The sequence below is a fragment of the Natrinema pallidum genome (assembly GCF_005890195.1).
GTDB lineage: Archaea > Halobacteriota > Halobacteria > Halobacteriales > Natrialbaceae > Natrinema > Natrinema pallidum.
The window spans coordinates 1,241,019-1,294,618 of the sequence record NZ_CP040637.1; the positions used below are offsets into that span (position 1 = coordinate 1,241,019).

Annotated in this window: 56 protein-coding genes, 1 tRNA gene and 2 pseudogenes (1 of these 59 only partly in view); 23 read left to right on the top strand and 36 right to left on the bottom strand. The window is 63.3% G+C overall.

Features of this window, described 5'->3' with window-relative positions:
* Positions 1-10 precede the first annotated feature (10 nt).
* Both FGF80_RS05980 and FGF80_RS05985 read right to left on the bottom strand, forming a co-directional pair.
* Positions 11-187, bottom strand: a complete 177-nt coding sequence (locus FGF80_RS05980; RefSeq protein ID WP_006186041.1) for a 50S ribosomal protein L37e — start codon at positions 185-187, stop codon at positions 11-13.
* The gene (locus FGF80_RS05985; RefSeq protein ID WP_006186040.1) at positions 184-411 is read right to left on the bottom strand and encodes an LSM domain-containing protein; all 228 of its coding nucleotides are present in this window, start codon (positions 409-411) and stop codon (positions 184-186) included. The genes FGF80_RS05980 and FGF80_RS05985 overlap by 4 nt, the downstream gene beginning before the upstream one ends.
* Before the next feature lie 321 nt (positions 412-732).
* On the opposite strand from FGF80_RS05985, the gene FGF80_RS05990 reads away from it, so the two are divergent.
* Both FGF80_RS05990 and FGF80_RS05995 read left to right on the top strand, forming a co-directional pair.
* Positions 733-1,041 carry a hypothetical protein gene (locus FGF80_RS05990; protein WP_138652800.1) on the top strand — a complete coding sequence of 103 codons (309 nt, stop codon included), beginning with the start codon at positions 733-735 and terminating at the stop codon, positions 1,039-1,041.
* Positions 1,042-1,113: 72 nt separating this feature from the next.
* Positions 1,114-2,070, top strand: a complete 957-nt coding sequence (locus FGF80_RS05995; protein WP_006186039.1) for a zinc-dependent metalloprotease — start codon at positions 1,114-1,116, stop codon at positions 2,068-2,070.
* Between the two features lie 91 nt (positions 2,071-2,161).
* Here the strand turns inward: FGF80_RS05995 and FGF80_RS06000 are convergent, their stop codons facing one another.
* The 3 genes from FGF80_RS06000 to FGF80_RS06010 form a co-directional block, all read right to left on the bottom strand.
* Positions 2,162-2,383 carry a hypothetical protein gene (locus FGF80_RS06000; protein WP_006186038.1) on the bottom strand — a complete coding sequence of 74 codons (222 nt, stop codon included), beginning with the start codon at positions 2,381-2,383 and terminating at the stop codon, positions 2,162-2,164.
* On the bottom strand, positions 2,380-2,781 hold the full coding sequence (locus FGF80_RS06005) for a nuclear transport factor 2 family protein (protein WP_138652802.1): 402 nt from the start codon (positions 2,779-2,781) through the stop codon (positions 2,380-2,382). Before FGF80_RS06005 ends, FGF80_RS06000 begins: the two co-directional genes overlap by 4 nt.
* 92 nt (positions 2,782-2,873) lie before the next feature.
* Positions 2,874-3,425, bottom strand: coding sequence for a hypothetical protein (locus FGF80_RS06010; protein WP_006186036.1), 552 nt, complete (start codon positions 3,423-3,425; stop codon positions 2,874-2,876).
* A 146-nt stretch (positions 3,426-3,571) separates the two neighbouring features.
* Here FGF80_RS06010 and FGF80_RS06015 point away from each other — a divergent pair, with 146 nt between their 5' ends.
* A complete protein-coding gene (locus FGF80_RS06015) occupies positions 3,572-3,826 on the top strand; it encodes a hypothetical protein (protein WP_006186035.1) in 255 nt (84 codons plus the stop codon).
* Here FGF80_RS06015 and FGF80_RS06020 read toward each other — a convergent pair.
* Positions 3,823-4,395 carry an SPW repeat domain-containing protein gene (locus FGF80_RS06020; RefSeq protein ID WP_138652804.1) on the bottom strand — a complete coding sequence of 191 codons (573 nt, stop codon included), beginning with the start codon at positions 4,393-4,395 and terminating at the stop codon, positions 3,823-3,825. The genes FGF80_RS06015 and FGF80_RS06020 overlap by 4 nt on opposite strands.
* Before the next feature lie 208 nt (positions 4,396-4,603).
* Here FGF80_RS06020 and FGF80_RS06025 point away from each other — a divergent pair, with 208 nt between their 5' ends.
* Both FGF80_RS06025 and FGF80_RS06030 read left to right on the top strand, forming a co-directional pair.
* Positions 4,604-7,339, top strand: coding sequence for an AAA domain-containing protein (locus tag FGF80_RS06025; RefSeq protein ID WP_138652805.1), 2,736 nt, complete (start codon positions 4,604-4,606; stop codon positions 7,337-7,339).
* 327 nt (positions 7,340-7,666) lie between these two features.
* A complete protein-coding gene (locus tag FGF80_RS06030; RefSeq protein ID WP_175416993.1) occupies positions 7,667-8,509 on the top strand; it encodes a phosphatase PAP2 family protein in 843 nt (280 codons plus the stop codon).
* Positions 8,510-8,587: 78 nt separating this feature from the next.
* Here FGF80_RS06030 and FGF80_RS06035 read toward each other — a convergent pair whose 3' ends face one another.
* Both FGF80_RS06035 and FGF80_RS06040 read right to left on the bottom strand, forming a co-directional pair.
* Positions 8,588-9,634 (bottom strand): AIR synthase family protein, encoded by a 1,047-nt coding sequence (locus FGF80_RS06035; RefSeq protein ID WP_138652807.1) that lies wholly within the window; start codon positions 9,632-9,634, stop codon positions 8,588-8,590.
* Between the two features lie 195 nt (positions 9,635-9,829).
* Positions 9,830-10,516: a helix-turn-helix domain-containing protein gene (locus FGF80_RS06040; protein ID WP_138652809.1), complete on the bottom strand. Its 687-nt coding sequence runs from the start codon at positions 10,514-10,516 to the stop codon at positions 9,830-9,832.
* Positions 10,517-10,646: 130 nt separating this feature from the next.
* On the opposite strand from FGF80_RS06040, the gene FGF80_RS06045 reads away from it, so the two are divergent.
* Positions 10,647-11,441 carry an alpha/beta fold hydrolase gene (locus FGF80_RS06045; protein ID WP_006186028.1) on the top strand — a complete coding sequence of 265 codons (795 nt, stop codon included), beginning with the start codon at positions 10,647-10,649 and terminating at the stop codon, positions 11,439-11,441.
* Positions 11,442-11,488: 47 nt separating this feature from the next.
* Here FGF80_RS06045 and FGF80_RS06050 read toward each other — a convergent pair whose 3' ends face one another.
* The gene (locus tag FGF80_RS06050; protein ID WP_006186027.1) at positions 11,489-12,490 is read right to left on the bottom strand and encodes a TIGR04024 family LLM class F420-dependent oxidoreductase; all 1,002 of its coding nucleotides are present in this window, start codon (positions 12,488-12,490) and stop codon (positions 11,489-11,491) included.
* A 172-nt stretch (positions 12,491-12,662) separates the two neighbouring features.
* Here FGF80_RS06050 and FGF80_RS06055 point away from each other — a divergent pair, with 172 nt between their 5' ends.
* Positions 12,663-13,820, top strand: coding sequence for an MFS transporter (locus FGF80_RS06055; RefSeq protein ID WP_138652811.1), 1,158 nt, complete (start codon positions 12,663-12,665; stop codon positions 13,818-13,820).
* A gap of 107 nt (positions 13,821-13,927) precedes the next feature.
* On the opposite strand, the gene FGF80_RS06060 is transcribed toward FGF80_RS06055, so the two are convergent.
* On the bottom strand, positions 13,928-14,704 hold the full coding sequence (locus FGF80_RS06060) for an SDR family NAD(P)-dependent oxidoreductase (RefSeq protein WP_138652813.1): 777 nt from the start codon (positions 14,702-14,704) through the stop codon (positions 13,928-13,930).
* A gap of 176 nt (positions 14,705-14,880) precedes the next feature.
* Here FGF80_RS06060 and FGF80_RS06065 point away from each other — a divergent pair, with 176 nt between their 5' ends.
* The 4 genes from FGF80_RS06065 (at position 14,881) to FGF80_RS06080 (ending at position 17,656) form a co-directional block, all read left to right on the top strand.
* Positions 14,881-15,084 (top strand): hypothetical protein, encoded by a 204-nt coding sequence (locus tag FGF80_RS06065; protein ID WP_138652815.1) that lies wholly within the window; start codon positions 14,881-14,883, stop codon positions 15,082-15,084.
* Positions 15,081-15,797, top strand: coding sequence for an HAD family hydrolase (locus FGF80_RS06070; RefSeq protein ID WP_138652817.1), 717 nt, complete (start codon positions 15,081-15,083; stop codon positions 15,795-15,797). The genes FGF80_RS06065 and FGF80_RS06070 overlap by 4 nt, the downstream gene beginning before the upstream one ends.
* A gap of 193 nt (positions 15,798-15,990) precedes the next feature.
* Positions 15,991-17,052 (top strand): phosphotransferase family protein, encoded by a 1,062-nt coding sequence (locus FGF80_RS06075; RefSeq protein WP_006186022.1) that lies wholly within the window; start codon positions 15,991-15,993, stop codon positions 17,050-17,052.
* Between the two features lie 217 nt (positions 17,053-17,269).
* Entirely contained in the window at positions 17,270-17,656 is a 387-nt protein-coding gene (locus tag FGF80_RS06080) for a hypothetical protein (protein WP_138652819.1), read from the top strand.
* A 335-nt stretch (positions 17,657-17,991) separates the two neighbouring features.
* Here the strand turns inward: FGF80_RS06080 and FGF80_RS19080 are convergent, their stop codons facing one another.
* On the bottom strand, positions 17,992-18,159 hold the full coding sequence (locus FGF80_RS19080; RefSeq protein ID WP_175416994.1) for a hypothetical protein: 168 nt from the start codon (positions 18,157-18,159) through the stop codon (positions 17,992-17,994).
* A 308-nt stretch (positions 18,160-18,467) separates the two neighbouring features.
* Here FGF80_RS19080 and FGF80_RS19890 point away from each other — a divergent pair.
* The 4 genes and pseudogenes from FGF80_RS19890 to FGF80_RS06105 all read left to right on the top strand — a co-directional run.
* Positions 18,468-18,653 (top strand): annotated as a pseudogene (locus FGF80_RS19890) (antibiotic biosynthesis monooxygenase); the annotation flags it as partial.
* 529 nt (positions 18,654-19,182) lie between these two features.
* Positions 19,183-19,401, top strand: coding sequence for a HalOD1 output domain-containing protein (locus FGF80_RS06095; RefSeq protein WP_138652821.1), 219 nt, complete (start codon positions 19,183-19,185; stop codon positions 19,399-19,401).
* A 152-nt stretch (positions 19,402-19,553) separates the two neighbouring features.
* Positions 19,554-21,506, top strand: a complete 1,953-nt coding sequence (locus tag FGF80_RS06100; protein ID WP_138652823.1) for a 3-hydroxyacyl-CoA dehydrogenase/enoyl-CoA hydratase family protein — start codon at positions 19,554-19,556, stop codon at positions 21,504-21,506.
* Between the two features lie 3 nt (positions 21,507-21,509).
* Positions 21,510-21,907, top strand: a pseudogene (locus FGF80_RS06105) (PaaI family thioesterase).
* 88 nt (positions 21,908-21,995) lie between these two features.
* Here the strand turns inward: FGF80_RS06105 and FGF80_RS06110 are convergent.
* The 3 genes from FGF80_RS06110 to FGF80_RS06120 all read right to left on the bottom strand — a co-directional run bounded on the left by FGF80_RS06110 (position 21,996) and on the right by FGF80_RS06120 (position 28,146).
* The gene (locus FGF80_RS06110; protein WP_006186015.1) at positions 21,996-22,520 is read right to left on the bottom strand and encodes an Lrp/AsnC family transcriptional regulator; all 525 of its coding nucleotides are present in this window, start codon (positions 22,518-22,520) and stop codon (positions 21,996-21,998) included.
* A 29-nt stretch (positions 22,521-22,549) separates the two neighbouring features.
* Complete coding sequence (locus tag FGF80_RS06115; RefSeq protein WP_138652825.1) at positions 22,550-23,404, bottom strand: alpha/beta fold hydrolase; 855 nt, start codon at positions 23,402-23,404, stop codon at positions 22,550-22,552.
* Between the two features lie 269 nt (positions 23,405-23,673).
* A complete protein-coding gene (locus tag FGF80_RS06120) occupies positions 23,674-28,146 on the bottom strand; it encodes an ATP-dependent helicase (RefSeq protein ID WP_138652827.1) in 4,473 nt (1,490 codons plus the stop codon).
* A 164-nt stretch (positions 28,147-28,310) separates the two neighbouring features.
* Between FGF80_RS06120 and FGF80_RS06125 the strand changes: the two genes are divergently transcribed.
* The 3 genes from FGF80_RS06125 to FGF80_RS06135 all read left to right on the top strand — a co-directional run bounded on the left by FGF80_RS06125 (position 28,311) and on the right by FGF80_RS06135 (position 31,005).
* Entirely contained in the window at positions 28,311-29,468 is a 1,158-nt protein-coding gene (locus tag FGF80_RS06125; RefSeq protein ID WP_138652829.1) for a zinc metalloprotease, read from the top strand.
* A gap of 550 nt (positions 29,469-30,018) precedes the next feature.
* Positions 30,019-30,465 carry a type IV pilin gene (locus FGF80_RS06130; RefSeq protein ID WP_138652831.1) on the top strand — a complete coding sequence of 149 codons (447 nt, stop codon included), beginning with the start codon at positions 30,019-30,021 and terminating at the stop codon, positions 30,463-30,465.
* Positions 30,466-30,483: 18 nt separating this feature from the next.
* Positions 30,484-31,005 carry a type IV pilin gene (locus FGF80_RS06135; RefSeq protein WP_138652833.1) on the top strand — a complete coding sequence of 174 codons (522 nt, stop codon included), beginning with the start codon at positions 30,484-30,486 and terminating at the stop codon, positions 31,003-31,005.
* Positions 31,006-31,634: 629 nt separating this feature from the next.
* Here FGF80_RS06135 and FGF80_RS06140 read toward each other — a convergent pair.
* The 4 genes from FGF80_RS06140 to FGF80_RS06155 all read right to left on the bottom strand — a co-directional run bounded on the left by FGF80_RS06140 (position 31,635) and on the right by FGF80_RS06155 (position 34,343).
* A tRNA-Pro gene (locus FGF80_RS06140) sits at positions 31,635-31,705 on the bottom strand.
* An 89-nt stretch (positions 31,706-31,794) separates the two neighbouring features.
* Positions 31,795-32,703: an RNA-guided pseudouridylation complex pseudouridine synthase subunit Cbf5 gene (locus tag FGF80_RS06145; protein WP_006185627.1), complete on the bottom strand. Its 909-nt coding sequence runs from the start codon at positions 32,701-32,703 to the stop codon at positions 31,795-31,797.
* Positions 32,703-33,278 (bottom strand): (d)CMP kinase, encoded by a 576-nt coding sequence (gene cmk, locus FGF80_RS06150; RefSeq protein WP_138652835.1) that lies wholly within the window; start codon positions 33,276-33,278, stop codon positions 32,703-32,705. The genes FGF80_RS06145 and cmk overlap by 1 nt, the downstream gene beginning before the upstream one ends.
* A gap of 114 nt (positions 33,279-33,392) precedes the next feature.
* A complete protein-coding gene (locus FGF80_RS06155; RefSeq protein WP_138652837.1) occupies positions 33,393-34,343 on the bottom strand; it encodes a DUF106 domain-containing protein in 951 nt (316 codons plus the stop codon).
* Positions 34,344-34,657: 314 nt separating this feature from the next.
* On the opposite strand from FGF80_RS06155, the gene FGF80_RS06160 reads away from it, so the two are divergent.
* Positions 34,658-36,247, top strand: coding sequence for a DUF7289 family protein (locus tag FGF80_RS06160; RefSeq protein ID WP_238705351.1), 1,590 nt, complete (start codon positions 34,658-34,660; stop codon positions 36,245-36,247).
* Between the two features lie 5 nt (positions 36,248-36,252).
* On the opposite strand, the gene FGF80_RS06165 is transcribed toward FGF80_RS06160, so the two are convergent.
* Positions 36,253-36,888, bottom strand: a complete 636-nt coding sequence (locus FGF80_RS06165; RefSeq protein ID WP_006185631.1) for an adenylate kinase — start codon at positions 36,886-36,888, stop codon at positions 36,253-36,255.
* Positions 36,889-36,947: 59 nt separating this feature from the next.
* Here FGF80_RS06165 and FGF80_RS06170 point away from each other — a divergent pair, with 59 nt between their 5' ends.
* The 3 genes from FGF80_RS06170 (at position 36,948) to FGF80_RS06180 (ending at position 41,301) form a co-directional block, all read left to right on the top strand.
* The gene (locus FGF80_RS06170) at positions 36,948-37,397 is read left to right on the top strand and encodes a hypothetical protein (RefSeq protein WP_138652839.1); all 450 of its coding nucleotides are present in this window, start codon (positions 36,948-36,950) and stop codon (positions 37,395-37,397) included.
* A 449-nt stretch (positions 37,398-37,846) separates the two neighbouring features.
* Positions 37,847-38,818: a cytochrome c oxidase subunit II gene (gene coxB, locus FGF80_RS06175; protein WP_175416995.1), complete on the top strand. Its 972-nt coding sequence runs from the start codon at positions 37,847-37,849 to the stop codon at positions 38,816-38,818.
* A complete protein-coding gene (locus tag FGF80_RS06180) occupies positions 38,818-41,301 on the top strand; it encodes a cbb3-type cytochrome c oxidase subunit I (RefSeq protein ID WP_006185634.1) in 2,484 nt (827 codons plus the stop codon). Before coxB ends, FGF80_RS06180 begins: the two co-directional genes overlap by 1 nt.
* Before the next feature lie 321 nt (positions 41,302-41,622).
* On the opposite strand, the gene FGF80_RS06185 is transcribed toward FGF80_RS06180, so the two are convergent.
* From FGF80_RS06185 to FGF80_RS06195, 3 genes are all read right to left on the bottom strand, one after another.
* On the bottom strand, positions 41,623-43,263 hold the full coding sequence (locus tag FGF80_RS06185; protein WP_138652843.1) for a S8 family serine peptidase: 1,641 nt from the start codon (positions 43,261-43,263) through the stop codon (positions 41,623-41,625).
* Between the two features lie 108 nt (positions 43,264-43,371).
* Positions 43,372-43,659: a DUF7410 domain-containing protein gene (locus FGF80_RS06190; RefSeq protein ID WP_006185636.1), complete on the bottom strand. Its 288-nt coding sequence runs from the start codon at positions 43,657-43,659 to the stop codon at positions 43,372-43,374.
* A 63-nt stretch (positions 43,660-43,722) separates the two neighbouring features.
* Positions 43,723-45,126: a hypothetical protein gene (locus FGF80_RS06195; protein ID WP_138652845.1), complete on the bottom strand. Its 1,404-nt coding sequence runs from the start codon at positions 45,124-45,126 to the stop codon at positions 43,723-43,725.
* A gap of 149 nt (positions 45,127-45,275) precedes the next feature.
* Here FGF80_RS06195 and FGF80_RS06200 point away from each other — a divergent pair, with 149 nt between their 5' ends.
* Positions 45,276-45,542: a cytochrome C oxidase subunit IV family protein gene (locus tag FGF80_RS06200; RefSeq protein ID WP_138652847.1), complete on the top strand. Its 267-nt coding sequence runs from the start codon at positions 45,276-45,278 to the stop codon at positions 45,540-45,542.
* Between the two features lie 319 nt (positions 45,543-45,861).
* On the opposite strand, the gene FGF80_RS19755 is transcribed toward FGF80_RS06200, so the two are convergent.
* From FGF80_RS19755 to rplX, 14 genes are all read right to left on the bottom strand, one after another.
* Positions 45,862-45,993 carry a hypothetical protein gene (locus FGF80_RS19755; protein ID WP_269150345.1) on the bottom strand — a complete coding sequence of 44 codons (132 nt, stop codon included), beginning with the start codon at positions 45,991-45,993 and terminating at the stop codon, positions 45,862-45,864.
* 158 nt (positions 45,994-46,151) lie between these two features.
* Positions 46,152-47,627, bottom strand: coding sequence for a preprotein translocase subunit SecY (gene secY / locus FGF80_RS06205; protein WP_049908078.1), 1,476 nt, complete (start codon positions 47,625-47,627; stop codon positions 46,152-46,154).
* A 3-nt stretch (positions 47,628-47,630) separates the two neighbouring features.
* On the bottom strand, positions 47,631-48,119 hold the full coding sequence (locus FGF80_RS06210; protein ID WP_006185640.1) for an uL15m family ribosomal protein: 489 nt from the start codon (positions 48,117-48,119) through the stop codon (positions 47,631-47,633).
* A 2-nt stretch (positions 48,120-48,121) separates the two neighbouring features.
* Positions 48,122-48,589, bottom strand: a complete 468-nt coding sequence (locus FGF80_RS06215; protein ID WP_006185641.1) for a 50S ribosomal protein L30 — start codon at positions 48,587-48,589, stop codon at positions 48,122-48,124.
* Positions 48,589-49,245, bottom strand: a complete 657-nt coding sequence (locus FGF80_RS06220) for a 30S ribosomal protein S5 (RefSeq protein ID WP_006185642.1) — start codon at positions 49,243-49,245, stop codon at positions 48,589-48,591. Before FGF80_RS06220 ends, FGF80_RS06215 begins: the two co-directional genes overlap by 1 nt.
* Positions 49,242-49,790 carry a 50S ribosomal protein L18 gene (locus tag FGF80_RS06225; RefSeq protein ID WP_138652849.1) on the bottom strand — a complete coding sequence of 183 codons (549 nt, stop codon included), beginning with the start codon at positions 49,788-49,790 and terminating at the stop codon, positions 49,242-49,244. The genes FGF80_RS06220 and FGF80_RS06225 overlap by 4 nt, the downstream gene beginning before the upstream one ends.
* Positions 49,790-50,239, bottom strand: a complete 450-nt coding sequence (locus FGF80_RS06230; protein WP_006185644.1) for a 50S ribosomal protein L19e — start codon at positions 50,237-50,239, stop codon at positions 49,790-49,792. Before FGF80_RS06230 ends, FGF80_RS06225 begins: the two co-directional genes overlap by 1 nt.
* On the bottom strand, positions 50,232-50,957 hold the full coding sequence (locus FGF80_RS06235; RefSeq protein ID WP_006185645.1) for a 50S ribosomal protein L32e: 726 nt from the start codon (positions 50,955-50,957) through the stop codon (positions 50,232-50,234). The genes FGF80_RS06230 and FGF80_RS06235 overlap by 8 nt, the downstream gene beginning before the upstream one ends.
* A 3-nt stretch (positions 50,958-50,960) precedes the next feature.
* Complete coding sequence (locus FGF80_RS06240) at positions 50,961-51,494, bottom strand: 50S ribosomal protein L6 (RefSeq protein ID WP_006185646.1); 534 nt, start codon at positions 51,492-51,494, stop codon at positions 50,961-50,963.
* Between the two features lie 2 nt (positions 51,495-51,496).
* The gene (locus FGF80_RS06245) at positions 51,497-51,889 is read right to left on the bottom strand and encodes a 30S ribosomal protein S8 (RefSeq protein ID WP_006185647.1); all 393 of its coding nucleotides are present in this window, start codon (positions 51,887-51,889) and stop codon (positions 51,497-51,499) included.
* Position 51,890: 1 nt separating this feature from the next.
* Positions 51,891-52,076: a 30S ribosomal protein S14 gene (locus FGF80_RS06250; RefSeq protein ID WP_006185648.1), complete on the bottom strand. Its 186-nt coding sequence runs from the start codon at positions 52,074-52,076 to the stop codon at positions 51,891-51,893.
* Complete coding sequence (locus FGF80_RS06255; RefSeq protein ID WP_138652851.1) at positions 52,069-52,608, bottom strand: 50S ribosomal protein L5; 540 nt, start codon at positions 52,606-52,608, stop codon at positions 52,069-52,071. The genes FGF80_RS06250 and FGF80_RS06255 overlap by 8 nt, the downstream gene beginning before the upstream one ends.
* On the bottom strand, positions 52,601-53,299 hold the full coding sequence (locus FGF80_RS06260) for a 30S ribosomal protein S4e (protein WP_007108799.1): 699 nt from the start codon (positions 53,297-53,299) through the stop codon (positions 52,601-52,603). The genes FGF80_RS06255 and FGF80_RS06260 overlap by 8 nt, the downstream gene beginning before the upstream one ends.
* Positions 53,296-53,600 carry the 3' portion of a 50S ribosomal protein L24 gene (gene rplX, locus FGF80_RS06265; RefSeq protein WP_006185651.1) on the bottom strand. 52 nt of this gene lie beyond the right edge of the window, so 305 of the gene's 357 nt are visible here — the last part of the coding sequence; its start codon lies beyond the right edge, outside the window — the gene reads right to left on this strand; the stop codon is at positions 53,296-53,298. Before rplX ends, FGF80_RS06260 begins: the two co-directional genes overlap by 4 nt.

Below are 53,600 nucleotides of genomic sequence, written 5' to 3' on the forward strand. Positions count from 1 at the left end.
AACGGAGAGATCAGTTGTCGCCGGTCTTCGACTGCCACTCGTAGCCGCGTCGTTTGGCGGACTTGCCGAAGCCACACGACGAGCACTCTTTCTTCTTCGTGTGGTACGATTTCTCACCGCAGCGACGACACTTCGTGTGGGTCGTCTTGTTCTTCTTTCCTTGGCTCGGGGTTCCTGCACCAGTCATGGAGTGATCGAGACGACGTTATCGCCGCGTATAATGGTTGTGTCTTCGGCCGGCGGCTCCTCCTCGACGTTGCCCTCGACGGGGATCGTCACGTCCTCGAGCACCAGGTTCATGTGTTGATCGTAGCCGGCGAGGTCGCCGACGTACTCGTCGCCACTCTTGAGTCGTACTGTCACGCGGTCGCCGAGTGACGCCTCGAGGACGTCCAGCGGTCGTCCACTCATACGCAACACCGCAGGTGACGGACACTTAATCGTACCGGTCCGGAGTCCGGTTTTGGCGGGGTATGGCTGGTACCGCACACCGTGGCCGATAGCAGCACGGGCCGGGACCGCAGTCCCGCGATTTTGCGGCCCGAAATGCCGAGTCGACCGGGACGGGACTCCCGTAATCAGTTCGTACATCGCTCACGATAGGAGACCACTGAACGTCACTGTACATCTGATCGCACGACGCCTGTGCGATCGGTGTGTAATCCGTTTCAGGTGGGACGATAGTGGAGACCTAACCAAACGGCTAAGTGGACACTCGTTGAGCGTCCGCCCATGGGCGACAAGAAATTCACCCTCGTAGAGTTGCACATCGACGGCGAGACGCAGTTCGGGCTGGGCTCGATCGGCAAGGCGCTGCCGATCGGCAGTACCGAATCGACAGCCGAGACGGATCACGGCCTGGAGACCGAGACGGACGAAGACGCGACCGACGAGTCGGGCGGCACCGGCAAGAGCGCCGTCGGCGCGCTGGTCGCGCTCGTCGTCCTCGTCGGCATCGCTGCCGCCGCCAAGAAGTTCCGCGGTGGTGACGAAGAGCGGGAACTCGAGGCCGAGGAAGAGCCCGACGTCATCGTCAACTAACCGCCCGCCGGCGGTCCGTTCGATCGCGGGACGAGCCGAACGCTTTTGCGCGTCCTCCCCATACCGATACCCGTGAATCTCTATCGTAGCGCCCGGGCGGTCGCCGGGGCATCCGGTGACGATGCGATCGACTGGCGGTCGGCCGCCGATGCTGCCAAGGCTGCGACGGACCCCGGCTCGCTCGACCTCGAGTCCGGGGAGCGCGAGGCCTACGCCCGCGATGTTCGAGACGCCCGGACGGCCGTACGAACGGTCTCGGGCGTCGACTTCGACGTCCCCGAGACCATCGAAATCCAGAACCGCCACCACTGGATCGACGCCAACGTCGCCACCTTCGAGCGCGTCATGGGAACGCTCGAGACCCACACCGGGACGTTCCCCGGCGTCGCCCGGACGATCAATACGGGAACGATGACCGTCCTGCTCTCCTTCCTCGGGCGGAACGTCCTCGGCCAGTACGATCCGCTCCTCCTGGCCGATGCCCCCACCGACGACCACGCGTTGTACTTCGTCCGCCCGAACATCCTCAACGCGGCCGCCACGCTCGACGTGGATGCGGACCGGTTCCGCCGCTGGATCGCCTTCCACGAGGTCACCCACGCCGCCGAGTTCGGGGCCGCGCCGTGGCTCTCCGACCACCTCGAGAGCCGGATGCAAGACGGCATCGCGACGCTCTCGGAGGGGGCGTTCGACCGGGACGCCTTCCGCGACCTCGACGCCGCGATGACCGTCGTCGAGGGGTACGCCGAACTCCTGATGGATCACGCCTTCGACGACGAGTACGAGGACCTCCGGCGGAAACTCGACGAGCGCCGGCAGGGCCGAGGGCCGCTCCAGAAACTGTTCCGTCGCCTGCTCGGCCTCGGACTCAAGGAACGTCAGTACGAACGCGGGAAGAACTTCTTCGAGCACGTCGTCGCCGTCCGCGACCTCGAGACGGCGAGTCTGGTCTGGGAGGGGCCCGAGAACCTCCCCAGTCACGACGAACTCGACGCGCCCGGGGCGTGGATTCGGCGCGTCGACCGCTGAGCGAACTCGGCTCGTTCCTGACCCGGTGTCTGTTTTGCCCGCGAAGGCGGTCGCTCGTCCGCTGAACCACTGGTCGTCCCACCGCAGTCAGTCAGGTCGTAATCCGGAGCAGATACCAGAGCAACGCCCCGCCGGCGACGAGACCGCCGAGTATCGCCGCGCCGACCACCGGCAGGGCGGCGTCGCCCTGGAGGGCGACCAGGCCGCCGGAGAGTCCGACCAACAGAACGAAGACGGCCTTGAGTTGGCTGGCCCCCGCAGTCGAACCGCTCGAGCGCGCAGCGTCGCGTCCCGGACCGCGATCTCGACTCATAGCGCGCGGGGCGCACTGACGTGCATCGTGACGAACCGCCAGGCGTTCGCGCGCGGGTCGTCGACCCCGTTCCGTTCCACCAGCGTTCCGCTCCAACGGCTGTCGAACCGATGGCGGTCGCCGGTCGCCGTCCAGGCCATCGTCTCCCCATCGGCGAACGTCGCGCACTCGTCGCGGTCGGTGACGGCGAGCCCCTGGCTTTCGACGACCCACTTCTCGGCCGTCTCGGTCTGTTTCTCGCGGGCCGCGGCGATGTCGGCACCGCCGAACAGGGACTCACTGATGCCGAACGTGACGATCGAATCGGCGTCCGAAAAGGCGGGCGTAACCGGGTCGCCGTCGCGGAGTGCGTCGGAGTAGCCGCGGACGACGGCCTCGGCGCTCGCGCTCGGTGGCATGGGTCAACCCTCGAAGCCCGCTCCCAAAGAGTCATCGGACGCAGACGCAGGCGCGAGGCGAGACGGGCGATATTGCCGGCGGACCCGCCCGTTCACATGAAGCCGCGGTCGACCTCGTCGGTCTCGATCAGGTCCTCGAGTTCCGCGTTCAGCAGGTCGTCGGCCTCCTCGAACCGCTCGGAGAGGTCCTCGAGTTCGTCGGGTCGGTCGTACTGATCGTACTCCATGGGGCCGAACGCGGGGCTCTCCATGGCCGCCATCACGTCGTCGAAGAGGTCCTGCGGGCGGGTCGGTGCGTCCGCGTGCGTCTCGAGGACGGTCTCGAGGCGCTTGCCGACCGTTTCGGCTTGCTCCTCGTCGTCGGGCGGTGACTGGACCGCAAAGCGCCCGCCGGAATCGCGTTCGGGCATGAACGCGCCGATCTCGTCGTCGAGACTGCGGGCGACTCGCGTGCCGACGCCCCGTACCTCGAAGGGGTTCTTCGCGTACGTTTTCAGGAAGAAGACGCCGGCCCGGGGATGCGCGAGGTACATGTCTTCGCCGACGCCGCCGGCGCGGTCACCGGCGACTGCGCGCCAGTTCTCCGGATCGACGTTCCGTTCAGTGACGTCTTCGAGTACGTCCTGCCACTCGCGAATCCGCATGCCCGACGGTTCGGCCGCCGGCAGAAAGAACGTATCGATTGCGACGAAAGACGCCACAGCGATTCTGTTGGTCGGGGAAACGACCGATTCGAACCAAAAGGAATACCACTGCTCCCCCGTCAGGAAACGTAACCGACGCTTTCCCTATGTCCGTCCGCCACTCACTCTCGTTCGTCGAACTGTTTCGCGCGACTCCGGCCAAGAGCGCGCTGCTGACGCTTGCACCGGTCACGCTGGCGCTCGGCCAGTTATGCAATAGTTACGTCAACGGCGTCTCGCCGGCCGTCTCGATCATGTTCGCCGTCGTCATGCTCGGGTTCGCCGTCGTCGCGATGGGCCACCACGCCGCCGAGTACCGCGTCCGACGGCTCGAGACCGAGTACGGTCCGGGGGGAATCTAAGCGCCCGGTCCGGTCTCGGTCGCGACGGCTCTGGCCTCGCGGGCCTCGTAGGCGTTGTAGCCAGCCAGTCCGGCGATCACGAGCCCGGTCGCGAGGGTGCTCCAGAACAGTCCGCCGACCATCCCGAGGAGGGCAGCCGAAACGATCAGCCAGACCCCGAGGACGGCGATCAACGACGCGATCCCGGTACTTATCGGGACGTCGTTGGTCACGCGGTAGTAGTTGTAGCCGGCGGCAACGAAGACGACGAGTCCGACCAGTACGTCGTTCCACAGCGGTGCCGGAGCCGTCCGAAAGACGAACACGGAGAGCGCGACCCACGCGCCGAGGACGGCGACGAGCAGGCTGATAACCGACGTTTTGCGCCGCCGTTCCGCGGTTGCGACCTGCATCGGTTCGTCGCGCGGATCGCGGCCACCGGCACGCGTCCCGTCGCCCGCGCCGGTCCCGGAATCGATGTCGGCGGTCGCCTCTTCCGGCCGGTTCGTCGGCCCATCGTTCGGCCCAGTCCCGAGATCGGCCGCGGACTCGTCGCTCGTCCGACGATCGTCGCCGTTCGGGTCACTCATGGCATCGAGCGTACGACTCGCGGTCTCAAAAGCACCCCGTCCGTTCCAATCGTTGTGGTGACTCGAGGGGAACCGAAACCGTCGGTAAACCCGGTTTACCGACTCGGTGTGTCGCTCGTCTGCTCGGGTCGGAGCGGCCGGACCGGCGGCGACCGCGCGGGCCGCGACGACCGATAGCGTTTTTGATCGCTCGCTCGTGACGATAGCTGTGCACGTACGCGGAACCGTCGCGGGCGAGGTCGACGTGCGGTCGGTGACCACGAACTACGGCGAGAGCGATCTCGCCGAAGTCCCGCTTCGGCGGGGCGACGACGCGCCGCCCGGCGACGCATCCCGCACTCGAGGCGACGGTGGAACGGCGACGCTCGCGGACGGCCGCGAGACGACGACGGTGACGCTCTGGAACAAATGGACCGAATCGGCCGACCTGCTCGAGCCCGGGATGGATGTGCTCGTGACGAACGCCAAAGAAGAGGAATACGACGGCGAGACCCAGTACGCGACGACGGGGGACTCCTACGTCGTCGTCGAACCCTCCTTCCTCGTGAGCGTAACGTCGATCCGCAACTGGGTCGAGTGCCCCCGGCTGTACTACCTGAACAAACTCTCCGGAGTGCCGCTGAACTATCCCGTGGTGAAAGGGACGCTGGTCCACGAGGTCTTCGGCGACCTGTTGCGAGGGCGTGATCTCGAGGACTCGATCGCGGCCCGCGTCGAGGAACGGGGACTGCAACTGGGATTGCTCGGCGAGACGGCCGACGCCGTCGCCGAGGACGTCCGAGAGAACGCGACGGCGATCGAAGGGTGGCTCCAGCAGGGCCGGTTAGACGAGTCGGAAGACGGGTGGCGCTCGGAGCAGTTGCTCATCAGCGAGACGTTCGGCATCCGCGGCCGGGCCGACGCCGTTCGCCGCGGGGCCCCGGTCGAACTCAAGACCGGCAAGAACCTCAAGAAGGAACCGCGGTTCAAGGACAAGGTGCAGGCCGCCTGTTACGCCCTCTTGCTCGAGGAACACGGCGGCGACGTCGATATCGGAACGCTGCTCTATACGAAGAACTCGGTGTTGGATCGCAACGAGGAAACCGGGGACCTCAATCCGGCAAAGGAGTTCACGATGGGCGAGGGCCTCCTGAAATACGTCGTTCGTCTCCGAAACGAGATCGCAGCCATGGAGATGGCGGGCGATATCCCGACGGGATACGAGGCCGACGCGAAGTGTGAGTACTGCTTCGAACAGGACACCTGCATGGTCGTCTCCGGCCGGCTAGAGCAGGAATCCAAGGCCGGCCAGATCGGGCAATCGCTGCCCGACGAGGAACGCGAGTACTTCGACCGTTTCTACCGGGCGATCGAGGAGGAGCGCCGGGAGGTTCACCGCGAGTACGCCAAGCTCTGGGAGCAAAGCGCCGAGGAGCGGGCCGACGACGACCGCGCGCTGATCGACCTCGAGTTCCTCGAGAAGCGCCCGCTCGAGGGTGGCCGGTGGGAACTGCGAGCGCGGCGACCCGGCGGCGCGAACTCGAAACTCCGCGAGGGCGACCTGGTGCTCGCGAGCGACGGCGATCCGGTTCGAGGCGAGTCCGAACTGGCGCGCATCGAACGACTCGACGACGAAGTCGTAATCACGGCCGACGAGCCGGTCGAAGTCACGCGGCTAGATGTCTATCCCTCCGAACTGACGACCGACCGGCTGCTCGTCGCGATGCACGACGCGCTCCTGAAAGGCGACGAGCGACGCAAGGACGTCCTGTTCGGCCGAGCCGAGCCCGCGTTCGAGGACCCCGAGGAGACCTTCATCGACAACAACGAGCGCCAGAACGAGGCCGTAACGAAAGCCGTCGGCGCGAGGGACTGTGCGCTGATCCACGGGCCGCCGGGGACCGGGAAGACCTACACCATCGCCCGCGCCATTCGTGCGATGGTCGAGCGCGGCGAGCGCGTCCTGCTGTCGGCCTTCACCAATCGCGCCGTCGACAACGCGCTCGAGGCCCTGCTCGACCAACTGGCGGGCGTGATCGACGAAGAGCGGGTCGTCCGCGTCGGCTCCGAGAGCGGTATCCGCAATGACATGGAGCCGTACCGTCTCGAGCGAGCGGGCGATCCCGAGGACCGCGCCGCCGAACTGCGGAACGCGCAGGTGGTGGCGGCGACGACGTCGACCTGTGGCTCGCGGGTGATGAAAGAGCAGGCGTTCGATGTCGCGCTGGTCGACGAGGCCGCACAGCTCACCGAACCAGGAACCTGTGCGGCGATCAACTTGGCCGAGCGGTTCGTCCTCGTCGGCGACCACGAACAGCTGCCGCCGGTCGTTCGCGCCGAAAACGACCTCACCGAGTCGCTGTTCGAACGGCTCGTCGGGCGCTACCCCGAGGCGGGCGTCATGCTGGACCGCCAGTATCGGATGAATCAGCGCATCCAGGCCTTCGCCTCGACCGAGTTCTACGACGGTCAGCTTCGACCCGCAACACCCACGGTCGCGGCGCGGACCCTGGACGACCTCGCGGGTGTTTCCCGGGACGCGCTCCCCGAACCGCTTCGAGACCCCGTCTCCTTCGTCGACGTCGAGGGCGACCGAGGACGGTACACCGACAGCGAGGAGGCCGCGCGGATCGCAGCCCTGATCGAGACCTACGAGGACGCCGGTCTCGACCGCGCCGACATCGGCGTCATCGCGCCCTTCCGCGCCCAGGTCTCGGAGATCTCGGCACACGTTCCCGACGATGTCGCCGTCGATACCGTCGACCGCTTCCAGGGTTCGAGTCAGGAGGTCATTATCGTCTCCTTTACCGCGACCGGCTCGCTCGAGGGGCCGATCTTCGAGGACTACCGCCGGATCAACGTCGCACTGACCCGCCCCAAGCGCGCGCTGGTGCTGGTCGGCGACGCGGCGGCGCTTGGGTCCGACCCGGTCTACGAACGGATGCTCGAGTGGGCGCGCCGGTGATGTGACCGGCCGCGACGGACCGCGACGTTTCTCACGCCACCGTGGACGCGTTCCGGGACCCACTGCGAGGTCCACCCGTCCGATGTTTCGGCCCGCACATGGACGCGGCGACGTACGTCTCCAGTCGCTCCGGGAGACGACGGGGAACCGACCGACGAGCGCCGTGCCGTCGAACCGATACCTCTCGAACACGGAGGAGGCGTCACTCGGTCCACGGGAGCGAGCCCGCACAGCCGGCCGATAGCGGGTTCATCATTCGGTCGATGCGGTATCGTACCGACCGATACCGCCGGCATTTATTCTCCGCTGAACGTACCGACCGATGACATGCGACTCGAGGGGGCAAGCGCGACCGTTCGCAACGCCGTTCCGACCGAGTACGCGGAGTTCGTCGTGTGGATCACCGAACTCGGCGGAACGACGGTCCTCATGCTACTGCTCGCGGTGCTGTTCTGGTGTGGTGAGCGCCGGCGAAACGCGCTCGTGATCAGTTACGCAGTCGCCGGACTGGCGCTGGTGCTCTCGCTCAAGACGCTGTTCGGGCTGCCGCGACCGCCGTCGGATGCCATGCTCGTCGCGCTCGAGGGCGAGCGGGACGGATACGGCTTTCCGAGCGGCCACGCGTTCGCGGCGGCCGTCGTCTATGGGGGGCTCGTCTCGGCGTCCGACCGGCTCGGTGACTGGCGCGCGGTCACGGCTGCTGGAACGATGATCGTCGCCGTCTCGCTGTCTCGAGTCGTCCTCGGGGTTCACTACCTCGGCGATGTCATCGTCGGCGCGGCGCTCGGCGTCGCCTTCGTCGCGGTGATGAATCGCCTCACGCGCGGCGACCCGACGATCGGGTTCGCGATCGCGCTCATCCTCGCCGTTCCCGCCACCGCCGTCGTGGGGACGACCGACTCGCTGCTCGGACTGGGCGGCTCGATCGGCGGGCTGGTCGCCTCCCGACGGCTCGTGGCCCTGCCAGTGTTGCGGTCCCGACGCGAGGGCGTCGTGCTCGTCGGTGTCGGCGTCGGGTTCGTCGCCGTCGTCACGGCGGTCGAAGCCGTCGTCGCGTCTTCCGACGCCGCGCTCGTCGCCCTCTATGCGGTTCTCGTCGGGGGCATACTCCTCGCACCGGCCGCCGTCGGCCGCCTCGAGGTCGACGGCCTCGAGTCCCGGCGGGCGTGAGCCACCGCTCGCCCGATCCGAGGCTCTCGTCGCGAGAATCCACGCGGCGAATCGAGCGGGACGGATCGACTGGAGCGGTCAGTCCTCGCTGTCGGCTCGCTCCCAGAGCGGATACAGATCGTCTTCGATCGGCTCGGTGATCGATTCCCCGTCGAGACGGAGGTCGGGGTCGCCGCCCTCGAGCGCCCGGACGGTTCCGATCGGCGTGGCCTGGAGTCCCGCATCCGCGAGCGCCGCGAGACAGTTGTCGACCGCGTCTTGGGGGACCGTCGCGAGCAGCGCGCCGGAGCCGAAGATCCGGAGCGGATCGACACCGGCCGCCTCGCACAGCGTTGCGGTCGCCTCGCGGATCGGGACGGCATCGCGGTCCACCGCGAGCCGAACGTTCGAGGCGCGGGCGACCTCGAGCAGGCCGGCCGCGACGCCGCCTTCGGTGGGGTCGTGCATCGCAGTCGCGTACTCGCGGACGATCCGGGCCTCCGGGACGACGCTGATTTGGTCGAGGAACGCCGCGGCGCGCTCGCGGACTTCGGGGTCGATGTCGAGTTCGTCGCCGAAGTCGGCCGCGAGGATGGCTGTCCCTTCGATCCCCGCCGCTTTGGTGAGGAGCACGGCATCGCCGGGCGCTGCGCCGCCGGTCGGAACGAACCGATCGGTTGCCCCCATCGCCGTCAGCGAGAGCAGCGGCCGCTCGAGTTGATCGACGTACTCCGAGTGGCCGCCGACGATCGACGCGCCGACCTCGCGGGCGGCCGCATCGAGATCGTGGGAGATCTCCTCGAGCGGGGAGCGACCGGAGTCGGTGCTGGCGGCGGTGTCATCGGCCTCGGCCGCGTCGTTGTCGGCGCTCGGGAGCAAGACGACGGCCGTCAGCCAGCGCGGGTCCGCCCCGGAGACGGCCACGTCGTTGGTGGCGACGTAGACGCCGAGTTCGCCGACCCCCTCGGCGGCCAGCGAGATCGGATCGGAGCTGACTACGAGCGTGCCCTCGCCGTCGGGCCAGTCGATCGCGGCGGCGTCCTCGCCGTCCGCGGGGCCCTGCACAACCGTCTCATCGCTCTCGGCTGCCCCCGTCCGCTCGAAGACGTGGGTCAGCAGATCGTCCGGACTCACCTTCCCGGGCATACCACGAACTGGGACGATGCACGGTTTGTAGCTGTCGGAGCACTCGCCGCTCGAGGAGAGCCGTCCGAAAGGCTGGCATGCGAACCGGTTCGATCACGGACGCCGGTGCGCACCGAGAGAGCAGCGACCGGAACGGGACCCCCGTACGCTCCGCGGGAAAGCGACTGCCGAGACAGAGGGGCCGTCAGGAGTCCGCTAGTCGGGAAGGGGCGGCCACGTCGTTGCGACCGTTTCCTCGATGAGGGACGTTTGCGCGCGGCGAAGTCGCTCCGAGACCGCGGACGCAGAGATGTCCAACTCCGTCCCGATCGCTTTCAGAGACGTCTGCCGAGGAACGTCGAAATACCCCATCTCGTAGGCCGTTCTGAGTGCCTCACGTTGGCGATCGGAGAGGCCATCGCCGGGCGGTTCGGATGCACCGTCGTGAGTGAGACGGGACAATCGAAACCCGGCGTTCTGTTGCCAGAACGACGAGAATTCGTCGAACGCCGCTCGAGTAGCAAACCACCCGGACTGACACCACCCGTCGGGGGTCACTTCGATCCGTTCGATAGTGGCTTCAGTGGTGGCAAGCGCCTTGAGTCCGGCAAGGTCGTCGATGTGGTCACCGAGTTGGTCCGCTAAACTGAGCGCGGGGACCGCCTGATATCGTCGCGTGGAGTCAGCCGTTCCGATCACCGTCCATTCGTCGACATCGTCGGCGTCAGTCAAGGCCGCCTCGACTGCCGTCCGTGAACCGTCCGTCACAGTGGTGATAAACAGTGGCCGGTCACCGTGGTTGAATTGAAGCGCGAGAACGATCGTCGCTTCAGGCGCTGCTCTCGCAACCCCGACGAGCGGAAGCGCAGGACAGTGGATATCGAACTCCGCGACGAGCCCCATACCGCGTCGTTTTCCCCTGTGCAAATGGACGTATCGAAAGATGATCCGCTCTCCTTCCGCCCACCCCCATTTAAAATGCCCCATCACTGAGAGAATCGGTTAGCCTGAGCCGCCTCGAATGCGGTGATGCATGCAGACGATACAGACGGACGCTGGAATCGAGGTAACGTACGAGCGCCACGGTGATGGCCCGCCACTGATTCTCCTTCACGGCGGCATGGCTCCCAAAGAATACTGGCAGCCCGTTATTCCACACCTGGACGGATACACCGCGATCGTCCCACAACGCCCGGGATTCGGAACGTGTCTCGACGATCGAGCCGAGACCAGCGCCGACGACGTGCTGAATCGGGAGGTCGAATACGTCCGAGCACTCGTTGATGCGCTCGATGAGGAACCGGTCCTCTTGGGTCACTCCTACGGCGCACTCACCGCGATCGAAACTGCGACGAACGCAGCAGTGACGGCAGTCGTCGCGTATGAACCCGCGATCCTTCCCGACGATTACCGATCGGATGCCGACCTCGCGGACCGGATGCAGACGCTCATCGAGGCGGGGAAACGGCGTGCGGCAGTGAAGCGGTACATCGAACAGGTCCTCCACCCCGACGGGATCGACGACCTCGACGCGTGGCTCGCAGCGTGGCCAGTCTGGCCGGCGTGTACGGACCTCGCCGAAGAGGTCGTCCGGATGAACCGCGCCGTCGAGCAATACCGCCTTCCGAACAGCCTGGACGTTACCGCCCCTGTACTCGTATTGACCGGCACCGACGGCCCCGGATTTCTCCGGGAGAGCGCCCGTGCAACCCACGACGTGCTCCCGCACAGTCGTCTCGTCGAATTCGACGGCGTGAGCCACAGCGGTCCCGCCGACGCACCGGACGTACTCTCCGCAGAAATCGACGCGTTCATGCGAACACGATAGCGATTCGGCAGCCAACGGAGCGCCGAACGCCCCGTTTCGGACTCCGCTCAGGCGTCGGGCGCGACCGCGTTCATCGTCCGCCGGACCTGCGCTTCGCTCGCACCGCGCGGGAAGCTGACCGCGATGGCGTCGAGGCCGTCGACGGCCTCGTAAGCCTCGAGTTTCTCGCGGGCGGTTTCGGGATCGCCGGCCGCACAGAGATCGTCGAGGATGGTTTCGTCGACCAGTTCGAGTGCGTGTTCGCGGTCGCCGTCCTGCCAGGCGTCGTGGATTTCGGCGGCCTCGTCGTACCCCTGTCGCTCGAGGGCGTCGCGGTAGAACGTGCCCATGCCGCCGATGTAGAAGCCGATGTGCTGGCGGGCAAGGCGACGGGCTTCGGCGGGGTCGTCCAGCGCACAGCAGGTGACGCCCGTGGTGACCTGAACGTCGTCGGGGTCGCGGTCGCCGAGTTCGGCACCGCGTTCGATATCCTCGAGTCGGTCTCGCGTCCCGTCGGGAGTGAGCATGATGCCGTGCCAGCCGTCGGCGAAGCGGCCCGCGAGTTCGACCGCCTTCGGCCCCATTCCGGTCACCTCGATCGGCGGCGTCGTCTCCGGCGGGTCACAGCGCAGGCGAAAGCCCGAGAGGTCGAACTTCTCGCCGTCGTAGTCGACGGTCTCGCCGGAAAGCACCTGCCGGACGATCTCGACCGTTTCCCGGGTGCGCCTGAGCGGATTGCCGTACTCCACGCCGTGCCAGTTCTCGATCACGACGGGGCCGCTCGGACCGAGTCCCAGCCGAAACCGGCCCTCGGAGAGTTCCTGCAGCGTCGCCGCCGTCTGCCCCAACAGGGCCGGCGACCGCGAGTAGGTGTTGAGAATGCTCGAGCCGATATCGATCTCCGCGGTGCGCTCGGCCATCGCAGACAGGACGGTGACGCCGTCGCGGCCCCATGTCTCGGGGAGCCAGGCGCAGTCGTAGCCGCCGTCCTCGGCGGTCTGTGCGTAGTCGACGATCGAGTCGATCGTCGGTTGTGCGGCCACCGGCAGGTGGACCTCTCTGTCAGTCATCGTCGGACACAGACGGAGCGGGGCCTTTTGGGTGTATGGGAACCGGGAGTCCGAGGCCGATCGTTTACCGACGGGACTCCGAGGGACGCATGCCGGTCCGGAACGGATGTCACACCGCTTTGGCACCGGCCGGTTCCGGAACGTTTGAGACCCGCTGTTGGAATGAGTGACTGTGACCCGGACACGACTCTTCGCCTCCCTCTGTGGCCTCGTCTTTTTCCTCAATCTGGCCAGAGTCATCTTCGCACCGCTGCTGGACGTGTTCATCGGCGAATTCGCGATCGGGGAGGCGACTGCTGGTCTCATCGTGACGCTCGCGTGGGTCGGGAGTTCGTCCCTTCGGTTGCCGACCGGGTGGCTGCTCACCAAAGTCCCGAGACATCACATCGTGATCGGGTCTGGCCTGATCCTCGCGGCGTCCTCGGCGATCGCTGCGACCGCTACGACGGTCCCGCGGCTCATGAGCGGGGCCTTCCTCATGGGTATCGCCTCCGGCGTCTACTTCGTCTCGGCGAATCCGCTGCTGAGCGAACTGTTCCCATCGCGGGTCGGCCGCGTCATGGGGATTCACGGGGCTGCCAGCCAGATCGCCGCGGTGATCGCCGCGCCGTTCGTCGCGCTGACGCTCCTCGTCGACTGGCGGCTCTCGCTGTGGGCGATCGCCGTCGGTGCGGCAGTGGTAACGGTCGCCACGTGGCTCATCGCGAGCAATACCGAGATGCCGACTGCGGGACGGGCCGATCGCGACTTCGTCGCCGGCGCGCTCTCGGAGTGGCGTCTCATCGTGACGGCGCTGGCGATCGTTGGCGCACCCGTATTCGTCTGGCAGGGCCTGTTCAACTTCTACGAACTGTACATGCAGTCGAAGGGGCTCTCCGATCGCGCGGCTGGAATGGCGCTCACGATCGTGTTCGCCGCCGGCGTTCCCGCGTTTTACTTCGGCGGGGACCTGGCCGACAGGTTCCCCAAAGTCCCGTACTTGCTCGGCATCGTCGGCGCGTTCGCCGCGAGCCTCCTCGCATTGACGGCGGTCGACAGCCTGGTTGCGCTGGTCGTCATCACCGCGATCGTGGGGTTCGTCGTGCACGCGCTGTTTCCGGCCACGGATACGTACCTCCTCGATACGCTGCCGGATTCGACGCGGGGCAGCGCATACGCCGTGTTCAGTTCCGCCTGGATGCTCACCCAAGCGCTCGGTTCGTCCGCCGTGGGCCTCTTTCTCGAGCAAGGCTACACCTACGACACGGTGTTCAGCAGCGCGGCCCTCCTCCTCGGGGCGTCGGTCGTGGTCCTCGTCGTCCTCGAGCGGCGGGGCCGGCTCCCGAGTTGAACCGTCACTCCCATGGGTGGCCCGGAACGGGAACCGGCGGCCGGCAAACGCTCGAGGAAGCGGCGTAACCGCGTCGTGAAGCGAGCTGCGGTGTGAAAACAGGGGGACTACACGTCGTGGTCTTCCTCGATCTGCGGGACGCCCTGGACGGTGATGGTCTCGCCGACCACGTACGAGGACGCGGGACTGGCGAGGAACTGCGTCACGTCGGCGATCTCCTCGACGGTGCCGATACGGCGGGCGACTTCCTCGCGGTCGATGGTGTCCGCGGAGACGCCCATCTGACTCTCGACGCCCGGCGTCGCGACGAAGCCCGGCGCGATGCAGTTGACGCGCACGTCGTCGTCGGCCCACTCGTAGGACAGCGTCGTCGTCAGGTTGATGACCGCGGCCTTGGCCGCGCCGTAGGGACTCATCAGCGGCGACCCCCGCTGGCCGGCGACGCTGGCGAGGTTGATCACCGCACCGCCGCCGTCCTTGAGATGCTCCGCGGCGGCGTGGGTACAGTGATAGGTGCCGTTGACGTTGATATCCATGATCGTCTTCCAGCCGTTCGGGGAGATGTCGTCGAAGTCGGCCATGAACGACGCGCCGGCGTTGTTGACCAGCACGTCGAGCCCGCCGAACGTCTCGACGGTGGCCTCGACGAGCGCCTCGACGGCGTCACGGTCCGTCACGTCGCATTCGACCGCCAGCGCCTCGCCGGGGCTGTCGCCCTCATTGATCCCCTCGGCGACCGGATCGACGTTGTCCTGCTCGCGCGAACAGACGACCACGTCGACGCCGTCCGCGGCGAACCGTTCCGCGATCGACTTCCCGATGCCGCTCGAGGACCCCGTAACGATAGCGACATCGCCGTCGACGCTGAACTGGTCGGTACTCATGTGCGATCACCGATGACCGCAACGCGTTCCGTTTTCCTTACCATTGTTAGCTCCGTTTGACCATTCACAGCAACTGTTAATAAAGATGGGCATAGATATCGTACCGTTAAGCGGGTGGGAGTCATCGGCGGGGAAACGGCCCTGGCCGCGTGACGGCCATTACCGCGAACAGAGCCATGAATCAGGACACCACCGACGACGGATCGGATCGACAGCCGGCGGCCGCGACCGGCGGGAGACTCGCGGACGGTCCTCCCGCCTCCCCAGTCTCCGACGACGCCCTCGAGAAACGCGCCCACGAGACGGTCGGCGAGGGGACGGCCGGCTCCGTCGCGGGCGGCATGAGTCCGAATCCGACAATTGGGAGGGCCGACCGGTGAGCGATGCCGACGAGCCCGACGACTGGGCCGCCGTCTTCTGGGATATCGGCGGCGTCATTCTCTCGTTAGAGTCGGTGCAGAGCGCCCACGCCGAGTTCGTCGCGGACCTGTGCGATCGTCACGCGGTCGACGCGACGGTCGAGGAGGCGATCGATACGTGGCGGACGACCGTCGGGGACTACTTCCGCGAGCGCGACGGCACCGAGTTTCGGTCCGCGCGCGACGGCTATCACCTGGCCGTCGAGGCGATCGTCGGGACGACAGTCCCGTGCGCGGAGTGGCAACCGCGGTTCGACGAGATCGTCCGCTCGTCGATCGAGCCGGTTCCGGGCGCTCCGGAGACGATCGCGCGACTCGCCGATCGCGACCTCCACGTCGGCGTTATCAGCGACGTCGACGACACGGCGGGTCGCGCGATGCTCGAGCGCTTCGGCGTCCGCGATCACTTCGACTCGATCACGACCTCCGAGGCAGTCGGGCGCACGAAGCCCGATCCGGCCATGTTCGAGACGGCGCTCGAGACGGCCGACGTCGCCCCCGAGCGATCCCTGCTGATCGGCGACCGCTACGAGCACGATATCAAGGGGGCCGCCGACATGGGAATACACGGCGTCGCGTTCGGGGCCGAGGCGGGGCCGGCAGTCTCGTATCGGATCGAAACGCCCGAGGACGTGCTCGAGATCGTCGACGGGAACCGGGAGCGATCGGACTGACCGGACGACACTCCGTAGAGCCGGCTCGGAACCCGCGCCGCCACCCTGAACATTGTAAAATAAGAAAGACAGCGTAACTATTTTCGTTAGGCAGCGCAGTTATGCTACCGTATCCCATGTCGAGCGCGCATCGCGATGCAACGGCAGCCACCGTATCGATCGTCCCCACGGGCGATGCAGCCCATCGAACGTCATGAGCGATCCCTACTACGAGCGCCTCGTCGACGAGGACGCGCTGGTCGCGTATCTGTCGGCCCATCTCGGCGGCGTCGATGCCTACGAGATCGAACGCCACCAGGAAGGCCACTCGAACGAGACGCTGTTCGTCACCTGGGGTGACCGGGAACTCGTCATTCGGCGGCCGCCGCCGGGCGAAACGGCCGACACGGCACACGACGTGCTCCGCGAGTACCGCGTGACGAACGCGATCGCCGACACCGACGTGCCGGTCCCGACCCCGGTGCTCGCCTGCGAGGACCACGACGTCATCGGCAGCGACTTCTACGTGATGGAGCATCTCGAGGGCGACGTCCTGCGCGAGGCCGAACCCGAGCGCTTCGCCGCGCCGGCACACCGCGCGCGCATCGGCGAAGAACTCGTCGACACCCTGGCAACGATTCACGACCTCGAGTACGAGGACCTCGGACTCGGCGAGTTCGGCCGCCCCGAGGGGTATACCCAGCGACAGGTCGATCGCTGGGGGAAACAACTCACGTGGGCGTTCGAGGTCACCGAGGACGAACGCGAGGTGCCGACCCTCCGCGAGGTCGGCGAGTGGCTCCGCGACAACGTTCCGGAGACACACCCGCACACGCTGGTTCACGGCGACTACAAGCTCGATAACGTCATGTTCGCACCCGGCACGCCGCCGGCACTCGTCGGCGTCTTCGACTGGGAGATGGCGACGCTGGGCGATCCGCGTGCGGACCTGGGCTGGATGCTCTCCTACTGGCGCGACGCGAAAGACCCCGCCCCGGAGCTTCCGGAACTGGTGACCCGCTTTATGGAGCGGGACGGGTATCCGACCCGCCGCGAACTGGTCGCCCGCTGGGAGGATCGAACCGGCTACGAGTTCGCCCACGAGCGGTTCTACCGCGCGCTCGCGGTCTACAAACTCGCCGGCCTCGGCGAGATGTTCTTCCGGCGCTATCTCGAGGGCAACAGCGACGACCCGATGTATCCGAAGATGGAAGACCGCGTGCCGGCGCTGGCCGCGCGGGCAAAGCGGATCATCGAGGGCGACGAACCGCTGTAGCACGATACTATCCCACATGCTGTTGATTTTATGATGTTTTCGGTGCCGCGTGAGGGTCCTAACTAGTCAGTGTAAGTCTCCTAGCAGCGAACGATCCGATTGAATCACGTGCCCATTACTGAAGCTACGTTCACTTATTAATATGGTTTAGCCCCTTGTATATACGTATAACAAAATGTGAAGATTTAAATACTGCATCGGAATATATGTTATTGCAATGTCCGATAAAAATGACAAGATGGCGCGTCGAAACGTGCTCCGAATGGGGAGCGCAGGCGTCGCAGCCGTTACCGGGTTGGCAGTCACAGGAACTGTAAGCGCACAGGGTGGTTATCCCGATTACGTGGGCCTGATACCGGGATGTACCATGTTTCTGACCGCAAATGGTAAGGAAAGCATGGCCTTCTTCGAGGAGCCGATTATAAGTGATAGCCTGTTAGCGTTCACCGGCAAGCAGGCTGAGCACGGTAATGCTTGGCATATCAAGGACACATACACCAATAGAAACGGCCTTTGGATATCCACTGTAGAATCTAAACGTTCTAATGAGGTATTCTACGTTGACCCGACAGCCACTACAGATTTCACTGTCCAATGTGGCTGATTATACTGGCACGGTCTAGTTGAGCCAGTTTGAGAAATGAGCAGGTCGCTGAGCGAATCGGCTAAGATGCTCACATACCTGCTCAGCGAGAGGTATGGGACGGATTTAAACGAATCTGGGAGAACAAGTAGACGGCAATACTGTCATATGTCGCAGTTGATGAGACCACTACCAAGTTCAGCGGTAGATGGTCTTAGTTGTACGCTGCAAGAAATATTGAGACACCGTTGATCCATGACGCTGTGTTGTTTTGTCGGTACGACACCGATCTGACGGTTGCGTTTCTGTATCGGCTCCGTGAGAAACACGATCTCTCGGATTGAATTTCTTGTCAATCATTCATTTCCACCAGTGATTTCAACGTCAATTCCAGTGAACAATCCATACATGACAATATAAACACCAACAATATATAGAAATATAACGACTAATTCTTTGACAGAATCCAGTGCAACTGAATGTTCTGGATATTTAATTGATATGCCAATATACAGTGCTATCATTCCAGAAACTACTTCTATAGTCGGTTTGATATATAGCTTATATTTTTACATTACTTTCCAATGAGTGTTTTATTTTTCGGGTTGTAATTGTCAGGAATCGTGTTCCAAGGGACTCTATTGAATCCACAGGGGGCGACGGAACGCATTGTTTGACGGCTGGTCGACGTTGTAGGCTGCAACTGCGAGAGGAATTGTACGGAATTGACGATACCATGTACGCGCTCGGACGGGAGAGTCGTCTGAGTGTTCGCTCACCGAGTCCACGATTCCACAGAGCGAGCGCTGGTTGTAGAGTTCATGATCGTCGCGAATCGGTTCTCGTCGTCTACTACTGGGAGTCACTGGACGCACTCGAGTCGTTCGGGGCGGATGCGGACCACAAACGGGCGAAACAGCGGTGGACCGAGTGGTATGACGCGTACGAAGTCACCGTTACGGAAGTGCTCGAAACGTACGGGGGCGGCTTCGGAGCGGATGCGGACTCGCCCAGGTAGGACAGCGAGTCCGTGTTCGATCGGTGGCAGTCGCAAGCGGGAGCATAACCACGCACCCTGTATTGATACGCCGCTGATACTGACTGCACACTTGTCCTGCCCCCGTTGGGGCATCGCTGGTCGGTCGTATCCGAACCGCCCAACCGATCAGTATCCTAACGTTCTTTAGGATAGATTGCGTAACACACAGACGCGCACGAAAGTGCGCAAGAGCCGGAGTGCTAGGTTGGAGCCCCACTCCGGCTCACCCACTCGCCCCCGCGTAGCGGGAGCAATCCACCATTGGCGTTGGCGAAATAAAGACCTGCCGACGTACCGCCGACCCAGTCGTAGCCGTCGCTGCGTCTCTCGCTGGATTGTGTTCCGCTCCGTCGGGGCCTGTACACGGAGCTACACATGGTTTCGAACGTCACGATCCACTGCGACTGCGGTACCGATGTCCACACAACGACGACTGCCGCCCCGGCAACGTGTCCGGACTGCGAGGCAGCGTTCGCACTGACCGTCGTCGAACTCCCCGAGAATCACGATGCATTCAGCACTCACAACGGCTCTCGATCGTATCGCGGCCCGTAAGGGCTGTGACCGAGCGGCGTTGCCACCGCTATACGACGCGATCGATCCCGAGGCGCTGGCCGCCGTCCTCGAGTCGGACGCGGACGTCACTGTCCGGTTCGAGTACGCGGGCTCCCGCGTCGTGATCGGTCCCGACTCCGACGAGGTGACGGTGAGCGACCCGGATCGGTAACTGACACCGATCCGGCCGCTCGAGCGACCAACCGTTACCGACGTTCGGCTCAAACTCGGATCGACGTACGCGCTGTACAACGCTCGAAAACGGGCTTAACATTGCTAATCCGGTTCGGTGGTATTAAGACCGTCCCGATAGAGCACACGACCATGTCACTTGAACGCATTGACCGCGTTGCCGTTCTCGGCGCGGGGAACATGGGACACGGGATCACCGAAGTAACGGCGCTGGCCGGCTACGACGTCACGATGCGCGACATCAAAGACGAGTTCGTCGAGGACGGCTACGAGTCCATCGAGTGGAGCCTGCAGAAACTCGAGGAAAAGGAACTGATCGACGAATCGGCCGACGAGGTCCTCTCGCGAATCGAGACGACGACGGACCTCGAAGCGGCCGTCGCCGACGCCGACCTCGTCATCGAGGCCGCACCCGAGGACCTCGACCTGAAACACGACATCTTCACCGATCTCGAGGAGTACACCAGCGGCGACACGCTACTGGCGACGAACACCTCGAGTCTGCCGATCTCGGACATCGCAGAAGCAGTCGACTCCTCGGAGCGTGTCCTCGGCCTGCACTTCTTCAACCCGCCGGTCAAGATGGACCTGGTCGAGGTCATCTACGGCGAGGACACCAGCGACGAGGCCGCCGAGGCCGGCTACGAGTGGGTCGAGTCGATCGGCAAGACGCCGATCTACGTCCGCAAGGACGTCCGGGGCTTCGTCGTCAACACCATCGTCGGCCCCTTCGGCGGCGAACCCGCGTTCATGGTCTCGAACGGCGAAGCGACGATCCGCGAGGCCGACGCGACGATGGTCCACGAGCGAGGGTATCCGATGGGACCGTTCGAACTCGGCGACCTCACCGGGATCGACGTCGGCTACCACGTCCGCAAGGAGGGCGGCGATCCGATCCCGCCGATCACGGAGGAGAAGGTCGACGCTGGCGATCTCGGCCAGAAAACCGGAACAGGCTTCTACGACTACGAGGACGGTGACGGGGCCGACTACGAACCCGAGGACGCGGGCGACTTCGACTGGCTCCGCGTCGAGGCCCGCATGATCAACCGCGCGGCCTTCCTCGTCGGCGAGGACGTCGCGACCCCCGAAGAAGTCGACACCGGCGTCCAGCTCGGGCTGGGCTTCCCCGAGGGAATCTGCCGACGCGGCGACAAGATCGGGCTCGACAGCGTGCTCGAGAAACTCGAGACGCTCTTCGAGGAGACGGGCGAAGACCGCTTCGAGCCCCATCCCTATCTCAAGGAACTCGTCGCGGAGGGCAAGACCGGCGAGGACGCCGGCGAGGGCTTCTACAACTACGACGACGACAGCCTCGGTCCCTACCACGACCTGAACTACGATCTCGAGAACGGCGTCCTGCAGGTCGAACTCGACCGGCCGTCCCGGATGAACGCGTTGTCCGAGGACTTGCTCTCCGAGATCGACGACCTGTTCTCCTCGGTCGACACCGACGAGGTTCGGGTCGCGACGATCGAAGGGAGCGGCGATCGCGCGTTCAGCGCCGGCGCGGATATCTCCGGGTTCACCGATGCGAACCCGACGGACCTGATGGACGTCTCGCCCGGCTTCGAGACGGTCAACGACTTCCCGCGGCCCGTTCTCGCGAAGATCGACGGGTTCTGTCTCGGCGGCGGCCTCGAACTCGCGTTGGCCTGCGACCTGCGGATCGCGACCGATCGGTCGTCGTTCGGCGCGCCCGAGATCGGCCTCGGCCTGATCCCCGGTGGCGGCGGCACCCAGCGACTCACCCGCATCCTCGGCGAAACCCGCGCGAAGGAACTGGTCTTCCGCGGCAACCACATCGACGCCGACCGCGCCGCGGACTGGGGACTGATCAACCGCTCGGTCGAGCGCGAGGACTTCGACGACACCGTCGCGGAGTTCCTCGATGACCTGCGTTCGGGTCCGCCGATCGGCCTCAAAGTCGCCAAGAAAGTCATGAACGAGGGCCAGGACGCCAGCCTCGACGCCGCACTCGCCATGGAGAGTCAAGGCTTCGGCCTCCTCTCGAGCACCGACGACGTACTGGAGGGGACCACCGCGTTCGCCGAGGACCGCGAACCCGAATTCGAGGGCAAGTAACGCATGTCCGTCGGACCGGCCGCGGAATCAGGCTGGCCCGAATGGGAGTCGTTCGTCCGCCGTCACGGCTACCTGCCGTGGCTGAATCTCGAGGTGTTCGACCTCGAGAGCGGCCGCGCGGTCCTGGCGATCGAACCGGACGAGGACTTCGAGAACCCGGTCGGAACCGACGGACACGATCCGGTCCACGGCGGCATCGTCGCGACGCTGCTCTCACGACGACGGACCTCAACGTCTCGTATCTGCGGCCGGCGACCGGCGACCTGCGCGCCGTCGCGGACGTGCTCCGGGCCGGCGGGTCGACCGGCGTCACCGACGTGACCGTCGAGGGGGCCGACGGCGAGGCTGCCGTCGGTCGGACCACCTACCGACTGTTCCGCGACGGAATCGACGACGACTGATCGGTCGGTTCGAGTCAGTGCTTTCGAGGGCGGCCGCGCCCTCGCGTGAGCGGCGACCGATCGGCGACCGGTCACCGGCGGGGAGCGGTCACCGGTCGTTACGTTCCTCGCCGAGTTCCCCGAAGATTCGCGGATCGGTCTGAAACTTGAGGACGTTGTGGACCGCCGAGTTTCGAATGTTCGAAATGACCTCCCCGTAGTCCCGATAACAGTCGTGAATCCATCGGGAGATCTCCTGGCGGTCGCGGAACATCATCACCGTCTTCCACTGGTACTCCCCGTCCGAGAGGAAGAAAAACAGGGTGTGTTTGTCCGTCTTGATGTGCTCCATCGCCTCGCGCCAGTTGTCGGCGAAGTGTTCGGGGTTGAACTTGAATTCGAACAGCGCGAAGATGTAGTACTCCTCGTTGGGGATGATCGCCTCGCGGAAGACGCCCTCGTCGCGCATCCGCCGAATCGACTCGCTGACGGTGACGTGGGAGACATCGATCCCGTACTCCGACTCGAGGACCTGGGTGAGTTCCCGTGAAGACAACTGTGGATCGTTCGAGAGTTCGCTGAGGATCGCGATGTCGCGGTCTTTGAACTCCCAGTCAGGTGATTCGTCGCTCATGCTATCGTGACAGTCGTGGCGGTATGATGTTACGCTTGCGCTCCAGCAAGGAACGCACGAAGGTGGTCGGCGTAGGCAGCCGGTCGATCCGCCGGCACCCAGTGATAGGCGTCCGACAGCGGTTCGAGCGTGGCATCCGTGATGTCCGTGGCCAGTCGCTCGGCGTAGTCGTAGGGCTGCATTACGTCGTCTTCGCCCCACAACAGCAGCGTTTCGGCCGTAATCGCGCCGTAATCGATCTCGGTCGTGTGGTTCGTGTTCGTCGAGACGGCGTTGCGGACGAGCGAGACGTGTCCCGCGTCGGTCAGCCACGGCGCTTTCATGCCGTCGACGAACGCGGGGTCGGCTTCGCCGTAGGTCCCGTCGACGAACGCCGCATCGAGTCGCTCCTCGAGTGCCGCGCGCTCGAGGTCAGCGGTCGAGGGGAGGCCCAGCGTCGAGACGAACTCGACCGGCCAGGAGTCGTAACAGACTGCGTTCGAGAGGACGAGTTGGGCGACCCGGTCGGGGTTGTGTGCAGCGAAGCGCAGCGCGACGCCGCCGCCGATGTCGTGGGCGACGAGCGCGACCTCCTCGATACCGAGGTCGTCGAGGAGGGCTTCGAGGGCCGTCTCTTGAGCGCGGATCGAGCGGTCGAAATCGTCGCTCATCGCGGAGTGACCGTAGCCGACCATGTCGGGCGCGATCGTCCGGCGGTCGTCGGCGACTGCCGGCACGATATCGCGCCAGAGGAACGACCAGGTCGGGATACCGTGGAGGAAGACGACCGGCGGCCCCGTGCTTTCGTCGGAGCCGTCTTCGTGGTAGGCGACCGCGAGGTCGTGGCCGTCCACCGAAACCGTCGTCGACGACTGCTGTTCGGACCAGGTTACGTGATCGACCATTCAGCGCCCTCCGTTCGCCGCGCCACCCGTCGAACGACGAGCCACGTCGGTCCACTGCCGATGCGCGCGTCGACGGCCGGTTCGTGGGGAGCAGTCCCGTCTCACCATTGGTGTCACACCGCTAGTTCAGTTTCCAACATGAAGTCTGTTTTGGGGAATGTTACCGATGTTAACCATCTCGCCCGACAGAACGGGACAGGGAACGCGAGCAGCCCGACCGATGGATGCCGGCGGGAGTGACTCGGCCGGGTGGCCCTGATCCCGTGCGGTTATTCGTCGTCCGTGCCCCCCGTCAGTCCCGCCAGCGATTCGTCGCCGATCTCCTCCAAAACGCGCTCGTGGAACGACTGGAGGGCGGCGCTCTCGTCTTCGGCGAGGACGACATCGCTGGCCGACAGCGTGGCGAGACCGAACGCCCGCGGCGTCGGCGAGTCGAGTTGCCGCCGCGAAACGGTGAGGTCGCCGGCGTCGATCGCCCCGACGATGTCCTCGATCTCGCGGACGTTCAGTTTGTCCTCGAGAATTTCGCGGTAGGTCTCCTCGATCACCGCGAACTCCTCGAGTTCATCCGCGAAGCCGAGCAGCATCTCGCTCGAGACCTGCTGTTCGCTCGCGGACTTCTCGTAGCCCTTGTAGCGTTTGAGGATCATCAGCGAGCGCGTCGCGTTGATCCGGAAGTACCGCTGGAGCAGGTCCGTCTCCGAGAGCGACGCCCGCAGGTCCGTCCGGACCTGCTCGGCCTCGAGATCGGCGATGATCCCGTCGATGTCGACTTTCCGGTTGAGCGGCATCGAGAGGACGAAGCCGTTGTCCGCGACGGCTACACGGACGTTCGCGGTCGCCTCCTGTGCACAGCGGTAGGCCAACAGCCGCGACAGGCCGTCGTTGACCCGGCGACCGTACGCCGAGTGGACGTAGTAGTGACGGTCGTACTCCGCTCGGTCCCGGACGACCTCGACGGCGAGGCGGTCGGGCGTGCTCACGCTCTCCGTGCCGGCGTATCGACACTGGTGGTCGAACAGGCGGGCGATGGCCCGCACGCTGTCGTCGTCGAGGGGGAACTCCCGGAGCCACGCGCGGACCCGCGGCGGCCCGCCGGCCTCGTAGCGCTCGAGGAGGGCGTCCTGAAACGCGAGGATCTCGCGACCGAGATCGGACGAGAGCGGCAGTCGCTCGGAGTACCACGAGGGGACGGTCGGGCGGGCGCTCGTGCGATCGACGTAGACTTTCGAGCCCCGCCGGTAGCGGTACTCGAAGTTGCTCCCGCCGAGCACGAAGACGTCGCCTGTCTCCAGCGTGTCGAGGTACTGCTCGTCCAACTGGCCGACCCACTCGTCGCTCGCACGCGTGTACACGTCACACGTGAACGAGTCCGGGATCGTCCCGATATTTGTCATATAGATGACCCGCGCGAGTCGGCCCCGTTTCCCGACCAGCGGTTCGCCGACGGGGAATTCCTCGTGGTGATGTTGGCCGTCGGGCGGGTCGTTCTCGTCGCGCCAGACCTTCGCGTAGACGTTTCGCTCCTCGAGCCCGGCGTACTCGGCGGTGAGATATCGCATCAGCGACTCGTACTCGTCCTCGCCGTAGTTTCGATAGGGGTCGGCCCGACGGAGGATGGCGGTCAGTTCGGCCTCGGGGCGAATCTCGGCGATCGCCATCCCGTAGACGTGCTGGGCCGCTACGTCCTGGGCGTTCTCGGGGATCGACACCGAGTCGACGAACCCCTCGGTGGCTTTCTTGAGCATGACCGCACACTCGAGGAGTTCGTCCCGGTCGAGAGCGATCACGCGCCCGGTAACGGTCTGGCCGACCCGATGGCCCGCGCGGCCGATCCGCTGGAGCAGGGCGGCGACGGACTTCGGCGAGCCGACTTGGACGACGAGATCGACGTGGGGCATATCGATGCCCAACTCGAGGCTCGTCGAGGTGGTGACCACGTCGAGTTCGCCGTCTTTCAATCGGGCTTCGATCCCCTGTCGGACGTCCTTCGAGAGGCTGCCGTGGTGACAGCCGGAGTTGGCCTCGTCGTAGGCGTCGAACCGCTCGCGAAGGTTGTGAAGCACCCGTTCGGCCCCGGAACGCGTGTTCGTAAACACCAGCGTGTTCGTGTGGTCCTGGACGTGCTCGTGGAGCATCCGATAGAACCGCTCCTGGACGACCTCGCGGGGCGTGTTGATCAGGTCGTCGGTCGGACACTCGAGTCGCATGTCGAACTCGCGGGCGAAGCGAGCGTCGACGATCTCGTAGTCGCGTGGATCGCCACCCGGCTCCTCGCGGCCGACGAGGAACTCCGCCACCCGCGAAAGGGGCTCGATCGTCGCCGAGCAGCCGATCCGCGTCAGATCCCCCTCGGACATCGCCTCGAGTCGCTCGAGGCTGACCGCGAGGTGGGTGCCTCGTTTGCCCGCGGCCAGCGAGTGGATCTCGTCGACGATGACGTACTCCACGGTCCGGAGTTTCTCGCGGAACTTCGGCGAGTTCAGCAGGATCGCCAGCGTCTCGGGAGTCGTGTTGAGGATGTGGGGCGTCTCATCGAGCATCCGCTGGCGGTCGCTCGAGGACGTGTCGCCGTGGCGGATCGCGTGCCGGATCTCACCTGTCGATTCCGCGCCGCCGTCTCGTTCGTCGACGATATTTTCGATTCCATCGAGAGGGACCTCGAGATTGCGGTGAATGTCGTTCGCGAGGGACTTCAGCGGCGAGACGTAGAGGCAGTAGACCGAGTTCTCGAGGCCGTCTTCGGTGTCGCGATCACGCTTGTAGAGCTCGTTAATGATCGATGTGAAGGATGCGAGTGTATTATGAAGATACAATCCACCGCGCCCACCGACGAAGTTGTGCGTGTCCGGAACACTGAGATCGACGATCGTACCGTTGTAGGGGGATGTCTCGTTCGATTCTACGGTTACCCAAGCGATGTTTCGGCTGCGAATACTGTCGATCTTCGCGGCGAGTTCTTGTGTCGTTTCGTCAGACGGCAGCGACTGAAGTTTCGTAGACAGCGCGTCCAGTGCTTGTTCCGTAAGATATCCGCTTCGTCTGGCCACCTCGTAGATGTTGCCGAGCTCGGCATTGAATTCCCGATCGTTCTCGAAGTACTTCGACAGCGCACGAATGTCCCGATAGTCGAAGACGTGCCGTCCGATGTGGTTTCCGGAACGCTGTCCGGTGGTGTGTGCTTCCAACTGGTCGACGTTCGGATGGACGATCGAACACGCTGACAGGAGCGTCGACAGGTTCTCGATTCCGCGGATTGTGAGCGAATGATACGTTCGCTGCGTTTGTTCGTCCGTATTCGTCGCGTACTTCTCCTGGCGACCGCGGGCCGGGAGAATTCCGAACGAGAGCAAGAGGTATGTCAACTGCTCTATTTTCAACTCGTTGGCCTGTACGAGACGAACCTCGTTGGATCGAACCTCCGCCTCTAACGACAGAAACGTCGACAGAAACGACTGTTTGATCGGTTGTGACGCATTCAAGACCCAGTTCGGAAGCGACACGTCACGGCCCGGGCCGGGTTCGATATCCAGTAGTTCTGCAAAGAACACGGAAAACGCCGCGTCGGAAATAACGTAGTCGATTTCCGACTTTTGTTCGAATTCGATACCGAACTGATCCCACATCGTCTCCATTGCGCGTTCGAGAATCTCGGTCCGATTTTTCTGCGTAATCATCACAAATCGGTTCCGTTCGTACTCTCCGATGAGTCCCTCTCCGAGAACGAACGCAGCCAGTTCTGCGAGATCAGAGTCGAGCGTGGTTGGATAGCGAAATCGGGAAACGCGACCGTTGTCCGTTTTGACGAGTACCTCGCCGGGAGGAAGCCGCGTATACGCTTCTCGAAGTAACTCAAGAAATTCCTCGGAGCAGTACTCGCTCGTACCGTTGACGAGCTTTGAGACGGATGCGAGGCCGATGGACAGTCGATCCGCTACGTCTGCGTAGGTGAGGTCCGCGAGTGCGAGTGCGAGTCGCCGTTCGTACTCGTCGAACGCCGAAATGGGGACTTCTTCCTCGAGACGAGCGACGATCCGGTCTGACTCCGCCTCGGTCGCAACCAGCGGGAATTCCGATCGAAGCCGATCGAGCGCTGCACCCACGTTGAGCTCGATGTCACGCTCGGGAAGATCGATGTGCGTTGGAATTCCGATCCGGTCACCGTCCTCGATCTCACTTGCCGGTCGCCACTCGGGACCGGATGACGTCTCAACGAGAAGCGGATGATTCGGTGTAACCTCGACCTCTCTTCCGTACGACGTTTGAATCCGATGCATCGGTCCGTCGTAGGATTCCGAGTACACCATCGACTCACGGAGCGAGAGTTCGTCTTCGTCGAGCGAGTACGCTTCGATCGAACTCGTGTACAGTTCGCCGTCCTCGTCAACATCTGTAACTTTTCTATGTCGGCGTTCGAGAAGGTCTTCCGCCCGAACGACTGTTGCATCCCCATCATCTTGGATGACCATCGGCGTATCCGGCTTCACGCACTTTCCGCTCCCGGTCGGCGCACAGACCAGCGTGTTCGTCCCGTCGTGAATCTTCGGGATGGCTCCCTGCTGTGGCGGCGTAAAGAAGCCCTCGTTTTCGGGGACGAACTCGCCGAACTCCTCGAGCCACCACTCCTGTACCGCGGGCTCGAGCAACTCGAACACGTCGGCGTCCTCGATGGCTACGTCGGCCGGGTCGAAGGGGAGATCATCGTCGTCGACCGGCAACGCGAGGGGCTCGCTCCCGTCCATTACCGGCGTCTCGGTGGCCGGCGTGTAAGAGGGTTTGGACAGCGGGGTGAAAGTGAACGGCGAAGTCACCGGTCGAGTGGCGATCGGTCGGTGGATGCCCGCCTCGAGTCGCGTCCCGGTTCCGACCACAATACAGTTATCCCATCGTTGTTGACATTCAAGAAATGCTATCGGCGCGGTCCCTCAGTATTGCCGTCGTCGTTTTGCTCGTCGCGCTCCTCACAGTGGGGCTCGTCGGGGGAACGACGATCGTCGATCCCGACGGGGACGATGTCTCGCCGCTGGACGAACTTCGCGACGGCACTGCGGTCTTCGACGGCGATACCGACGGGGACGGGCTCGACGACGGGGCGGAGAAGCGATACGGAACCGACCCAACTCGCAGGGATACGGATGGAGACGGCCTCCCCGACGGGTCGGAAGTCCGCGAACGCGGAACGGACCCGCTCGAGGCGGATACGGACGGCGACGGCCTCACCGACGGCGCGGAAGTTCGCGATCACGGCACCGATCCCACCACGACGGACACGGACGGCGACGGGCTCGACGATGCCGACGAACTCGAGGCGCACGGAACCGATCCACAAACACCGGATACGGACGGTGACGGCCTCACCGACGGTGCGGAAGTCCACGAACACGGCACCGAGCCGACGGATTCCGATACCGACGGCGACGGACTTGCGGACGAGGCGGAGCTCAACCGGCGGAACCTGTATCCCGACGCCGACCCGCTCAGCACCGATATTTACGTCGAAATCGACACCATGGACGGCGTCGCCCTCGAGCGAAGCGAGGCCGACCGGATCGCCGCCGCATTCGATGCGGCTCCGCTGGACAATCCCGACGGATCGACCGGGGGCGACTTGCACATGCAGTTCAACGAGACGGTCCCGCGAGAGCCGTCGACCGACACCGGCGATCTGAGCCGGTATCGGTCGCGCTACTTCGATCGGGAGGGAATGGGGTATCACTATCTGATCATCGTCGAGGACATCGCCGAAGACCGGAGCCGCGGGACCGTCATCGGCAAAGCCGGGCTGGGAACGATGATGGTCGAAGCGCAGCCGGGCCCCGGGGAGACGGGGTCGACCGTGATGCACGAACTGGGCCACTCGCTCGGCCTCTCGAACGGGGACTTCGAGGGTATTGACACCGACCAGTACAGTTTCGCCAGCTACACGAGCGTCATGAACTACAATTCGCCGCGCGATTACTACGGGTTCTCCGCGGGCGGCTTCTTCAACGAATTCGACGACTGGGCATACATCGACGACCACATGTTCACGCCCGCGACATCGTTCGTTTCCGACGACGAGTGAGCCGTACTCGACCCACGACACCCGTCCGCTGGCGACTGCCGACCCGCGTGGCTCGGCCGCAGGCGAACTGCCGGCCTCCCTGGTCGCCGCCGTTCCCTCGAGCACCCCCGACTCGTCGACACGACCGTGCGCGCCACGAGACGCGAACTCGAGTCTTCGCGTGCCGCCCCTTCCTCCAACCGCATACGGTCGGGACCGCGTGCTCGAGCGACACCGCTCGCCATGTGACAGCCTAACGCCCTTCTCGAAGTGACAGACATCTGCTAGTTCCTGTAGTATTCTCGGAATAGCACGACAGCGTCGCTTCAAGGGCACACTGGAACTCCGATAGTCTCCCCTGATTCTCAGTTCTGAAAGCCTTTCATCGTTTACGGACCTTCACTATCCCTTACCTATATATACATCTGGCCGCCTCGGTGCTATTAGCATCGGTGACGACTCGAGAAAGCGGGGACGCGAGGTTGGTTCCAAATCCCCTTGGTCCGCACGTCTCGCTTTGCCGAGACGGAAGATAAGCTTTCTCACCGTTCACAGCCGATGGGTAAGAAATATGGATTTGAAATCATACCGCAACAAACTGGTTGGCAGCGAAAATGAACGAGCAGTATCACCCGTTATCGGCGTGATTCTGATGGTGGCAATCACGGTCATTCTCGCGGCCGTTATCGCCGCCTTCGTGCTTGACCTCGGTGGGAGTGTTGGGCAGGAAGCACAGGCTGGTGTCTCGATGGAAGTTGACAACTCGAATAGTCAGGTGCAAGTAGAAGTCACATCGCTCGGGAACGCAGATCACGTGAACCTGACGAGTAGTGACTGGGATAGTAGCTTTGACTCGACCTCATCGACGAGTAATGCAACCTATATGAAGGTTGGTGATGCCGTCACGTATACTGAAGGAGATGACATTCAGACAAGTGGTCAAATGTCTGCTGTTGCCGTCATTAACGAGAGCGAAACGGAAACGCAGGTTGGAAGCGAAGAATGGGACTTTAATTAACAAATCCATAGTAATACAATGGATTTGAAAAACTATAGGCGGAAAATCGTTGGTGACGATGAACAGCGTGCTGTGTCGCCGGTTATTGGTGTTATCCTGATGGTGGCAATCACGGTCATTCTCGCGGCCGTGATCGCTGCCTTCGTGCTTGATCTTGGAGGGAGTGTCGGCCAAGAGGCACAGGCAGGTGTGACGGTTGACGTAAACGAGGAGACGAATAAAATCACCGTCGAGGTAACGTCACTCGGGAACTCCGATCACATCAATATTACTGGTGATGTTCGAGATGAAGGCGACAACGATGACACCGCTGGTAACGGAGCATACGCTGGGACCTGGGATGGTACAGATCCAGCCAAAGACACCATGTCTGAACTTGGTGTTGGTGAATCAGTCACCTTCGGTGCGACCAGCTCAGGTGCAGATGTTGAAATGAATCAAAACGCGGATACAGGAACAGTGACTGTCGTTGCCGTAATCACTGAAGACGAGACGACAACGCAGGTCGCTAGCAAAGACTACGATCTCGACTGGAGCTAACGCTTCCGTCGGATTTTCATTTTTAGGATATTCGTTTATTCAGTGGAAACACTGTATCGGTCGCAAAAAATCGTAGGTGGTTGTATTCGTTCGAGACAGTGAGTATTTTAGAACCCTCGCTGACGTTTGTCGTTGAACTATTGATGCGGCCGTTGGGTATCGTAGTCGTGTTCGGACTGCTCAACCGACATTCTAACACTGCCCAACTGCCCATTCTCGAATTGTGGAACGGACAATGAAAACCTTAAATATGTGTTATTTTTGGCTTAACTTTAATTAATAAAATTGAATTTACTGTGTAATCCTGGCCGAGAAATGCGGTCAGATAACCACTATCATCAACGAGGAATTCGATGTTAGAGAGATCGTATTTCTCGGCCAACTGATTGAACGCAAGGCTGAATCGGTGCCTTGTCGCCCGAAAACTGCAGCATCGAAAATGAATCTTGAGTCATTTCGAACCCGCAGAAGCGACAGACATGAACCGCTGGCGGGAGTTCCTCTGTCTCGGAACTCATGCCGACCACCTCTTACTTAAAGAGAGGTGTTTATTCCATGATGGCCCTAAGTGAACGTTGGAACTACAGGGTGCTCTCCCTGCAGTAATTTTCATCCAGGAAAACGTGAAATGGGACCGCCGAGAATTGAACTCGGGTCCTACGGACCCCATCCGCAGAGGATACCACTACCCCACGGTCCCACACGTGAACCGATGGCCGTCTGCCGCTTAAGGGTGTCGTTTCGAAGCCGGTGCGTCACCGTGTTTCGTACCCAACCGATCGAGGCCGCTCAGACGAGTACGCGCTCGAGGGCGACCACGAGACCGCTGTCAGCGTCCGCGGCACCGACCCGCTCGCCGAGACACACCGCTGCACCGTCGGGCGTGTAACAGGCGACCAGCGATCCGTGGTCGATCCCGTCATCGGCCTCGAGCACGCCCGGTGCGTAGACGGGTGCGCCGTTGGCCACCTCGCGGGCCGCGTTCTCGGCGATGACGATGCTCGGAATCCCCTCGAGAATCCGCTCGGCGGGATCGACGATGTCGTACAGCGGTTCGGGGTCGTCGTCCTCGAGCCAGAAGCCGAGGGCGTCGAGGAAGTCGTGGGCGCTGTGGAGCGTGCGGTCATCGAACGGCTCCGTCGCCGTTCTGCGCAGGTGCCCCATGTGCGCCCCGGTACCGAGCGCCAGCCCGAGGTCGTGACACAGTTTGCGGACGTAGGTGCCGCTTTCACAGCGGATTCGCAGGAGGAGGCGGCGGTCCTCGACCTCGAGCACCTCGAGATCGTAGAGTTCGCGGACGCGGAGTCGGCGCGAGACCGCGCTCTTGCGCGGGGGCTTCTGGTAGATCGGGCCCTCGAACTCTGCGACGACCGATTCGGCGTCGGCCGGGACCGGCGCGTGACACTCGAGGACGGCGACGTACTCCTTCCCGCCCTCGAGGAAGACCTGCGCGAGTCGGGTCGCGTCGCCGAGCATAACCGGGAGACAGCCGGTCACTTTCGGATCGAGCGTCCCGGCGTGGGCGGCACGATCGATCGTCGACGCGACGCCGCGCTCGGCCAGCGTCTCGACGACGGCGTCCCGAAGCCAGCCGCTGACCTGATGGGAGGAGGGGCCGGGGGGTTTGTCGAGGTTGACGACACCGAAGGTGAGCAACTCGGCGGGCGAGCGAGCCGCCGGTGGGCCACGGAGCGTCATCAGAAGTCGGTCTCGAGGTCGACGAGTGCTTTTCCTTCGTCGCCGGCGTCGTCGTAGCGCTCGACGGCCGTGACGAGCATGTCGAGGACGGCGTCGGGCTCCCAGCGGGCCGTGTTCACCGAGAGATCGTAGATCGTCAGGTCACGAATGTCGATGCCGTAGTACTCATCGTACCGCTGAGCCTCGCTTGCCTCGCGGGCTTTCGTCTCTTCAGTCGCACGCGCGGGGACCTTGTCCTCGCGCTCGGCGATGCGCTCGCCGCGCACCCGCGCCGGTGCATCGAGCCAGAAGCGGAAGTCCGCCTGCTCGCCGGCCAGCCAGCCCGCGAGTCTGGACTCGAGAACCAGATCGTCCTCCGCAACGGCGATCTCGCGCAGCCGTCGATCGAGGTCGCGATCGATCTCGTCGTTCTCCTCGGCGAGTTTGTTGAACTCGAGCGGGGTATAGCCGCGTTCGTCGGCCAGCTCTCGAAAGATGTCACCGCCGCTGACGTGGTCGAGATCGAAGGCGTCGGCGAGTAACTCCGCAGTCGTGCTCTTCCCGCTTCCCGGCGGGCCGGAGACGGTGAGTAACATACTCCCTCTGTGAGGGGGCCGGTAAAATGGGTTTTGAATCGGGGAGCGGAGGCGATGCCTTCTCGGGGCGGACGTCCGGGCGCGAGGCGAGCACGGAGCGGCGGCGAGTCCCCCTCAGGTGCTCGCGGGCGACATATCGATGTTCAGCGACTTGCGCAACAGCTGGGAGAACCCCATCGAGCACAGGAAGTACCAGACGATCCAGGCCTGCATCGGACCGAGTGCGCCCTCTTGCCACTCGATTTCACCGATGAGAGGCATCACGACGGTCCGCTCTGCGTCGCCGATGCTGCCCGTTCGGATCGACCAGTACATCCAGAGGAACAGCGGGATCGTCAACAGCATGATCCAGACCATCGGACGGAACTGCTCTTTGAACATGCCGAGGTTGTCCGCCATGGCCTCCATCTGCTCCTCGCGGGCGCGCTCGATCTCGTTCTCGAGGCGTTCGATTTCCGCCTCGCTTGCGCCCCGCTCTTCGGCGTCTTTCTTTTCTTGGCGGAGTTCCTTTTGCTCCTCCTGGACGGCCTGCATCCGCTCTTGGTACTTGCCCATGACCTCCGTGTTCATCAGGTTCGCCTGGAGCAGCGACGAGTAGAGGCCGGTAATCAGCGCGACCGAGAGGATCACGGCGTAGAACGGGAGCGCCGCATCGAGCGGACCGAGGACGGCGTTGACCGTCCTCCCGACGACGTTCTGGATCGAATCGAACCAGTAGCCGGGCATCAACAGGAGCGCGCCAACGCCCGCGAGCTTGTCCCACTGCGACCAGCTCGATTCGTCCTCGTCGATGTCGACGTCGGCAGCGGCGCTGCTCCCGCCGTCACCGTCGAGGGCCCGGTCGAAGGCTTCGCGGTCGGCGATTTCGAACCCCTGATCGCCGTCGACTAACACTCCTTTTTCGATCAATCGCCCCCACTGGCCGCTCGTCAACTCGTCGCTGACGTCGGCCCATTGGACCTCGCCGCCGTTCCTGTCGGCCTCCTCGCGGATCGCCTCGAGAGCGGTCGCCATCGAGGAGTCCTCGCGCACGAGGGCGTCGATCTTCTCGGCTGTACGCGTCATCTGCTTGTCCTAGGCGTCGTCCGGTATACAAGTGTTTTTCTTCGGTACTCCCAGCGGTTTCGGAACACTCGGCGATGTGTCGTTCGACCGGCGGGGACGGATGGCATCGATGAGACAGACGGAATCGCAGTCCGTGTCGCCGTGTCCGGCCCGTAACCTGTCCGCTGCCGCTCGGATACCCCCGAGGCACCGTGGTGAGCACGCAGACGCGATAGCGAGCAGTCCCGTAGTATTCCGGACTATCAGTCCGATATGAACTGTTTGATCGGTCGAACGGTTTATTATTCGGAACCCCGAACGCTTGGTCGATAGAGATGGGTTCACGACGTGGTGGCGGGGCAGTTAGTCCGTCGAAAAGGGGGGTAACTGCGGTGATCGGCCTCGTGTTGTTGATCGGGCTGGTCGCAACCGTTAGCGTCGGTATCCTTCTCATCGCGGGGGACACGATGAACGACGCGGAACAGCGTTCGGAAAACGAGCGAGTCGAACAATCGTTCGTCGAGATGAGCCAGCAGATGGCCACGGTCTCATCGAATACCGATATCTCGCGGACGATGGAGTTCGACGCCGGCGAACGTGGTGCACTTGTCAAGACGGAGACCGGAACGATCAATATTTCCGGTCCGGATCTCAACGAGACCATTTCGATTCCGATCGGTGCCGTCGAGTACGAGGGGGACGATGGTACTCGTATCTCCTATCAAGCGGGAGGCGTCTTCCGCGAAACCGGCAACGAAACGCGGGTCGTCTCCGCGCCGCCGGTATACTACGACAATAAGGATAACACGTTCTCGTTCCCGATCACCGAGATGAACGACGATACGCAACTCGGCTCGGGTGATGTACGAATGTCCCATGCGGACACAACTGCATACACGAACGTGACCTATGTCGAACAGAGTACTGTGACGGTCGAAATTACGAGCGAATACTGTGTCGGCTGGGAGGCGTACTTCGACGGTCAGACCGCAAACGCGGAAGGGCAAGCGATCACGGAACGGTGTGGGAACGATAACACGATGATCGTGGAACTTGGTCGAACGGAGGTCGAAGGCGACTTCAGCCAGGCGGTGTACGCCGGTGGCGGCGGGATCGAACTCGGCCATCACCATGCCGAAATCGACGGGAACGTTACGACCGACGGCGAAATCCACGGCTCGGGTGATGTCACCGGAACCGAAACGGAGGGCAACCAGCAGTCGATTCCGTCGTTCGATAGCGTGATTCAGTCGAAAGTCGACGGCGCTGAACGGGGAGACGGTGAACCGATCGACCTCGGCGAGAACAAGACGACCCTCGAGGGCGGCAAGACGTACTACGATCCGGACGGGTTCGATCTACAGAACGACGTGACCGCGGACTTGGACGATGGGAACGTGACGCTCATCGTCGACGGTGATATGAAATTTACTAATAGCGATCTCACGGTTGATCCAACCGGGGCCGCGGACAATACCTCGTTTCAGGTGTTCTCGACGGGGGATATGGCCATTGATAACCAGGACGTGTGTGTCGGAAGCTGCGACTACGGTTCCGGCGATGCCAAATCCCTGCAGATCTACGGGACCTCGTCGATGCTCGTCCACGTCGGGACCGGGAACTCGAAATTCGAAGGCATCCTGTATGCGCCACGTGACGAAGGATACGCCGAGTCGGAGGGGATCGATCACTGTAGCCACGATGTGAACGGAACGGAACCGGACGTCTGTATCGCCGGCGGTGGCGGGAAGGCCCAGATATTCGGCACTATCATCGCAGGACCGATGTACGTCGACAACAATTTCGAAATCGAACACGACACGTCGCTGACCGGCTTCGAACCGGACGTTCGACACGGCGTCTTACCGCCTCGACTGACGTATCTCTCGATCGCAGTGCACGAAATCGACGTCGAAAACAACTGAGTCGGTTACGCCGCGTCTTCGATCGTTTCCTTCACCGCTTCCCACACGTCGTCCGGAGCCTGCTCGCCGTCGATGCGCTCGAGGTCGCCCTGCTCCTCGTAATGCTCGACCACGGGTTCGGTGTTCTCGTGGAAGACCGAGAGTCGCTCTCTGACCGTGTCTTCGGTGTCGTCGTCCCGCTGGACGAGGCGCGCTTCGACGTCCGGGTCCGCGGGCGGGTTGTACTCGACGTGGTAGATGTCGCCCGTTTCGGGGTCCAGCCGCCGACCCGTCAGCCGGTGGACGAGTTCTTCCTCGCCGACATCGAGGTAAAGAACGACGTCGAGGTCGGTCATGTCCTCGAGTTCTTCGGCCTGTTCTAGGTTCCGGGGATAGCCATCGAGAACGAAGCCATCGGCCTGACTGAGTGCCTCGTCGACGATGGCGTTGACGACTTCGTCGGGAACGAGTTCGCCCTGATCCATGTATTCGCCGGGGGTGTCGTACTCGGTATCCATGTCGGAGATGTCCATCTCCTTATTGTTCCGCAGAGCGTCGCCGGTAGTGATATGATCGACATCGAACTCCTCGATGATCTTTGCACTCTGCGTTCCCTTTCCTGCCCCGGGGGCACCGAGAATCAGGATTCGTGGCTGAGCCATAGGGCACGGTTCAGCGGCGGCACATAAAGGCTTAAAGAATCGGGCACGATCATCCGATTATGACGCGCTTCGCTGCCGCCGAGTCCGCCGAGCGACGGAAACTGTACGTCGACGCGATCACTGCCCACCGCGAGCGCGAGAGCGCGTTCCTGACCGTCGAAGCAGACGGGAACGCACTCGAGGCGAACGGCGAGACGGCCTCCGAACGCGGTCCCAATGCCGGCGAATCGGACGGACCAACCGATCCGAGCGTTCCATGGGTCCAGTTCGGCGACGGGACGATCAACCTCGACTGTACCGATGAGGAGTTGGATGCGCTGAAAGCCCTCCTCGAGTCGTTTCCCGCGTTCAAAATCGACGACCTGATCCGCCCCGAGGAAGCCGAGGGAGTGAACGTACGGATCAGCGCAAAGGCGGACGCAAACCGGATCGCCCAGTTCATCGACCAGGTGTTTCTCGAGGTATACGACCTGCCGGCGGCGTTTCGCGTCTGGGTCGTCGATATCTGACTGGCGTCCGATCGAAACGCCTCCAACCGACCACGAGAGGGAGGACGATCAGTCGGGACCGGGTTTTGTCGAGCAGGTGGCGTACGACCGACCGGCTGGTCGACGCGTAAGCGAGACCGGATCCGGGGAAACACCCTCTCGAGCCGATCGTGGACGAATATATTCGGCGTGATGAGGTGTTACCGGCCGGGAGTGTCGGTGGTCGTCCGTGGACACGAACCCTGGCAGCGACAGAAAAAAGAGTATCGGCCCCAATAGAACAGTGATGGATCGACGAGGCGGAGATCAGTCGGCTCGAGCGACACGGCAACGATCCGCCGTCCCGGCGACCGATAGACGGCGTCACCCGGGCGGTTTCCAAATAGATAAGTGCCCTCAGCAATCAATCTCCGACATATAACCGGAGTTCAAAAGAGGTGAATACAATCATCAACCTACTGACGACCCCGATGCAGAGGACACGTGCCGACGTGTTCGAGCAGATCTTTCTGGTCTTCCTCGGACTCGGTGCACTCGTCGGAATCATCGTGATCGCGTATACATTGTATAACGCGTACAAATACCGCGACACCGGCGAGGCCGACGAGGGTGACGATCTGCCATCCCTCGGGGAGTTACCGACAGGCGGACAGGGCGGGAAGAAGCTGTTCCTCTCGTTCGGAATCAGCGCCGTTATTGTCATTTCGCTGGTGATCTGGACGTACGCGGCGCTCCTGTACGTCGAAGATCCCGGCGACGGTGCCAAGAGCGCACAGGAGGACGCGCTCAACGTCGAAGTCACCGGCGATAGCTTCGCCTGGTTCTTCGAGTACGAGAACGGCATCGAATCGACGAGCACCCTTCGTGTCCCCGCCGGCGAGCGGGTCTGGGTGGAGGCGACATCGGGTGACGTCTGGCACGCGTTCGGCATACCCGATCAACGGGTAAAAGCCGACGCGATTCCGGGCGAATACGACGAGACGTGGTTCCAGGCCGACGAATCCGAAGCCGGCCAACAACAGGAAATCAAGTGCTTCGAACTCTGTGGCGAGTACCACACCTCGATGGTCGGAACGCTACAGATCATGGACGCCGACGAGTTCGATCAGTGGATGGACGAGCAGTTGACGATGGCGTTCACGATCGAAGATCAAAACGGATCCCGCGTGACCGAGGGCTATGAACTCACGCTCGAGAGTCAGGAATCCGACTTCGAAGGGAGCTACACGGCCGACGAATTCGACAACGGTACCATCGAAGTGTCCGACATCGAGCAAGCGGGCAAATACAACGTGACGATCGAACCGACCGACGGCCAGTTCGAACGGGTCGAAAACCAGTTCGACATGACCGGCCCGGTCGAGGAAACCTACACACTCGAGATGAACGCGACGGAACGTACTGCTAACGAAAGCGAAACGAACGACGGAGGTAGCGCCTGATGAGTGATCTGCCACCGAAGCGGTCGATCAAGCGCTGGCTGGTCACGACCAACCACAAGGACGTCGGCATCCTCTATATGGCGACGTCGATGTTCTTCCTGCTTTTCGGTGGGACCCTGGCACTGCTGTTCCGGACCCACCTCTGGCAATCCGGCGGGACGGGGCTGCTCACCAACGACCAGTTCTACCAGTCGGTTTCCGGGCACGGACTCATCATGGTTTTCTGGTTCCTGTCGCCGATCGCCAGCGGATTTGCGAACTATTTCGTCCCGCTCCAGATCGGGGCGAAGGACCTCGCGTTCCCCCGTCTGAACGCCCTGAGTTACTGGTTCTACCTGTTCTCGGGCATCCTGATGGCGATCTCGTTCTTCCAGGGCGGCTCGTTCTCCGGCGGCTGGACGATGTACGCCCCGCTGAACGTGCCGACGTATACTCCGGCGATGCAGGCGATGACCGGCGGGAACTCGATGGTTCTCGCTTTGGTCCTGTTCTGTATCTCCATCACGATGGGGACGGTAAACTTCCTGACCACGATGCACCGATCCCGTGCTGAGGGACTCGGTCTGTGGAACATGCCGATGTTCTCGTGGTCGTGGCTGCTGACCGCCTGGATGATGCTGTTCGCGTTCGCGGCGCTGCTGGCAGCCGTGCTGTTACTCTCGGTCGATCGGCTGTTCCTCACGCAGTACTTCGCGACCGATCAGGGCTCGAGCCTGCTGTGGGCGCACATCTTCTGGTTCTTCGGCCATCCGGAGGTGTACATCGTCTTCTTCCCCGCCTTGGGGATCATGTTCGAGACGTTCCAGACGTTCACCGGACGACGACTGGTCGGCCGCAAGTGGGTTATCATCGCGATGGTCCTCGTCGCGGTCCAGTCGTTCCTCGTCTGGATGCACCACATGTTCCTGTCGACGATCAACCTCCCGATCAAGACGCTGTTCATGGCGACGACGATCGGGATTTCGCTGCCCTTCGACCTGATGGTCTTCGCGCTGATCTATACGATGGTCAAAGGGCGCGTTCGATTTACCACGCCGTTCCTGTTCTCGCTGGGTGCGCTCGTGTTGTTCATCCTGGGAGGCATCACCGGCGTCTTCCTGGGTGCCGTCGTCCTCGACTACGAGTTCCGCGGCACCTACTGGGTCGTCGCGCACTTCCACTACGTGATGGTCTCGGGAGTGACAGCACTGATGGGCGGCATCTACTACTGGTGGCCGAAGCTCACCGGGAAGATGTACTCCGAACGGCTCGGAAAGCTCAACTTCGCGGTCTACTTCATCGGCTTCAACCTGCTGTATTTCCCGATGTTCATGGCCTGGGAGACGCCACGGCGTGTCTTCCACTACGGTAGCGGTGCCCAGATCTATCATCAACTGGCAACCGTGGGGGCGTTCGTCTTCGGTGCCTCCTTCCTGATCATGTTCTTCACCCTCGGGAAGAGCCTGGTCTCGGGCCCCAAGGCCCCCGACAACCCGTGGACGTACTCCCGGACCGCCGAGTGGGCGATTCCATCGCCGCCACCGCTCGAGAACTGGCCCGACCGGCCGAGCTACGCCAGCGGGAAACTCGAGTTCGTTGACGATACCGCGGCCGCGACCGACGGCGGCGTCGCACAGGAAGCGACCGGCACGGCAGCCGCGACGCACGAAGAAGAGCACGCCGATCACGCCAGCATCTGGCCGCTCGGCATCGGTATCGCGACGTTTACGTTCTTCCTCGGGCTCAGCGGCATCACGCCGTATTTCTTCTCGTTCGTCGAGTCACACATCCACAGCGGGGTCGGGAACTTCGTCACCCTCGATTCGGCACCCGCACAGAACATCGTCTACCCGGCCCTCATGGTGCTCGGACTGGCGATGCTCGCGGTCACGCTGTTCCAGTTCGGTCGCGAGCAGTTCACTGCACCCGAGATGGCCGTCGCCGAACGCTGGCCGTTCGGCGGCATCAGCAACGAGAAGCTGGGCGTCTGGGTCTTCCTGGCCTCCGACGTCGTCGTCTTCGGTGCCGCGATCGGTGCATACGTGTTCATGCGGATCCACATGGGTTGGCACGACTGGCATCTCGACTCGATCACCGAGGCCGGTCTGTTCAACACGTACGTGCTGTTGACCTCGAGTTTCACCGTCATCCTCGCGCACGTGATGGCCGAGCGTGAGAACAAGAAAGGACTGCTCGGTGCGCTGAGTGCGACGGTTCTGCTCGGACTCGTGTTCATGGGCGTCAAAGCCTTCGAGTACAGCAGCAAGTTCGCGGACGGTCACTACTGGTTCAGCGGCATCGAGTACTCGCTGTACTTCGTGACGACCGGCCTGCACGCGCTGCACGTCATCCTCGGGCTCCTGATCGCCCTGTTCATGATCTACCGCGTCATCTCGATCGACGCTTATCTCGAGGATCACATGCCCGTGGAGTACTTCGGTCTCTACTGGCACTTCGTCGACATCGTGTGGGTCTTCCTGTTCCCACTGTTCTACCTGATGTAGCGATCCGTCGCTACACGGGATTCGTTTTCTTCGGTTTGTGTTCTGCTCGGCAAGCGAGAGCAGCGGATCGCAACGGCCGCAGTACTCTCGAGCACTACGATACTGAGCACCGTCAGTACGACGAGGGGCCGACGCGTCTGCGAGACGTCGTCGGACCGACAGCGCTCTCGTCGCCGCGTAGCGCCGGACGGCTACTCGCGTTCGACGGTCGAGCTGTCAGTGCCGGGTCGACTCTCGGTGTGTCCGGCCACGGGTCCGAGCGCCGTCAGCCGAAGCCGGAACTAGTGAGTCGTCAACATCGCCGTCGAGTCGGACCGGCCGTCACCGCCTCCCGACTCGGTACCGTACCAGAACGGCGAGGGTCAAACTGACCACGATGAGAACGCCGGCGATGAAAACGGGACTCGAGGGAGAACGTGCCCCCTCACTCGGGTTTGAATCGCTCGCGTTGCCGGCGACCGAGTCATCGGACGGCCGGCGGACGGCGACGAGCGCGTCAGCGGCGGCTTTGGCATCGACGATGCCGTGCCCGTAGCGGGTCTCGAGCGGTTCCGTGCCATTGGCCGTCGTCGTGTCGCCAGTGACTGTGCCGGCCGCGGGCATGCGAGCCGTTTCGGTTATCGCCGTCGTGATCTCGTCGGGCGTCGCGTCGGGCTCGATCGACAGGAGTAACGCGGCCGTTCCGGAGACGTGCGGGGCTGCCATCGACGTTCCCGGCATCGATCGGTACCCGCCGCCCGGAGCGGCGCTCGTGACCGCGACACCAGGGGCGACGACATCGGGGACGACGTACGACGGTGGGGCCGTCCAGTCCGGCGGCGCTGCCGCCCACTCGGTCCGATCGATCCGCTGTCCGCTGGAGAACGAGGGGACAGCGCCGTTCCGATCGACTGCGCCCACGCTGATCGTCTCGTAGACGTTTCCGGGGGAGCCGGATGTCTCCGGTCCGTCGTTGCCGGTCGCACCGACGACGACCGCACCGCTTTCCCGCGCGTTCCGGACCGGATCGATAAACGGCGCGTGTTTCCCGGTCGCACCGAAACTCAGACTGATCACGTCGGCGTCCTGCCGGACGGCCCACTCCATCCCGGCGACGACCTGCGCGAACGACCCGTTCGTGTCGGTCATCACGAGCCCGTGAAGCAACTCCGTCTCGGGGGCGACGCCGATCGCGGTTCCGGTCGTCGCTCCACCGGCTACCGTCCCGCTCACGTGCGTTCCGTGCGTTCCCGTATCGTGTGGCGTCGACCCCGCGACGCGCCCGCCTGTCGCGTCGAACTCCGCCCATCCGCCGGGATAGGTCGGATCGGACGGATCGTCCGTCGCGAGGTCGATATCGGGGTGGCCGGTATCGACGCCGGTATCGAGGACCGCGACGCGAACGCCCTCCCCGCGGGTATCGTAGGCGTCCCAGGCGTCGGTGGCATTGACTTGCGCGAGCCCGGCCGTGGTTCGTCGTTCGCCGCCCGCTAACGCGGCCGCTCCCGACGCCGTCGCGTTCACGCGATCCGGCCGCTCGGGAACCGACACCTCGACGTTCTCGTGGACGGCTTCGACCGCACCGAACCGGTCGAAGGTCCCGTAGTCGACGGCGTCGGTATCGACCTCGAGCAACACGGCGTTGGTGAGCCAGAACGTCTCTTTGACGTGGAGCCCGTCTCTCCCCCGTGCGTACTCGAGGAGCGGCTCCTGTGTCGACTCGGCATGAGTCTCGAGCCGTCGTTCGGTCTCGTCCGCGCTGATTCCGGCGGGGATATCGGGCTCCTCGAGTCGGATCACGGCCTCGACCGTCGGTCCGTCCGTAGGGAGGTCAGCATCGACGACGATCGGGTCGTCATCGGATTCCAGTGCATCGGCGGCGCTGTCCGAACCGAGTACACCCGGACCGACACCGGACGTCAGCAGGAGCCAGGCGACGACGAGGGTGAGTACGGGAGCCGTTCCCGAGCGGACTGACGGCATGATACACTTACTATGTCGCGATGAAATAAAGGGATTCTGAACGATCCACGTCCGTAGACGGTGGGATGGTCGCGAGTATACGCCCTCTCGAGCCGTCAGATCGGTCGCTCAGCCCGCCCAGACCAGCGCGTAAATGAACGTAAACAGGAAGTAGACGAGAAACACGGAGATGGCTGCCTTGAAGTGGAACGTGAACAGGTCGTACTCCTCGTCGTCGCGCTCCTCGTCGAAGACCTCGCGTTCGGCGTCGGAACACTCCTCGGCGTGATCGACGCCGATGTGGAACGTCACGTATCGTTCGGCGCGAAACGGCCGGCCGCAGTACGGACAGGTTCCAGCTGGCGTCTCGTCCGCGGGGACATCGTACTCGCGCTCGAGCGCTCGGTCGGTCGCCATTCGGTCGATGCTTGTGGTGTCGCGAGCAAGTGTTTGCCGGTTCGGCTGCCGAGACGGGCTCCGTCAGCCCGGAACGTAGGGCGGGCTCATCGTCCCCTGCGAAACGAGATAGAGACTCACCATCGTAAAGAAAACCATGACGACGATGAGCGGATACTGGCTCCTGATCGCCTGGAGCTTCCCGGGGAACAACTCGAAGGAAACGGTGTGGGCGACCCACACCGCGAGGACGTGCCCCAACAGGATGCCGGCGATCTCGACGTAGCCGAACCAGCCCGGCAACGCGTACCGGGTCGGGTTCGGCGGCGGGTTCAACGGCATCGCCAAAGCATCGAGCAGCGACGGCCACAGCGAGAGTCCGAACCCGACGTAGTGTGCGAGGTGGTAGCCGGCGGCGATGGCAAGCAGCGGCGCGGCGAGTCTGTAACCGAGGTATCGCCGCGAGAGGTACGTCTCGGCTCGCTCGCGAGTCCGGTCGATGGCGACCCAGTAGACCTTCCAGAACAGGGCGAAGCCACCAACGAGCAAGAGGAGATAGACAAGTACCGGCGGGAGTCCGATCCCGACCAGCGCTTCGATGGTCCAGACGCCAGCCGGCGTAACGATAAAGCCGCTGTAGGTCAGTTCCCAGACCAGCGCGAGCACGAATGCTACGAGCGACGTGTCAGTGATGAGATCCGGCTCGCTCAACCGCGACCCGGGATATCGGAGTTCGAGCCCGTCATCGGTTCGCTGAATCGGTGCCACGGCCCCGTAGAGGCGAAACCACAGCGAGAGGGGGTCGCCGCGTCGAAACCACGTCCCCGGCGAAAAGACGACCGCACCCGAAATCGTAAACAGCGAGTACATCACGAGGATGGCTACCAGCGCCCGGGCCGTGGTCGTCAGGGGTGCGACGACCTCGAGCCAGACGAACGTCAACAGTGCGACGACAGCAGGCCAAGAGTCGTACGAGGAGGGGTACGATTCGTGGCCGTTCGGGAGCGCCTCGGCGATCCGCCGCCAGGGGTTGAGTGCCGGCCACGGGTTACCGACGGTGTAGGCGACGATCGTCAACAACGCACGCCCGCCGACGAACGTCACCAGGACGGTCGCGCTGACCAGTCCGATGTTCGGCCCGCCGATGCCGGCCACGAAGACGAGCACGAGCCCGAGGAGCCCGAGCACACCCAACAGGAGCGATCCCGCGGTCAGCAGTCGGTCGAGGGACTGCTCGAGCGCGTGGTCGTGATAGGCCCCGATCACGTCGCGGTCGGTGACGAGCATTGTCAACAGGGCCGAAGCACCGACGGTACCGCCGCCGGTCGCGAGGTAAAGCCACGTCGGGACGCTTACGTCACTGCTGCCACCGCTGAGACCGGCAGCGACGTTACTGGCGGCGGCGACGCCGGCACCGATAGCCAGCGCAACGAACGCGACCGCGAGGCCGATACCGCATCGGCGGACGACTACCGACCGTCCACTCATTGCCGGCCGTTCGGACTGGTCGTGCATCTACGTGTCGTTTCCAGTTCCCGAGTACCGTCCGCGACGAGCGGTGGATACGCAGTGGGATCACGTTCCGTTCGGGGTCATATGAGGAAGGTATAAGTATCCGTCACCCACATTCACCACCAATGGCGAGCATTCGGACGTACAGCCTGATTTACGTGGCACTGCTACTGCTGGCTACGGGGAAATTCGCTTTTTTCCACTTCCCGGAGATATTTAACGAACAGGTTGCGATTGCCGGGACGATGGTGTTGGCGGTCATCAAGGTCTCGCTGATCGCCGGTTACTTCCAGCACCTGAAGGATGAACCGCGGTCGGTCACCTACATGATGCTCACTGCGTTGTTCATGGTGCTCCTGTTGACCCTCGCCGCAGGCTACTCCATCCAGTAATTCGTTTCGAACCGTCACCCGTTCCGCGGGGTACATCTACACGTTTCTCGCCGTTTTCCGTCACCGCACAGCGCCGGTACCCCTGTAGTCCGCTACATTTCGAGATACTCGCCTCGCTCAGTGCTCACCGGACGGCCAGAGACGCCCCTCACGAAGAAGGCGAGTGGAACGTCCCCTCCGTCGTCCGACCACGACGGTCGGCTGAGAGGGCGACGTGCCGTCCATATCGGCAACGAAACCAGACGAGTCCGCCGGCTACGGCCGAGAGCCCGAGCCACTGCTCGTCGGTTCCGCACCGCCGTCTCGCGTGACCGCTCCGTCACAGTCGTGCCAGGGCAGTATCGAGGCACCGACACCAGGCCAGGACGAGGTCCGCGCGTTTTCCTGCAGTGGGCCGGATGTCGTTCCAGCCGACCGCGTCTCCATTCTCCTCCTCGAGTACGGCTGTCATCCGCGGCGTCGGATCGAGTGGTCCCTGGGCAAAACGAGAGTCGGGGCTCCGCCGACTCGGCTCAGGCGTTTCGCGGTCGGACGACTCACGTCGCGTCGTGAGCAGCGCCGACGATCACGTGAGCAAGTCGACGAACGAAAGAAAACGAGCGCGGGTCGTTATTCGCTGCCGAACATCTGGCGCATCATCGGATGCATCTCCATCATCTGCTCCTCGGCGATCTCCTCGTACAGTTTGTACGTGATGGAGACGGCCAGCAGCAGTCCGGTTCCGCTGATGCCACCGATGGTCCCGAGCATGTTCGCACAGACGGCCAGCAGGCCGACCAGCGCGCCGCCGATGACGGTCACCTGCGGGATGTACCGCTCCATGACCTTCTCGATGACGCCGACGTTCTGTCGGAAGCCGGGGATCTGCATCCCGGAGTTCTGGATCTGCTTTGCCGTCGATTCGGGCCCCATGTCAGTGGTTTCGACCCAGAAGATGGCAAAGACCGCGCCACCGACGATCATGAAGGTGACGTCGATGCCGATCCGGATCATCACTTGCCACCACTCCTGGGAGACGTTCGCCGTCCACCACATCCAGCCCTGTCGGGAGTAGATCGGGGCCACGTAGTAGAAGAACCCACTGACGGGCTGGCCCTGCTGTGAGTAGGTTCCGATCCAGGCGGGCATGTTCCCCCACTGGCTGTTCAGGATCTGTCCCATGAACTGGACGTTCGCTTGCACTGCACGAACGAGGATCATGGGCAGGACGCTCGCGTAGATGAGCTTCACGGGGAAGCGTCCACGCGCACCCTTCACTCGAGCGTGGCTGAGCGGGATCTCGACGCGAACCGACTCCGCGTAGACGACGATCCCGAAGATCAGCAGCGTCGTGATCAGCCCGATGAGGTTACCTTCGGTGACCAACAGGGCGTAGAGCCCCTCGCCGGACGCGATCGAGCCGATCTCGATCTGCCCGGTCAGAATCTGGTACCAGCTGTAGAAGAACCCTTGCGAGTTGGGCTGGATGAAACCGTTGACCAGACGCTGGCTCACGCCGGCGATGATGAACAGACCGATCCCGCTGCCGATGCCCCACTTGCTGACGACCTCGTCCATGTAGAGGATGAGGATCCCGCCAACGAATATCTGGGCGAACATCAGGACCTGGATCTGCGTCGCGGTGAGCGCCATCCCACCGAGTTGCATCGACGTCTTGGCTGGCAGGAAGCCCCCTCCCGGCGGACCGGAGAACACCATCGGGAGCCCGGTCAGAATAACCATCAGGATGACCAGCAGCTTCTGGAGCCCCTGATAGAGGACCTGGTCCCGTGGGTCGTCCGTGTCGAGCCCGAGCAGGTTCGCCCCGCCGAGCAGTTGTAAGACGATGCTCGCGGTGACGATCGGACCGATACCGACCTGCAGAACTGATCCGTGTGCCCCGGCGAGGATCGCACGGAACTCACCGAAGAGATCGCCCGACCCGCCGGTCTGGTACCCGAGCAGCGTGATGCTCGTCAGGAAGAAGTACAACATCAGGATACCGGCCGTCCACATCAGCTTGCGCTTGAAGGGGACGTGCCCCTCCGGACGGCGCACTGCTGGCATCCGCGTGAGGACCGGTTCAGCGGCTTCCTTCCATCCCATATGTTATTCCTTGTCCTGTTCAGCGTCGGCTTCGGCGTCGTCGTCCTCCTGTGCTCGCTCCGAGATGACTGCCTCGCCGCCGGCAGCCTCGAGCTTCTCCGCGGCCGCATCGGAGAACGCGTCCGCCGTTATCTCGAGCGTGTTCCGGACCTGTCCGGACCCGAGGACTTTCACCGTGTCGACCTCGTGGCCGTCCTCGACGATGTCGCGTGCGTCGAGTCGGTAGCCGTCGTCGGTCTCCTCGGCGAGATCGTCAGCGACGTAGAGGATCGCGTCCTCGTCTAGCTTCTGGACGTCGATCTCCGCGACATCCTCGCGGATGTCGTGGGGTCGCTTGAAGCCGTGTTTGCCCTTCGGTTCGTAGTTGTGGAACTCGTGTTTGCTGCGCCCGGCACGGCCGCGGCCACCACGGTGGCCCGCACCGCGTCGGTTCTTGTGGGAACCGCCGCTGTGGGTTCGCGATCCGCGCTGGCGTCGTTTTTTACTCGTCATGGTTATCGCATCGATTCTAGGAGGTCGTTAATCTCCCCTGTTGTATGCTTTCCGAGTTGGCCGCCCTCAACGGTCGGCTTTTTGATACCGTCGTGACCCCCCCGCGGTGGGTGGAGTCGAAGCGTCGGTGACAGTCCCTCGTCACGAAGCGTCGTCTCCTCCGCCAGGAGCGCGTCGGCCAGTTCACCGAAGTCGCTGTATTCGGTGTTGTCCGCCAGCCACTCCTCGTCGACGTCGGACTGATCCCCTTCGAGGGGTTCAGCTCGCTTCGCGAGCAGGGTCTCGAGGACGTCCGCGTCGGGCTCGCCGACGGCGACGTAGTCGTTGACCTTCGCGATCATGCCCTCGTAGGCGTCAGTCTCGGGGACGAGCGTACAGTGGTTGACGTTGTGGATGTTGAGCATCGACAGGGTATCCTGAACGTCGTCCTGTCGGTTCACTTCGCCGCGAATCTGGACGATTGCCTTCATCACTCGCTCACCTCGACTTCCTCACGGTTTGGTCGACGGCGCGGGTGCCGCGACTGCGAGGCGTTCTCGAGTGCGTTGTAGGTCGCCTTCGCGAGGTTGACCGTCGTTCGAGTGTTGCCGTGGCTCTTGGTCCAGGCGTTCTCGATGCCGGCCAGCTCGAGGACGTGACGGACGGTGTCGCTGGCGGCCAGTCCCAGCCCTTCGGGGGCGGGAATGACCTCGACCTCGACGGAGCCGGCTTTGCCGGTCGTCCGTCGGGTCAGCGAATGTGGCCGATCCGAGCGGTCCTCCCAGGAGCCCGATCCGCGCGGGACCTGGATCATGTTCAGCTTCGCGATACCGATCGCCTTCTGGATGGCAGAGCCGACCTGATCGTCTCGGCCTTCGGCGTAGCCGATGAACCCGTCGCGGTTGCCGACGGCAACGACACAGCGGAACTTCACGCGTCGTCCGGAGTCGGTCATCCGCTGGACCATGTTGATGTCCAGCACTTCGTCTTCCAGTCCGGGGAGGAGTTGGTCGACGAGTTCGGGTTCCTTCAGCGGGAGGCCAGAGTTGAGGGCATCCTCCATCGTCTCGATGTCGCCCTCCTGGACCTTCCGGCCGAGACGGGTGACTGGCTGCCAACCGCCGTCGTTGTAGTTGTTTCCACTCATTCGAGAATCGCCTCTCGTACGTCGTCGAAGTGTTCGGGGAGATCAGTCGCGTCGAAATCGCCGCTGTACAGCGGCTCGTCCAACTGTTCGGCGTACTCGGCGATATGCTCGCCGCGCGTACGCGACCAGTCCGCGATCACGCTGTCGTTGTGCGGAATCTCGAGGCCGGCGTCGATCGCGCCCTCCTGTACCGCGAACACCTTGTTGCCGGGCGTCGCCGTGTTGAGACCGATGTCGAGGACTGCTTCCTCGAGACCTGCCTCGACGGCTCGTTTGCCGGCCAGGAGGCCGGTCAGATACGCCGCGGAAATGTTGCCCGTGGGTGCGTCCCAGCCGTACTCCGCCAGATCGCTCGAGTGTGCACTCGCAAGCGTCTCGTCTCCCTGAGGTCCGGGAGTGATCAGCTGCGCCGTAGTATGCTTGTTGCTCTTGCGAGCAACCAGGCGTGGCTTGCCCGATTTCAGCAGGCGCAACCTCTGGTGGTAGTCCGTCCGGACCTCACGGCGACGCCGCATCGGTACTTTGTATCGTGGTCCTGTCGCCATTATTGGTCACCGTAGGTTTCGTCGATATAGTTCAACAGGTACCGGACGCTACGGAACTCCCCGCCGCCAGCCTTCTTGTAGAGCTCGCGGTACTGCGTGGGCGTGAGTTCGCCCTTGTCGCGGAGTTCGCGCAGCTTCCGTCGCTGTGCGCGAATCTTGTTCTGCCATTCGTCTTTCTCGTTCTGGCGTGCGCCCTTCTTGCCGCGGCGCTTGCCCTGCCCGTTCTGGTGGCCGTAGGCGCGCTTTGCGTTGCGCTCACGAGCGCGGCCGCGGGAGTTGCCCGAGGGGTCGTCGGCCTGAATGCGACCCTCGTCGACGAGTTCGCGGATCTCGTCGCGCGTGATCGCTTCGGCGATGTCGCCCTGCGCATCGGGGTCGAGCCAGACGCGGTTCTCGCCGACGTCCAAGACGTCAGCGGCGAGTCGCTTCTGTGCTGTGAGATCAGTCATCGGATTCCACCTCGACTTCCTCGTAGGTCGGGTTCAGGACACGAATGCCCTGTTCTTCGGCGATCTCTTCGATCCGCTCGCGCTTGCGCGCACCGACGGCGGATGCGATTCGAACCGCCTCACGGGAGCCGTCAACGCCCTCGAGGTCGTCCGTGTTCTCGACGTAGACTTCCTCGAAGCCGCTGGGGTGTTTCCCGCGGACTGCTTTCGGCGTGCGGTAGCCGGCCTGAACTTTCGGGCCCTTGCCCTTGACGCCGCGGCGCTGCTTGGACAGCGTCCCGCGGGGTCGACGCCAGGACTCCGGCGTCCGCTTTTTCTTGTGGTAGTCCTGTCGATTGAACTGCGGTTTCCCTTCGCTCCGTCGGCGGTTGAGGAGTCGCTCCTCGTTCTCGGAGAGGTCGGGCGTCTTCTCGGTCAACCCGCGAGCCTGCAGTTCGGTCTCGACGTCTTCGTCGGCTTCCGCCTCGGCCTCGGCACCCTCGTCTTCGATCTCGGCTTCGGTTTCCTCGGTGACTTCGAGGTCACCGACGTCGGCCTTGATACGGGCGGCGAGTGCGTTCCCGACGCCGTCGGCTTCGGCGAGGTCGTCCTGATCGGCTTCCTTGACGTCCTGGATGGACTCGAAGCCGGCGTCACGCAGTGCGTCTGCCTTGCTCGCACCGACGCCGCTGATGTCCTCGAGCTCCTGGGGTTCGTCGTTCGATTGGTCGTCTGCCATCTATCAGGCACCTCCTTTGGCGGGTTTGTTGGTGATGTAGACCCCGTCCTGGAAGACGCGGGTGTCCTTGCCGCTGACCTTCGTCAGCTGCTCGATGTCCGCCGCCGTCTGTCCGACATCCTCCTTGCTGGGGCCGGACAGGACGAGTTGCTCGTCGTCGACGGAGACCTCGGTGTCACCGTGGATAGTCGTTCGTCGCGGTGCCTTTTCGCCGAGGAAGTTCTCGATGACGACCTCGTCGCCCTCCACGCGGACCTGCATCGGGAAGTGAGAGTAGAAGACCTCCATCTCGTACTCCCAGCCCTCGGTCACACCGTGGATGGCGTTGGTGATGTGGCTCTCGAAGGTGCCGACGGTCGAATTCGTCTTCGCGTCCTCGGCACCGCTTTCGATTACCACCTGGTCGTCGTCAGTCTCGACGGTCACGTCGGGATACCAGAGACGCCGGGTTACGGCGCCTTCCGGACCCTCGACGGTGACGTCGAACCGATCGACCTCGACGGTTACGTTCTCGGGGATTTCCAGTTCGACTCGCATGATTAGTAGACGTATGCGATCACCTGGCCCCCAATACCCTTCTCGCGCGCCTCGTAGTGGCTCATGATGCCACTGCTCGTCGTAACGACGAGGGCACCGAAGTCCCGAGCGGGGAGATAGCGCTTCTCCCACTTCTCGAAGTCCTCGGAACCAACGGCGTAGCGGGGCTTGATGGGGCCGCACTCGTTGATCGCTCCTTTCAATTCGACCTCGAACTGACCGGCTTTGCCGTCGTCGACGTACTCGAAGCCGTCGATGTACCCGCGGTCGTAGAAGACCTCGAGTACGCTGCCAATCTCGTTCGAGGCGGGCGTTACCTCGTGGGTAAGATGACCCACGCTCTCGGCGTTGTCGAGTCCCGAGAGCGCGTTGCTGAGTGGATCGTTTCCGGTCATGTTATCGGTACTTCCTGAATCCCATGTCGCGGGCGATCTCGCGGAAGCACTGCCGGCAGAGGTTGATGTCGTACTTCCCGACAAGCCCCTGCTCGCGGCCACAGCGCTGACAGGACTCGATCTGTCCCGTTCGCTTCGCGGCGTGCTCGCCCGTGCGGTCGTTCTCTTCGGTTTCGCTTTCACTCATCGTCCGTGTCCTCCACGCTCACGTCGAAGTTCGCCTCGAGGAAGCCGATGGCGTCCTCGGGAGTCAGTCGGTGCTTCGACGGGATCGACCGGGTTGCCTTGTCGCGTTTGGCGATGCGGTAACCCGGACGCACCAGGTTAACGGTGACGTCTAGTCCGTAGATCCCGATGCTCGGATCGTACTCCTGGCTCGGGAAGTCGGTGTGCTCCTCGACGCCGAAGCTGAAGTTGCCCGTGTCGTCGAACTGGGCCGTCGACAGCTCCGTCAGCGGCAGCGACTTCTCGAGGAACTCGTAGGCGTCGTCGTCGCGGAGGGTCACCTTCGCGCCGATCGGATCGCCCTGCCGAATTCCGAAGTCGGGTTCGGTTCGCTTGGCCTGGGTCCGGACGCTGTCCTGACCCGTGACCTCCTCGATGATGTCCTCGGCTTTGCCGAGTTCGCGACCGCCCTGTCCGACGCCCATGTGGACGACGACCTTTTCGACGCGCGGTTCGCGCATCTCGTGGAACTCACCGGAGTCGGCTTCACTCATCGTCTTCACCCGTGAAGTTCTCGTCGATGACGACGACGTACTCTTCGACGGTTTCGAAGCCGCCGTCGTCAGTCGAAACGCCGACACTGTTCGAACCGCTGCCCGGCGTGATATCGATCGTGTCGATCTCGCCGACCTTGCCGCCGTGGTTGCCACGGACGGCCGTCACGAGTGCGCCTTCCTCGTAGGGGAAGTGCGCGACGACGGACTTGTCGTCGTTGTCGATGACGATCGAGTCCTTCGGATCGTACTCGTCGTCGACGATGACGTTCGTGCCGTCGTGCAGCGTCAGTTGGGTGTCGCCACCCGACACTTGCTGCTTGTTCACGATCTTGCCGAGGCGGCTCTGGGCCGATTCCTCGTCGATCTCGGTCAGCGCGAGCCGACCGCCCTCGTCGGGGAAGACGCGGTAGTACTCGTCCCGCCCGGGGAACGCAACGATGTCGAACATGCCGATCGGGCGCTGTTCGTCGTTGATCGGAACCCCGTTGATGAGGATCGAGTCCTCCGAGAGGGCATACCGTGCTTCCTTCCGCGAGTCCACGTAGCCGAGCACGTCCCGCAGGAGGACGACGAGCGGCACGCCGTCTTCGCCGTGGGGACCGGCGTCGGCCTTGACCGTGAAGGTCTCGGTCTTTCGCTCGACCGGCCAGGACTTCGGTACCGAGAGTCGTTTCTGGTGTTTCGTCATTCGCTATCACCTTCGAGACGCGCCTCGCGACGCTCGTCCTCGAGATCGAGCTCCGTGATCCGGACGTTCGAGGGGTCGAGCGGCCGCGGCACTTCCTCGCCGTCGGCCGTCTCAACGGTCACGTCCTCGACGTGGACGGTTCCGTCCTCGAGGATCGCGCGCATGACCTCGCCTTCCTCGCCGGCGTGGTCGCCGCGCATGACCTCGACCGTGTCGCCCGCGTTGACGCGGGTTCGACGGGTGTCGTACTCCTCGCGGAGCTCGTCGGACAGCGTCGCGTGCAGCTGCTTCTGTCGCTCGT

Excerpts from the sequence above, each read along its gene's own strand:
- FGF80_RS06210 (WP_006185640.1), bottom strand. The coding sequence starts at position 48,119 with ATGACGAGTAAAAAACGACGCCAGCGCGGATCGCGAACCCACAGCGGC.
- FGF80_RS06030 (WP_175416993.1), top strand. The coding sequence starts at position 7,667 with ATGCGACTCGAGGGGGCAAGCGCGACCGTTCGCAACGCCGTTCCGACC.
- secY (WP_049908078.1), bottom strand. The coding sequence starts at position 47,627 with ATGGGATGGAAGGAAGCCGCTGAACCGGTCCTCACGCGGATGCCAGCA.
- FGF80_RS06020 (WP_138652804.1), bottom strand. The coding sequence starts at position 4,395 with ATGAGTGACCCGAACGGCGACGATCGTCGGACGAGCGACGAGTCCGCG.
- FGF80_RS06260 (WP_007108799.1), bottom strand. The coding sequence starts at position 53,299 with ATGACGAAACACCAGAAACGACTCTCGGTACCGAAGTCCTGGCCGGTC.
- FGF80_RS06200 (WP_138652847.1), top strand. The coding sequence starts at position 45,276 with ATGGCGAGCATTCGGACGTACAGCCTGATTTACGTGGCACTGCTACTG.
- FGF80_RS06220 (WP_006185642.1), bottom strand. The coding sequence starts at position 49,245 with ATGAGTGGAAACAACTACAACGACGGCGGTTGGCAGCCAGTCACCCGT.
- FGF80_RS05985 (WP_006186040.1), bottom strand. The coding sequence starts at position 411 with ATGAGTGGACGACCGCTGGACGTCCTCGAGGCGTCACTCGGCGACCGC.
- FGF80_RS06255 (WP_138652851.1), bottom strand. The coding sequence starts at position 52,608 with ATGAGTGAAGCCGACTCCGGTGAGTTCCACGAGATGCGCGAACCGCGC.
- FGF80_RS06000 (WP_006186038.1), bottom strand. The coding sequence starts at position 2,383 with ATGAGTCGAGATCGCGGTCCGGGACGCGACGCTGCGCGCTCGAGCGGT.
- FGF80_RS06045 (WP_006186028.1), top strand. The coding sequence starts at position 10,647 with ATGCAGACGATACAGACGGACGCTGGAATCGAGGTAACGTACGAGCGC.
- FGF80_RS06115 (WP_138652825.1), bottom strand. The coding sequence starts at position 23,404 with ATGGTCGATCACGTAACCTGGTCCGAACAGCAGTCGTCGACGACGGTT.
- FGF80_RS05980 (WP_006186041.1), bottom strand. The coding sequence starts at position 187 with ATGACTGGTGCAGGAACCCCGAGCCAAGGAAAGAAGAACAAGACGACC.
- FGF80_RS06250 (WP_006185648.1), bottom strand. The coding sequence starts at position 52,076 with ATGAGTGAAAGCGAAACCGAAGAGAACGACCGCACGGGCGAGCACGCC.
- FGF80_RS06015 (WP_006186035.1), top strand. The coding sequence starts at position 3,572 with ATGTCCGTCCGCCACTCACTCTCGTTCGTCGAACTGTTTCGCGCGACT.
- FGF80_RS06005 (WP_138652802.1), bottom strand. The coding sequence starts at position 2,781 with ATGCCACCGAGCGCGAGCGCCGAGGCCGTCGTCCGCGGCTACTCCGAC.
- FGF80_RS06130 (WP_138652831.1), top strand. The coding sequence starts at position 30,019 with ATGGATTTGAAATCATACCGCAACAAACTGGTTGGCAGCGAAAATGAA.
- FGF80_RS06080 (WP_138652819.1), top strand. The coding sequence starts at position 17,270 with ATGTCCGATAAAAATGACAAGATGGCGCGTCGAAACGTGCTCCGAATG.
- FGF80_RS06110 (WP_006186015.1), bottom strand. The coding sequence starts at position 22,520 with ATGAGCGACGAATCACCTGACTGGGAGTTCAAAGACCGCGACATCGCG.
- coxB (WP_175416995.1), top strand. The coding sequence starts at position 37,847 with ATGCAGAGGACACGTGCCGACGTGTTCGAGCAGATCTTTCTGGTCTTC.
- FGF80_RS06235 (WP_006185645.1), bottom strand. The coding sequence starts at position 50,957 with ATGGCAGACGACCAATCGAACGACGAACCCCAGGAGCTCGAGGACATC.
- FGF80_RS06010 (WP_006186036.1), bottom strand. The coding sequence starts at position 3,425 with ATGCGGATTCGCGAGTGGCAGGACGTACTCGAAGACGTCACTGAACGG.
- FGF80_RS06095 (WP_138652821.1), top strand. The coding sequence starts at position 19,183 with ATGCATTCAGCACTCACAACGGCTCTCGATCGTATCGCGGCCCGTAAG.
- FGF80_RS06135 (WP_138652833.1), top strand. The coding sequence starts at position 30,484 with ATGGATTTGAAAAACTATAGGCGGAAAATCGTTGGTGACGATGAACAG.
- FGF80_RS06035 (WP_138652807.1), bottom strand. The coding sequence starts at position 9,634 with ATGCCCGGGAAGGTGAGTCCGGACGATCTGCTGACCCACGTCTTCGAG.
- FGF80_RS06160 (WP_238705351.1), top strand. The coding sequence starts at position 34,658 with ATGGGTTCACGACGTGGTGGCGGGGCAGTTAGTCCGTCGAAAAGGGGG.
- FGF80_RS06120 (WP_138652827.1), bottom strand. The coding sequence starts at position 28,146 with ATGGACGGGAGCGAGCCCCTCGCGTTGCCGGTCGACGACGATGATCTC.
- FGF80_RS06060 (WP_138652813.1), bottom strand. The coding sequence starts at position 14,704 with ATGAGTACCGACCAGTTCAGCGTCGACGGCGATGTCGCTATCGTTACG.
- FGF80_RS06230 (WP_006185644.1), bottom strand. The coding sequence starts at position 50,239 with ATGACTGATCTCACAGCACAGAAGCGACTCGCCGCTGACGTCTTGGAC.
- FGF80_RS06195 (WP_138652845.1), bottom strand. The coding sequence starts at position 45,126 with ATGAGTGGACGGTCGGTAGTCGTCCGCCGATGCGGTATCGGCCTCGCG.
- FGF80_RS19080 (WP_175416994.1), bottom strand. The coding sequence starts at position 18,159 with ATGATAGCACTGTATATTGGCATATCAATTAAATATCCAGAACATTCA.
- FGF80_RS06100 (WP_138652823.1), top strand. The coding sequence starts at position 19,554 with ATGTCACTTGAACGCATTGACCGCGTTGCCGTTCTCGGCGCGGGGAAC.
- FGF80_RS06225 (WP_138652849.1), bottom strand. The coding sequence starts at position 49,790 with ATGGCGACAGGACCACGATACAAAGTACCGATGCGGCGTCGCCGTGAG.
- FGF80_RS05990 (WP_138652800.1), top strand. The coding sequence starts at position 733 with ATGGGCGACAAGAAATTCACCCTCGTAGAGTTGCACATCGACGGCGAG.
- FGF80_RS06245 (WP_006185647.1), bottom strand. The coding sequence starts at position 51,889 with ATGACCGGAAACGATCCACTCAGCAACGCGCTCTCGGGACTCGACAAC.
- FGF80_RS06075 (WP_006186022.1), top strand. The coding sequence starts at position 15,991 with ATGAGCGATCCCTACTACGAGCGCCTCGTCGACGAGGACGCGCTGGTC.
- FGF80_RS06125 (WP_138652829.1), top strand. The coding sequence starts at position 28,311 with ATGCTATCGGCGCGGTCCCTCAGTATTGCCGTCGTCGTTTTGCTCGTC.
- FGF80_RS06065 (WP_138652815.1), top strand. The coding sequence starts at position 14,881 with ATGAATCAGGACACCACCGACGACGGATCGGATCGACAGCCGGCGGCC.
- FGF80_RS06185 (WP_138652843.1), bottom strand. The coding sequence starts at position 43,263 with ATGCCGTCAGTCCGCTCGGGAACGGCTCCCGTACTCACCCTCGTCGTC.
- FGF80_RS06170 (WP_138652839.1), top strand. The coding sequence starts at position 36,948 with ATGACGCGCTTCGCTGCCGCCGAGTCCGCCGAGCGACGGAAACTGTAC.
- FGF80_RS06180 (WP_006185634.1), top strand. The coding sequence starts at position 38,818 with ATGAGTGATCTGCCACCGAAGCGGTCGATCAAGCGCTGGCTGGTCACG.
- FGF80_RS06050 (WP_006186027.1), bottom strand. The coding sequence starts at position 12,490 with ATGACTGACAGAGAGGTCCACCTGCCGGTGGCCGCACAACCGACGATC.
- cmk (WP_138652835.1), bottom strand. The coding sequence starts at position 33,278 with ATGTTACTCACCGTCTCCGGCCCGCCGGGAAGCGGGAAGAGCACGACT.
- FGF80_RS06215 (WP_006185641.1), bottom strand. The coding sequence starts at position 48,589 with ATGAAGGCAATCGTCCAGATTCGCGGCGAAGTGAACCGACAGGACGAC.
- FGF80_RS19755 (WP_269150345.1), bottom strand. The coding sequence starts at position 45,993 with ATGACAGCCGTACTCGAGGAGGAGAATGGAGACGCGGTCGGCTGGAAC.
- FGF80_RS06190 (WP_006185636.1), bottom strand. The coding sequence starts at position 43,659 with ATGGCGACCGACCGAGCGCTCGAGCGCGAGTACGATGTCCCCGCGGAC.
- FGF80_RS06155 (WP_138652837.1), bottom strand. The coding sequence starts at position 34,343 with ATGACGCGTACAGCCGAGAAGATCGACGCCCTCGTGCGCGAGGACTCC.
- FGF80_RS06040 (WP_138652809.1), bottom strand. The coding sequence starts at position 10,516 with ATGGGGCTCGTCGCGGAGTTCGATATCCACTGTCCTGCGCTTCCGCTC.
- FGF80_RS06145 (WP_006185627.1), bottom strand. The coding sequence starts at position 32,703 with ATGACGCTCCGTGGCCCACCGGCGGCTCGCTCGCCCGCCGAGTTGCTC.
- FGF80_RS06240 (WP_006185646.1), bottom strand. The coding sequence starts at position 51,494 with ATGCGAGTCGAACTGGAAATCCCCGAGAACGTAACCGTCGAGGTCGAT.
- FGF80_RS06165 (WP_006185631.1), bottom strand. The coding sequence starts at position 36,888 with ATGGCTCAGCCACGAATCCTGATTCTCGGTGCCCCCGGGGCAGGAAAG.